Below are 47019 nucleotides of genomic sequence, written 5' to 3'. Positions count from 1 at the left end.
ACCGCGATCGGCTGGCACCGCATCAACGGCGACACCAACATCGCCCGCGCCAACCGACGAGCTGACCGCCGATCACACGACCTTATCGACGCCGTTACCAGCAGTTACACCAACACGCAATGACCCTGCCTCTCCGGGCAGGCGCCTACTCCCGATGGTTGATCATTCGCGGCGATGGCGGTGATCATGCGATCTGATCCGAGGTGAGGTCGGCCCGACGCACTCATCCGGCTACCCGCACTCATCCGCAGGCGAGAGGAATCCCTCTCATCTTCCTGCCGCCGAGGCAGCCAAGAAGGGGCGCAGATCAGCTTGCCCTGCTAACACGCGCCGCCGTTCGGTCCCGCGCCGATCGGGTAGGTGCGTAAGCAAAACCCGGCCCTTCACCCCGCCGCGCTGAGCGGCGCGCAGGCAAGCCGCCCGGCTTTCACCCCGCCGCGCTGAGCCGCGCGCAGGCAAGCCGCCCGGCCTTTCACCCCGCCGCGCTGAGCCGCGCGCAAGTAAACCCCAAGCCCTTACCCCGCCGTGCGGCGGCGCGCAAGGAGCCCCCACCCCCTCACCCCACCGCGCCGGAGCCGCCCGCACGCAAACCCCCTAGTCCCGCGCCACCACGCGGAGCCGCTCGCACGCAAACCACCAGCCCCACACCGCCGCACGGACCGGCACGCAAATTGAGGCGTGTCCGGGAGGTGGGGTGGCTGCGAGGCGGGGGCTGCTCAGCGTGGGGCTGTTGCTGGGGGCGTCATGGTTGTTGGGGCTGTGGCCAGGTGGCGCAGGGAGCGGACCACCGGGATCGTGGCCAGCAGGCCCAGCACCGGGATCAGGAACCCCAGGCGCAGGCCGATCGGGTCGGACAGGGCGCCCAGCAGGACCGCGCCGACCAGGGCGCCGCCGTAGTTGAACAGGTTTACCCGGGCGATTACCTCGTCGCTGTGGCCTGGGGCTGCCTCGCCGGCTGAGCTGAAGGCCAAGGGGACCAGCACGCCTACGCCTATGCCGGTCAGGCCGAAGCCGGCGATTGCGACCGGGATCGACGGCACCGCCACCACTATGCCGCAGCCGGCCGCGCAGATCAGCAGGCAGGCCGCGGCCGATGGGATGCGGCCGAGGCGGGGGACGATGTGGTCGCCGGCCAGCCTCGCTACCAGCACTGCGGCCTGGTAGGCGGCGTAGCCGAGCGGGACCACCGCGGCCGACGCGGTCAGGGAGTCGTCCAGGTAGACCGAGCTCCACGTGCTGACCGCGGAGTCGGCCAGGAAGGCGGTGAAGATGAACGCCCCGCACACCCACACGATGTGCCGGGTGCCGTCGTGCCGTTTTTCGCCGGCGAGCTCGGCCAGCTCGGGCATCACGGTGCGGCCGGGTTCGAGGGAGGTGAAGCTGCCGCCGGCCACCACCGCGGCTACCACGGCGGCCGCGCCTACGGCCAGTGCCGCGGCGTTGCCGGAGGCGCTGAAGCCGGACATCAGCAGCGCGGCGAGGATCGCGGCGGCGGTGTACGCGGCGAACAGCCGGCTCATCACGCTGCGGCCGATCCGCGCCTGCACAAGAACGCCCTGCATGCTGAGGCTGGCGTCGACGGCGCCGAGGCCCACGCCGTACGCGATCAGAATGGCCGTGAAGATTGGCGTCGGGGTGTGGAAGGCCGTCAGGCCGAGGCCGACCGCGACGGTGAGCAGGCCGCCGCTGAGCGCGAAGCGGCTCCCCCACCGGGCCGCCACTTTGTCCGCCAGCACCGAACCGCCGGCCGCCGCTACGCAGACCAGGAGCAGGATCACCGAGACGTACGCGTCGTCGATGCCCTGCCGGTCCTTGAAGGCGGGCAACGCCGTGACCACCGCCGCGTAACCGAAGCCCTGCGCGGCGTAACCGGCGCCGATCCAGGTGGCGCGGCGGCCGGCGCTCGGCTCGGCAGTTTCTTCGTGCGGCATCAGCGAATCATCCTGGCGCTGCCCGTTATTGAAAAGACCTCACGTTCAAGTTGCCGTGCAGGACAGGGCCGGCGGGGCGTTGGCGCCGTTCCAGGCGCCGATGAAGCCGAACGTGGTGCTCGCCGCCGCGGCCAACGCTCCGTTGTAGGACTCACTACGGGCCGTCACCGTCGAGCCGCTCGTGGAGACAGCAGCGTTCCATGCCTGACTGACCGCCTGGCCGTTGCCGAAGGTCATGGTGACGACCCAGGTCCGGATGGCGGCCGAGCCCGCGGTCACCCGCACCTCGCCCTGGAATCCGCCCGACAACTGACTCACCTGGCTGTAGGTCGCCGAGCAGCCGGCCGAGGCGGGAGGCGAGGTGGGCGGGGTTGTCGTTCCCGAACCCCACCGGGTGTCCAGCCAGGCCGCTCGCTGCGTCATCCAGGTGCGCATGACCTGCACCTGACCGGACCATGTCGCGGACGTGTCGGTGATGAACGGGCCGATCATCCGGGTGGCGAGGTTGGGCCAGCGCTGGAAATTGCGGGCGGCCCCGGCGGTGAGCGGCGCGGTGAGTGCGTCGACCCGCGAGTTGAGGGCGCTGGTGGACAGCAAGCCCGCACGCAGTTCCTTCCATCGCGCCTTGAGGCCGGCCTGGAAAGCGGGATCGGTGAGCAGGATCTGGAACCAGTCGCTGGCCTGCGGGTTGCGCGTCTGCTGGTACTGCCAGCCGCTGGTCTGCTCGTTGCCGAAATAGCCACCGGTGCCGAACGTCAGGTCGTAGTCCCAGAGCGGCCCGGCGGTGATAACTCCGTCGCGATCCTTGTAGAAGTAGGTGCTGCGGAGATATGAATCCATCTCCCGGCTGAGCTCGTTGAGAATGATCAGGTCGAGCCAGGATCGGGCGTCGATCCAGCTGCGATAGTGCGCGGTGAAGTCCGATTCGTGCAGCATGTCATGGGATTGCTGGATGTAGGACGTCAGCCAGGCCTTCTGCGCGGCGTTCAGCGGCGACGGATCCTCCGCCTCGAGGTAGTTCCAGCACGTCGCCGACGAGCCGGTGCAGGGCAGCGTCGGCTCCTCCGCGGCCAGCCACTCGTCGATCAGGACGACGGGCAGGTCGTGCTGGGCGTCGAAGTTGCGGGCCACGTAGAGACCGGTCGCTCCGGCCCCGGTGGCGGCCCCGTTCACGTACGCCTGGGCCCGGACCTGAGTGGTCGCGGTGACCGTGAGTGGCGCGCCGTAGAGGGTGGAGGCACCGGTCGGCGCCGTGCCGTTGAGGGTGTAGCGGATATCGGCGCCACTGAAGTAGAGCGACCGGTAGGTGAACCGGCGGATGCCGCCGATCTCCAGAGCCCGCGCGTCGAGGCCGTCGAGCACGCCGGCCACGTCCGCCGCCGGCATCAGATATTTGCGGTCGACCCGGCTGCACAACGCGGCCCGCTGCTCCAGCTCGGCCAGGCCGACCGCGGGCAACGCGTGCAGGTTCATCGGGCCGTCCCGTAACGCACGTCGACCACGGTCGAGTCGTTGATCAGGTCGATGCGCTGGAGCCGGGCCGAGTGCACCGTGCCGAGGGCCAGGGCCGAGAAGAAGTAGGCCACCTCGTGCTGGTCCAGCTCGGTGGAGCGCAACCGGATGATCGACAGCACGCCGAACAGGGCCAGGCCGACGCTGAGCCCGGCGCTGCCCGCGCTGCCGGCCTGCAGCGCGTCGGCAACGGCCAGCACGCCGATGTAGGCGGCGATGACGGGGCAGATAGAGCCCGATGACCAGAATCGTGACGGCCAGCACTTCGGCCCCGAGCAGGGCGATTTCCGGCATACGGCACCCCTGTGGTTAACCTCGAAACTTCCGGAAGCAGACCAGAACTTGAATCGCAGGTTAAGAGTAGGTTTCGACAGATGTCAATATATGGTTCACCCGGAGCTGCCGTTCAGCACGGGCTATGCCTGGCTGAGGCATCGACATGCCGTTCACTGCGTTGCCGAGAGTTCCGGAGAGGTGCGCAAGTTACCGACACGTATCTGTCGGGACTTAAGGCGAAGGCGCGACGCCAGTAGGCTCCGTACAACGATTCTTGCGAGGCAGGGGCTCTACCGGTGTTCAGACGTATCGCCATCGTCAATCGTGGTGAGGCCGCGATGCGGCTCATCCACGCCGTCCGTGAGCTGGCCGCGGAGACCGGGACACCGATCGAGACCGTGGCCTTCTTCACCGACGTCGACCGCACCGCCACCTTCGTGCGCGAGGCCGACATCGCGTACGACCTGGGCCCCGCCGCCGCGCGGCCCTACCTCGACCTCAAGGCCCTCGAGCGCGCCCTGATCGACTCGGGCGCCGACGCGGCCTGGGTCGGCTGGGGCTTCGTCGCCGAGGACCCGGCGTTCGCCGAGTTGTGCGACCGGGTCGGGGTCACGTTCGTCGGTCCGAGCGCGGACGCCATGCGCCAACTCGGCGACAAGATCGGCGCGAAACTGATCGCCGAGGAGGTCGGCGTCCCGGTCGCGCCGTGGAGCCGCGGCCCGGTCGAGACCCTCGAGGCGGCGCTCGAGGCCGCGTCGAACATCGGCTATCCGCTGATGCTCAAGGCCACCGCGGGCGGTGGCGGGCGCGGCATCCGCGTGGTGCGCGACCCCTCCGCGTTGCAGGACGCCTACGAGCGGACCAGCCAGGAGGCGGCGCGGGCGTTCGGCAGCGGCATCGTCTTCCTCGAGCGCCTGGTCACCGGCGCCCGGCACGTCGAGGTGCAGATCATCGCGGACGGGCAGGGCACCGCGTGGGCGCTGGGCGTGCGCGACTGCTCGGTCCAGCGGCGCAACCAGAAGGTCATCGAGGAGTCCGCGTCGCCGGTGCTGCCGCCCGCGCGCATCACCGAGCTGAAGGAGTCGGCCGAGCGGCTCGCCGTGCGGGTCGGTTACCGCGGCGCCGCCACCGTCGAGTTCCTCTACCACCCGGGCGACGACCTGCTCGCCTTCCTGGAGGTCAACACCCGGCTCCAGGTCGAGCACCCGATCACCGAGTCGACCACCGGTTTCGACCTGGTCAAGGCCCAGCTGCACGTCGCGGGCGGCGGCCGGCTCGAGGGCACCCCGCCGGTCGAGCGCGGCCACGCCATCGAGGCCCGGCTCAACGCCGAAGACCCGGACCGCGACTTCGCGCCCTCCCCCGGCCGCATCGCCCACCTCGGCCTGCCCGCCGGCCCCGGCATCCGGGTCGACACCGGCGTCAGCGAGGGCGACTCCATCCCCGGTGACTTCGACTCGATGATCGCCAAGGTCATCGCGTACGGGAAAGACCGCGACGAGGCGCTGGGCCGGCTCCGCCGGGCGATGGCCGACACCTCCGTGATCATCGAGGGCGGCGCGACCAACAAGAGCTTCGTGCTCGACCTGCTCGACCAGCCCGAGGTCATCTCGGGCAGCGCCGACACCGGCTGGATCGACCGGGTCCGCGAGGAGGGCCGGCTGGTCTCGCACAGCAACAGCGCGGTCGCCCTGGCCGCCGCGGCCATCGAGGCGTACGAGGACGAGGAGCGCGCCGAGCGCCAGCGACTGCTGTCCACCGCGTTCGGCGGCCGCCCCCAGGTGCACCACGAGAGCGGCCGGCCGCTCGACCTGAAACTGCGCGGCAACGGATACCGCGTGCGGGTCGCCCGGGTCGGCGCCCACCGCTTCCGGATCGGCATCGAGGCCGGTGACGAGGTTCGCGTCGCCGACGTCGAACTGGAGCGCTTCGACAAGCACACCGGCCGGATCACGGTCAACGGCGAGCGGCACCGGCTGCTCTCCGGCATCCACGGCGTGATCAGCCTGATCGAGGTCGACGGCGTCGCCCACCGGGTCACCCGCGACGAGGGCGGCGTGCTCCGCTCGCCGATGCCCGCGCTGGTCGTGGCCACCCCGCTGCAGGCCGGCGCCGAGGTCGAGGCGGGCGCGCCGGTGCTGGTCCTGGAAGCCATGAAGATGGAGGCGGTGCTCCGCGCGCCGTTCAAGGCCCGCCTCAAGGAGGTGCTGGTCACCGTCGGCAACAAGGTCGAGACCGGGGCCGCGCTGCTGCGCCTCGAGCCGATCGGCGACGCCGCAGCGGTTGCCGAGGCGGCAACCGGCACGATCGAGATCGACCTGCCCGCCGAGCATGCCGAGGTTTCCCTCCCCCGCCGCCTGGAAGACGTGCGCAGCCTGCTGCTCGGTTTCGACGCTGATCCGCACGACGAGCGCCGCGTCCTCACCGACTACCTCGACGCCCGCGGGGCGGCCGGCGCGGCCGGCCGCCGCCCGCTCGCCGGCGAGGTCGAGCTGGTCGAGGTGTTCGCCGACCTGGCCGAGCTGAGCCGCAACCGGCCGGCCGGCGAGGAGGTCAGCAAGGACACCCACGTGCACAGCGCGCGGGAGTACTTCCACACCTACCTGCAGAGCCTCGACGTGGAACGGGCCGGGCTGCCGGAGTCGTTCCAGGCCCGGCTGAAGAAGGCGCTCGGCTACTACGGCGTCACCGACCTGGAGCGCACGCACGCGCTCGAGTCCGCGGTGTTCCGGATCTTCCTGGCCCTGCAGCGCTCGGCCGCCGACGCCTCGGTGATCGCCACGCTGCTGCGCTCCTGGATGCGCGAGTCGCCGCCGGACGAGACGCTGCGTGAGCCCTCCGGCCTGGCCCTGGAACGCCTGGTCGCGGCCACCCAGGTCCGTTTCCCCGCGCTCGCCGACCTGGCCCGCGGCGTGGTGTTCGCCTGGTTCGGGCAACCGCTGCTGCGCCGCAACCGGGCGCTCGTCTACGCCGGAGTCCGCCAGCACCTTCGTTACCTCGACGCCTCGCCGGAGGCCGCCGACCGGTCCGGCCGCATCGGCGAGATGGTGCGGAGCACCGAGCCGCTGGTCCGGCTGCTCGCGCAGCGCCTGATGCGCGACAACCTCGACAACTCGGTCATGCTCGAGGTGCTGACCCGCCGGTACTACGGCAACAAGGGGCTCAGCGACGTGCGCACCGTCGCATCGGCCGGCTGTTCGTTCGTGGTGGCCGAGAAGGCCGGGGCGCTGCTGGTCTCCGCGGCCGAGAAGTTCGACAAGCTCGGCACCGCGCTCGACGGGCTCGCCGCGCTGGCCACCGGCGATCTGGCGGTCGACGCCGACATCTACCTGTCGTGGGAGGGCCAGCCCGCCGACCCCGACACGATGGCCGGCGAGCTGCACGAGATCATCTGCGCGCACCCGCTGCCCGACCGGATCCGCCGGGTGACCGTCGCGGTCGCCGGCCGGCGGGGTGCGGTCATGCACCACCACTTCACGTTCCGCCCGGCCACCACCGGGATGATGGAGGAACGGCTCATCCGCGGCCTGCACCCGTACATCGCGCAGCGGATGCAGATGGAGCGGCTGCGCAAGTTCGACCTCACCCGGGTGCCCTCGGCCGACGAGGAGATCTACCTGTTCCGGGCGGTGGCCCGGGAAAATCCGGCCGACGACCGGCTGGTCGCGTTCGCCCAGGTGCGTGACCTGACCGAGCTGCGTGAGCACGACGGCCGCCTGGTCGCCCTGCCCACCACCGAGGACACCATCGCCACCTGCCTCGACTCGATCCGGCGGGCCCAGTCGCAGCGGCCCAGCGACAAGCGGTTCAACACCAACCGGATCGTCATCTACGTGTGGCCGCCGGTCGCGCTGACCAGCGCGGAGATCGAGATGATCGCCCGCCGGGTGGCCCCGACGACGGCCGGCGCCGGGATCGAGGAGATCTCGTTCATCGCCCGGCTGGCCGGCGGCGATCAGCTCCGCAAGGGCACGGTGCGGGTCGTCTTCGACGCCACCGGCGGCACGTCGCTGACCATCGAGGAGCCGTCCAGCGCCCCGGTCGAGCCGCTCGACGGCTACCGGCAGAAGGTGCTGCGCGCGGCGAGCCGCAACACCGTCTACCCGTACGAGCTGACCGCCCGGCTCGGCGATTTCGTGGAGCACGACCTGGACGCGGCGGGCGTTCTCGTGCCGGTCGACCGGCCGAAGGGACGCAACACCGCGGCCCTGGTCGCCGGCGTGATCTCCACCGCGACCGAGCGCTACCCCGAGGGCGTCGCCCGGGTGATCCTGCTCGGTGACCCGACCAAGTCGCTGGGCGCGCTCTCCGAGCCCGAGTGCCGCCGGGTCATCGCCGCGCTCGACCTGGCGTCCGCGAAGGGCCTCCCGCTGGAGTGGTACGCGCTGTCCTCCGGCGCGCGCATCTCGATGGACTCCGGCACCGAGAACATGGACTGGGTGGCCGCGGCGCTGAAGCGGATCGTCGACTTCACCCAGGCCGGCGGCGAGATCAACATCGTGGTGGCGGGCATCAACGTCGGCGCCCAGCCGTACTGGAACGCCGAGGCCACGATGCTCATGCACACCAAGGGCATCCTGGTCATGACGCCGGACTCGGCGATGGTGCTCACCGGCAAGCAGAGCCTCGACTTCTCCGGTGGCGTGTCGGCCGAGGACAACTTCGGCATCGGTGGCTACGACCGGGTGATGGGCCCCAACGGCCAGGCGCAGTATTGGGCGCCGTCGCTGAACGCGGCCCGGGACGTGCTGATGTCGCACTACGACCACACGTACGTCGTGCCCGGCGAGGACGGCCCGCGCCGTGCCGCCACGACCGACCCGGTCGACCGCGACATCTCGAGCTTCCCGCACCAGGCCCCGGACAGCGATTTCACCACCGTCGGCGAGATCTTCTCGTCGACTTCGAACCCGGACCGCAAGAAGCCGTTCGACATCCGCGCCGTGATGCGCGCCCTGTCCGACCAGGATCACCCGGTCCTGGAGCGCTGGGCGGGCATGGCCGACGCCGAGACCGCCGTCGTGCAGGACGTGCATCTGGGCGGCGTGCCGGTCTGCCTGCTCGGCATCGAGTCGCGTTCGGTGCCCCGCCGGGGCTTCCCGCCCACCGACGGCCCGGACACCTACACCGCGGGCACGCTCTTCCCCCGCTCGTCGAAGAAGGCAGCTCGGGCGATCAACGCGGCCAGCGGCAACCGCCCGCTCGTCGTGCTCGCCAACCTGTCCGGTTTCGACGGTTCCCCCGAGTCGATGCGCAAGATCCAGTTGGAATATGGCGCGGAGATCGGCCGGGCCATCGTCAACTTCCAGGGCCCGATCGTCTTCTGCGTGATCTCCCGCTACCACGGCGGCGCGTTCGTGGTCTTCTCCAAGCGCCTCAACCCGAACATGACGGTGCTCGCCCTGGAGGGCTCGTTCGCCTCGGTGCTGGGCGGCGCGCCGGCCGCGGCGGTCGTCTTCGCCGGCGACGTCAACGCCCGCACCGCGGCCGACCCGCGGGTCCGGGCGGCCGAGGCCCGGGTGGCCGCGGCGTCCGGCGCCGAGCGGGGCGCGTTCGCGGCCGAGCTGGACGAGCTGCGAGCCTCGGTGCGCACCGAGAAGCTGGGCGAGGTGGCCACCGAGTTCGACCGCATCCACTCGATCCAGCGAGCGGTGCAGGTCGGCTCGGTCGACGCCGTCATCAAGGCGGCCGAGATGCGCCCGCGCATCATCGAGGCGATCGACACCCACCTGCGCAAGCAGTGACCGCCCGCGCCCGGATCATTCCCCGGTCCAGCCAGGGATGATCCGGGCCGCGGCGGTCAGTCGGCGGCGGGCAGGCAGCCGCCGTCGGCGGTCAGGCTTCCGTATTCGACGTGGTAGCCGTGGGTGGGGCTCAGGTAGCCGAGGATGCACGCCTGGCCGGTCCAGTTCGCGATCGTGAAGCCGTCGCCGAAGCCCACGTCGTGGGTGGCCGGCTTGCGGACCGTCGAGTCGGGCAGGCCTTTCGCCGTCAGGGCCTTGGTGATCGAGGCCTGGTCGAACTTCTTCGCCTTGTTCAGAGCCTTCAGGGCCTCCTCGGCGGACACCGCGCACTTCACCGCGCCGGGGATCGCCGCCTCCGGCAACGGCTTGCGGTCGAGGTACATCCGGTTGGCCCGCATCTGGCGCTGCATCATCTCGCCGCGGTAGGCCTCGTCGAGATTTTCGTCGGCCGGGTGCGTCAACGGGCTGGTGTGCGGCGGCTCCGCGGTCACGGCGGTGGTGACGGCATGCTTCGGCGTCGGCTTCACCTTGCTGACCGTGCACGGCAGCTCGTCCTTGGGCGGCGTCGTCGTGATCACCGGCACCGGTTTCTCGGTGGCCTCGCCCTGCGGGCTCGAACCGGGCTTGGCGCAGGCCGCCACCGCACCGCCGAGCATCAGAAGAAGGGCCGCCCCGCCGAGAACGGCAGATCGTCGGAAATGCATGTATCCCCCGTTTCTTTCGGGGGCGACCCTACCTTCCATGCGCACCTATCGATCTGGTGGCACCACCAGCGGATGGCGGAACTCGTCGCTCGCGGCCAGCCGCTCCATCGCTTGCAGATATTGGTCGTGGGTGATGTCACCCGCGGCCACTTGAGCGGTCAGCACGCCCTCCGTGCTGGCCGCCACCTCGTCGGGCGGCGGCGCGACCTCAGCACGCCAGGGCCGCGCGGCCGCGGGCTCGCGGACACCCCGCGACCACACCGCCACGCTGCTGACGGACAAGACGAGCACAGCAAAAGCAAGGAGAAAGACCATCCCCCGTCACCTCCTGGCCCCCATCCTGCCCGATTCGAACACATGATCGAAACCCCTTAGTCAGGTTTGGGTCATAGTCAAAGTGCTGCACTAATCAGAGGTTGAAACCGCCGGAGACCTCGATGTCCTGCGCGGTGATCCACCGCCCGTCGCCGCCGACCAGCGCCGCGACGGCAATGCCCACGTCCTCCGGCTCACCCAGCCGGCCCAGCGCCGTCTTGGCGGCCAGACCCGGGATGACCTCGGGAAACCGCTCGAACGCGTTATCCGCGATCCGGGTCCGGGTCGAGCCGGGCGAGATCGAGTTGACCCGGATGCCGCGCGGGCTGAGCTCCTTGGCCAGATAGCGGGTCAGCGTGACGAGGCCGCCCTTCATCGTGCCGTACGCGGAGTAACCGGGGGTCAGCCCGGAGAGTGACGCCGAGCCACTGGCGATGTTCACGATGGCGCCGCCGTCGGCGAGCAGTGGCAGCAGCGCCTGGGTCAGGAAGTACGGCCCCTTGAGCAGCACCCGCAGGAGCCGGTCGAAGTCGTCCTCGGTGGTCTCGGCGAACATCGCCATGTGCCCGAACCCGGCGTTGTTGACCAGATGGTCGAAGGTGTCCCGCTGCCAGGTGTCCCGCAGCGCGGCGGCGACCGCGTCACGGAACGCCGGGAATGTCGCGGACCGGCCGATGTCCAGCGGCAGGGCGACGGCCACCCCGCCGTCCTTCTCGATGGTGGTCACGGTGTCGCGCGCGCCGGCCTCGTTGCCCTGATAGGTGAGGATCACCCCGGCCCCGCGCTTGGCGATCTCGATGGCGGCACTCTGCCCGATTCCGGAGCTGGCTCCGGTGACGATTGCTACTGACATGACTCAAGGAAACCAGCCTGGCCTGCGGAAACGTTAGAACGATCCGGGCCCTCTCTTGCCCGATCCTCCCAACATACTTTGCCTATATGCTGAGTGGAATAAGGGAGGATCCATGCCGAGTCCCGAACTCCTCTGGTACATCCCGAACCAGGTGCTGCCCGGCCATCGCGGCGACGTCGTCACCGGCGATCACAACAGCCTGGACACCCTCACCGAGCAGGCGCGGGCGCTGGAGGCGTACGGCTGGGGCGGCGCCCTGCTCGGCACCGGCTGGGGCCGGCCGGACACCTTCACCGTCGCCACCGCCCTGGCCGCCCGGACCACCACGTTCCGCCCGCTGATCGCGATCAAGCCGGGCTTCTGGCGGCCGGCCAACTTCGCCTCGGCCGCCGCCACGCTCGACCACCTGAGCAACGGCCGGGTGCTGGTCAACATCGTCTCCGGAAAGGACAACCTGCGGGCGTACGGGGACAGCGAGGGCGACCAGGCCCAGCGCTACGGCCGCACCGCCGAGTTCATGCGCCTGGTGCGCCGCCTCTGGACCGAGGAGAACGTCACCTTCCACGGCGAGCACTTCCACGTCGACAACTCCACGGTGGTGGCCCGCCCGCTGATCCGCCGCCCTCCGCTCTATTTCGGAGGCGCCTCCGAGGCCGCCGAACGGGTCGCCGCCACCGAGGCCGACGTGCAGCTGTTCTGGGGCGAGCCGCTCGACGGCGTGGCCGAGCGCATCGACCGCCTCCGCAAGCTCAGCGCCGGCCTGGGCCGCGAGCACGCCCCGCTCGAGTTCGGCCTGCGCGTCACCACGCTCGTGCGCGACACCACCGAGCAGGCGTGGGCCGACGCCGAGGCGCGGGTGGCCCGGATGCGCAAGGACGACAACCCGCACCCGTCGGTGGGCCAGCAGCGCCTGCTCGACCTGACCGCCCGCGGCGAGGTCCTCGACGACAACCTCTACACCGCCCCCGGCCGGTACGGCGGTGGCGGCGCCGACACCACCTGGCTGGTCGGCTCGGCCGCGGACGTGGCCCGCTCGCTGCGCCGCTACCGCGCCCTCGGCATCACCCACTTCGTGCTCTCCGACACGCCCTACCTCCCGGAGATCAGGCGTCAGGGCGAGCAGCTCCTGCCATTGTTGACCGAGTCCTGAAAGGAAATTCCCGACCATGCCCCAGGTGTACGCATATACCGCGCTCGGCGGCCCCGAGGTGGAGACGTTCCTCGACCTCCCGATCCCCGAGCCCGGCCCCGGTCAGGTGCTGATCCGGGTGCGCGCGGCCGGCGTCAACCCGGTCGACTGGAAGAAGCGCACCGGCTACCGCCCGGCCGGCGCCCCGGTGCCCGAGGTGCCGGCCGTGTTCGGCGGCGAGGCCGCGGGCGTGGTCGAGCGGGTCGGCGAGGGCGTCACCGACCTCGCCCCCGGCGACGAGGTCTTCGGCCAGACCGTAACCGGTGGCTACGCCGAGTACGCGCTGCTCCCGGCCGCCCTGACCGCCCGCCGCCCGCCGGTCGTCTCGTTCGAGGACGCTGCCACCCTGCCGATCGCCGCCGCGACCGCCCACGACGCGCTCGTCCAGCTGGACCTGCCGCCCGGCTCCACGCTGCTGATCATCGGCGCGGGCGGTGGCGTGGGCGTGGCGGCGGCGCAGATCGCCCGGCGGCACGACCTCACCGTGATCGGCACCGCAAGCCCCGCCAAGAAGGACTTCGTCGAGTCGCTCGAGGTGGTGCCGGTCGAGTACGGCGAGGGCGTGGCCGACCGGGTCCGCGCCGCCGCGCCGCAGGGCATCGACGCGATCCTCGACCTGGTCGGCGGCGACGAGCTGGAGACGCTGGCCGCCCTGCTGGCCGACCGCACGAAGCTGGTCTCGGCGGCCGACCGCGCGACGGTAGCCCGGCTGGGCGGCGCCCCGGTCGAGCGGGCCCGCACCCGGGCGGTGCTCGAGCAGGTCGCCGCCTGGGTGGCCGACGGCCTGCTCAACCCGCGCGTGGTCGAGGTCTTCACCCTCGCCGAGGCCCGCCAGGCCCTGCGCCGGGTCGAGGACGGCCACGCCCGCGGCAAGGTCGTCATCACGGTGCCGGCCTAGAAGCTCAGCCGCGCCACTCCTTGGCCAGCAGCTCGAACGAGCGCACCCGGTCGGCGTGGTCGTAGGTCATGGTCGTGACCAGCAGTTCGTCGGCGCCGGTGACCCGGCGCAGCGTCTCCAGGCGCTCCACCACGGTGGCCGGCGAGCCGGCGAACTGCGTCGCCACCCGGTCGGCCACCAGCTTGCGGTCGTCCTCGGTCCACTCGAACCGCTGCGCCTCCTCGATGCTCGGGTAGGGGATGGCGCCGGCCCCGGTGCGCACGCTGCGCACCCAGAGCGGATAGGGAATCGCCAGGTGGCGGGCGGTCTCGTCGTCCTCGGCCACCAGCACGTCGGCGGACACCATCACGTGCGGCTCGCTGAGCGTCGCGGACGGCCGGAAGGCCTCGCGGTAGGCCTCGACCGCTTCCAGCACCCGGGCCGGCGCGACGTGGTAGTTGGCCGCGAACGGCAGCCCGCGCGCCCCGGCCACCCGGGCGCTCTCCCCGCCGCTCGATCCCAGGATCCAGATCTGCAGGTCGGCGCCCTCCCCCGGCACCGCCCGCGCCTCGTTGCCGAGACCGTCGGTGTAGGGCCCGGCGAGCAGGGTCTGGATGTCGCTCAGGGCGGCGGCCAGGTCGGCCGGTTCGGCGCCGGGCTGGGTCAGCAGCTTGGCGAACAGCGCCGAGCGAGCCGACCGCAGGATCGGCTGGAACGAGAACGACTCCGGGATGAGCAGGCCATCCACGACGCGAGAGGACGTGACCTCGACCTCGGCCGGTTCGGCCAGGACCGACTTGCGGCGCTGCGCCGACCGGCCCAGCCCGAGGTCGAACCGCCCCGGATACAACGCGTCCAGCATGCCGAACTGCTCGACCGCGCCGAGCGGCGTCAGGAAGCCGGTCTGCACCGCGCCGGAGCCGAGCCGGATGTGGTCGGTGACCGCGGCGATCTGCCCGAGCAGCAGCGCCGGCTGCGAACTGGCCACGCCCGGCGTCAGGTGGTGCTCGGCCACCCAGTAGCGGTGGTAGCCGAACTGCTCGGCCTGCCGGGCGAGGTCGAGCGTGCGACGCAACGCGTCCCCGGCGGTGCCGCCGGAGACGAGCCCCGCCAGGTCCAGGATCGACAGCGGTACGGTCATCGGTTTCTCCCTACAGGTGTTTCCAGGGTGGGCACCGCGTCGAGCAGGGCGCGGGTGTAGTCGTGCGAAGGCTGATGGAAGACCTCGTCGACGGGGCCGGACTCGACCACCGCGCCGTCCTTCATGACCAGGACCCGGTCGGCGAGGTGATGCACGACGCCGAGGTCGTGCGAGATGAACAGCAGCGCGGTGCCGTCGGTGGCCCGGATGTCGGCGAGCAGGTCGAGCACCTGCGCCTGCACCGACACGTCGAGCGCGGACACCGGCTCGTCGCAGATGATCAGAATCGGCCGGGGCGCGAGGGCGCGGGCGATCGCGACCCGCTGCCGTTGCCCGCCGGAGAGCTGGCGCGGGTGGCGATCGAGCACGTCGGGGCCGAGCCCGACCCGGTCCAGCAGCGGTTCCACCGGCACCCCGCGCGGGAGCGCCTCGGCGACGATCCGCCGCACGGTCCAGCGCGGATCGAACGAGGACAGCGGGTCCTGCGAGATCAGCTGGAGGCGGCGGCGCCGTGAACGACGCCGCCGCTCCGGCACCCCGGACCAGGGCGCCCCCTCGAACGTCACGGTCCCGGAGGTCGGCGCGACCAGCCCGAACAGCAGCTGGGCGACGCTGGTCTTGCCCGACCCGGACTCCCCCACCAGCCCGACGATCTCGCCGCGCCGCACGGTCAGATCGACGTCCGCGACGACGGTCTGCTTGCCGTACCGCTTGCGCAGCCCGCGCGCCTCGATCACCGGCTCGCCCACCGGCTCCGCCGGACGGATATGACCAACTTCGGCCAGGCGTCTCCCCCGCGTCGCTGCCGACGGCACCGCTGTGAGCAATTCTTTGGTGTACGGATGATCCGGCGCCGAAAGCAGCGTGGCCGTCCCGCCGTTCTCCAACACCACGCCATCCCGCATCACCAGAACGCGGTCCGCGAGTCGCGCCACCACGGCCAGGTCATGGCTGAGGAGCACCGCCGGAACGGCGAGAAAACGGTGCCGCATCTCCACCTCCAGAAACAGACTCCCTTTTTCCTATAGCTTAAATAGGATATAAGCAAGGGGTGCGGACGAGATCAATGACTCTGATTGTCTGCCTGGCTGCCGGGTTCACCACGCTGCTCGATCAGGCCGGCCTCAACACCGCCGTCCCGGCGCTGCGCAGCTCGCTCGGCGCCGGGCCGGACGCGGTCGGCTGGATCATCGCGGGCTATTCGCTGGCCTTCGGGCTGGCCCTGGTGCCGGGCGGCCGGCTGGGTGACGCGCACGGCCGGAAGTGGCTGTTCGTGGGCGGGATCACGGTGTTCAGCTCGGCCGCGATCGTGGCCGGCACCGCCCAGCACCCCTGGGTGATCGTGGTCGCTCGGCTGGTGCAGGGGCTCGGCGCCGGCACGGTGAAACCACAGTGATCGGCATCATCCAGGAACTGTTCGACGGGCGGGAGCGGACCCGGGCGCTGGGCGCCTACGCGATCGTCGGCGGTGATCGGGCCGTTCGTCGGGGGCGTGCTGATCGGCACGCTCGGTGACGCGTACGGCTGGCGCTGTGTCCTGCTGTTGAATGTGCCGTTCGGGCTGCTCACGGTGCCGCTGGCGATCAGGTGGTTCCCCGCAACGGCGTGGTGATCGCGATGTTCCAGTTCGGCGCGAACCTGTCGGCGACCCTGCAGGAAGCGCTTGCTGGTCGGCGCTGCGGGCCGCGCTGACCATGCTGCCGAGCGCGGTCACGTTCGCGGCCGCCTCGGCGCTGGGCCGGCGGGTGGTCGGCCGGTACGGCCGGGTCAGCGTGTTCTGGGCGCTGATCGGCTCGCTGCTCGCGGTGACCGCCGCCGGGCTGGTCGTGGCCCACGCCCCGGCCGCCCACCTCGAGCCCGCGCTGATGGCCACCCAGTTCGTGCTGGGCGCGGCGAGCGGCCTGATCGTCTCGCCCAACCAGGCGCTGACGCTCGCCCACACCCCACCCGGCGCAGCCGGCTTGGCCGCCGCGTTCCTGCAACTGGCGCAACGCACCTCGGCGTCGATCGGCCTGGCCGCGGTGGCCGGCGTGGTGCTGGCCACCGCAAACACGCCGGACGGCACACCGGTGGTGCACGGCCTGACCATCTGCGCAGCGATGCTCGCGGCCGGCGCACTGGTCGCCTGGCGCGACAGCCGTCCAGCGCGCGACGGCCGCTCAGCGCGTCGAGCGGGTCGCGACGACGTCGTGGCCGGTGTCCCAGAGCAGCGTGAGCAGGGCTCGCTCGGACGCCGAGTCCAGCCCGGCGACGACAACCGTCGTGCCGGGGTCCCCCGGTCGCATGCTCACCTCGCCGAACCGGCTACGGATCAGCTCGACCAGCGAGTCCGCGAGCCGGCCCGTGACACTGAGCTCGAAGCGTGACACCAGCGCCTCCCTTCGCCGCAAGGGTGCACCGCCGCCCGGGATGAACGCACCACCCGGCGACCGGAACCACCCGGGGTAGCTCAGATGAGGCCGAGGCGGCGGGCGGCTCGGACGGCGTCCTGGCGGCCGCCGACGCCGAGCTTGCGGTAGAGGCTTTTGTTGTACGCCTTGACCGTGTTGATCGACAGGAACAGGGCCGCACCGATCTCGCGCTGGGTGGCGGTGCCCGGCAGCATCCGCAGGATCGACAGCTCCCGGTCGGTGAGTTCCTCGGCGAGGGCCCCGGTTGCGCGGGCGGCGGACCGGCCGATCCGGTTCTCGGCCGCCTCCAGCCAGCCGAGCAGGAACGGCGCTACCGGGTCGTTGTCGGCCACCTCCCGGGCCCGCACCAGCGCGGCCCGGGCTCCGGCGCGACTGCCCGCGGCGAGCTCGGTGTCGGCCAGGAACAGATGACCGAGGACCTGGTAGTGCGGGTGTCCGGCGATCTCGGCGAAACGCAGTCCGCGGGCCAGCGCGACGGCGGCCGACGGTGCGTCGCCGCGTTGATAGCGGCGGCGGCCCTCGACCAGGCGGGTCGTCATGACCAGGTGGGCGGCCGCGGCCTCGCCCCACTCCTGCTCCGCCGCGTCGGCGGCCGGGACCGCGTCGGCGAGCAGCCCGTCGAGCTCGTCGTGCGCCTGGAGCGCCAGGAGGTGGAGGCTCAGCTGGCCGGCCACCTGCAGGTCCACGCCGCGCGACCACTGGCCCCGGCCGCGCATCCGCCAGGTCTCGGCGAGCAGCCGCGCGCCGTCGGCGAATCGCCCGGCCAGGCCGTAGGCCACGCCCAGTGACATCAGGGCGACCGGATGGTCTTCCGTGCCGGCCGCCGCCTCCAGGGCTACCGACCGCTCGGCGAGAGCGACCGCCTCGGTGGGATCGGCCGGGTCGGTGGCGAGTAGCCCGCGCAGGCTGAACTCGGCGGCCCGAGGGCTCCGCCAGCCCTCGACGACGGTGTCCGGGCCGATCTGCCGGGCACAGACGTCGAGCCAGTGGGCGACCCGGTCCCGGTTGCCGCTGACCTCGGCGGCGTAGGTCAGGTTCAGCGCGAGCTGCGGCGTCACCGCCGTCTCGGGCAGTCGTTCGCCGAGCGCCTGGTAGGTCGCCGCCCAGCCGCGGGCGAGGAACCACTGGTGCCGGTCGGCGAGCGGGCCGGCCGCGGCCTCGTCGTCGCCGGCGTCGAGGAAGCAGCGGATCGCGTCGTCGGGCCGGTCGTGCTGCTCGAACCAGCCGGCCGCGCGGCGCAGCACGACCCGGGTGACGTCGCCGGGCTCGAACTCCGGTGACCAGCCCAGGGCGTTGCGCAGCAGGCGGTGGCAGCGGTACCACTCGTGGCCGGCGTCGAGCGCGACCACGAACAGGTCGGCCCGTTCCAGCTCGGCGAGCACGGCCGCCGATCCGTGCACGCCGAGGGCGGCGTCGCAGAGCGAACCGGACAGCAGTTCCAGCGGGGCGGCCCGCACCAGCAGGTCACGCTGGGCCGGGGTGAGCGACGGCAGCACCTCGGCGGTGAAGTAGTCGAACAGGTGCCGGTCGTCGGCCCGGAGCGGCCGGCGCCCGCGCAACGCCAGGCCGGCCAGTTGGAGCCCGGCCGCCCACCCTTCGGTCTGGTCGGTCAGAGCCGCGGCCTCGGCGGCGGCCACCTCGGTGGCGGCCACCGCCGACAGCAGGGCGGCCGACTCGTCGCGGGAGAAACGCAGGTCCTCGGCGCGCAGCTCGGTCAGCTCGCCCCGCACCCGCATCCGGGCCAGTGGCAGCGGCGGGTCGGCGCGGCTGAGCAGGACGACGCGCAGGGCCGGCGGCAGGTAGGTGACCAGGAACTCCAGGCTGTCGTGGAGGGTCCGGTCGGTGATGACGTGGTAGTCGTCCAGGACGAGGACGTGCTCGGCCGGTGACGCGGCCAGCTCGTTCAGCAGCAGCGGCAGCGCCTGCGACATCAGCCCGTCGCCGGCGGCCAGCAACGCCTCGGCCGCGGCCGGGCCGAGGTCGCTCACCTGGCGCAGGGCGGTGAGCACGTAACTCCAGAACCGGACCGGCTCGTCGTCGTTCTCGTCCAGCGACACCCACGCGACCGGTGTGCCGGTGGCCGCAGCCCACCGGCTGACCAGGCTGGTCTTGCCCCACCCGGCGGGCGCGGCCACGACGGTGAGCTTGGTCGCGGTGTCGAGGCGGCTCTCCAGGCGGGTCCGGGGCACGACCGCGTCGCGTACCGGCGGAATGGTGTGTTTGACCGCCAGCAGTGGAGTGGACACGTCGGAAGTCTGGCACCCCGGGTGCTTCCGGCCAACGGGTGCTGCGTGGCCACCCGGGTGATCGCGAGTCTGGGCCCCATGCAGACCGTTCAGGAGCCCGCCGCCCCGACGACATCGGAACCACAGTGGACCCGCCGGAACCTCCTGCGAACCGGCGCCGCCGCCGTGGTCGTCGCGGGAACCGGCGCGCTCGGCTACCGGGTCTACGACACCGCCGTGCTCAGCCCCGGCCGGGGCGACGCCTACGACCCGTGGCAGCACTGGCGCGACGAGCCCGGTCTGCTCGGCGCGGTCGGCGCCGCCGTTCTGGCCGCCAGCCCGCACAACACCCAGCCGTGGATCTTCGGGGTGCGCGCGGACGCGGTCGACGTGCTCGTCGACGCCACGCGCGGAACCGGCACGGTCGACCCCTACCGGCGCGAGCAGCACATCGGCGTCGGCTGCGCGATCGAGAACCTGGTGCTGGCCTGCCGGGCCCGCGGCCTGGAACCCACCGTGACGCTGCTGCCGGACGACTCGCGCCTGGCCACGGTGGCAGTTCAGCCGGGCCGCCCGGCACCCGATCCCCGACACGACGCGATCGGCGAGCGACACACCAACCGCGGCCCCTTCGAGGCCCGGGCCGTCCCGCCCGAGACGCTGGCCGGCCTGGTCGATCCGACCGGGACGGCCGGCCTCGCGGTGCGGTGGATCGCCGAACCGGCGCCCCGCGCGGCGCTGAGCCGACTGCTGAACGACGCGGCGGCTGCCCTGGTCGCCGACGAGCAGCAGTCGCTGGACAACTTCGCCTGGTTCCGCTCGCACGACGACGACATCCAGCGGCACCGGGACGGTCTCACGCTCGGCGGCCAGGGGTTCGGCGCGGTCAAGCTGGCGCTCGCCAAGCTGCTGCCGGCCTCGTCGCGCGCCGCCGGCGACCAGTTCTGGCTGAAGCAGACGGCCGACGTGCACACCGCGACGGCCGCGGCCTACGGCGTCATCACCACCGGCACGCCCGACGACCGGGCCACCCAGCTGACCGCCGGGCGGCTGCTGGAGCGCATCCACCTCACCGCGACCTGCCAGGGCATCGCGCTGCACCACATGAACCAGATCACCGAGCGGATCGACCGGGAACGCAGCGCCGGCGCGACCCCGGCGTTCGCCCCGCGGTTCGCCGAGCTGCTGCCACCGGGCGAGCAGCCGCTGCTGACGTTCCGGGTCGGTTACCCCCGGCGCCCGGCCGCACCGAGCCCACGCCGGGCCACCGACCAGGTCATTCGATAAACACACGAACGGAGATCGTCATGATCGAGCAAACCACCGTCGCGATCGTCGGCGCCGGGCCGACCGGACTGCTTCTCGCCGGCGACCTGGCCCGAGCCGGCGTGGAGGTGACCGTGCTGGAACGGCGGGGCGCCGAGTCCAACCTGACCCGAGCGTTCGGCGTCCACGCCCGCACCCTCGAGCACCTCGACGCCCGCGGGCTGGCCGACGAGGTCATCGCCACCGGCGCGCCGGTCGACCGGCTCCGGCTCTTCGACCACCTGCGGATCGACCTGTCCACGCTGCCGACCCGATTTCCGTACCTGCTGATCACGCCGCAGTACAACGTCGAGCGGGCCCTGGAGAAGCACGCGGTGGCGGCCGGGGCGCGGATCATCCGGGATGCCGAGTTGACGGCGCTGCGCCAGGACGAGGACGGCGTCGACCTGACCGTCGGCGGCACGACGATCCGGGCGGATTACGCCGTCGGCGCCGATGGCGTGCACAGCGCCGTACGGGAAGCTCTGGGTCTGCCGTTTCCCGGCCGGGCCGTGCTCACCTCGATCATGCTCGCCGACGTGCGCCTCGCCGATGCGCCGGCGGATGTGCTCACGGTCAACGCGGTCGGTGACGCGTTCGCGTTCGTGGCGCCGTTCGGCGACGGCTGGTACCGGATCTTCGCCTGGGACCGCCTCAACCAGCTACCGGACACCGCCCCGCTGACCCTCGACGACATCCGCGACGTGACCCGGCGCGCGCTCGGCACCGACTTCGGCCTCGCCGAGGCGCGCTGGATGTCGCGCTTCCACAGCGACGAGCGGCAGGCGCCGCACTACCGGCAGGGCCGCGTCTTCCTGGCCGGGGACGCCGCGCACGTGCACTCACCGGCCGGCGGGCAGGGCATGAACACCGGCCTGCAGGACGCCGCGAACCTCGGCTGGAAACTCGCCGCGGCGGTGCGGGGCCGGGCGCCCGACGGGCTCCTCGACACCTACGAGAGCGAGCGCCACCCGGTCGGCCGGCTCGTGCTGCGCAGCAGCGGGGCGATCATCCGGATGGCGATGGTCCGGTCGCGGGCCGGGCGGCTGGCCCGCAACGTCATCGGCGGCACCGCGCTGCGCCTGCCGCCGGTGGCGCACAAGGCCGCGGGCACGATCTCCGGCATCGGCATCGACTACCCGCACGCCCCGCGGGCCGCGGACTGCGCGCTGCGGGACGGCCGGCGGCTGTACGAGGTGCTCCGGGACGGCAGGTTCGTACTCCTGGCGCCGCCCGGTTTTGAAAGCCGGGAGAAGCACATCGAGCTCGCCACGCCGACCGACGCCGCCACCGGATTGACCCTGGTGCGCCCGGACGCCCACGTCGCCTGGCGCGGCGACCCGGCCGGTCTGCCCGCCGCGCTCGACCGGGCGATCCGTCGTTGACAGGGCGATCCGTCGTTGACAGGGCGATCCGTCGTTGACAGGGCGATCCGTCGTTGACAGGGCGATCCGCCGTTGACAGGGCGATCCGTCGTTGACAGGGCGATCCGCCGTTGACAGGGCGATCCGCCGTTGACAGGGCGATCCGCCGTTGACAGGACGATCCGCCGTTGACAGGGCGATCCGCCGTTGACAGGGCGATCCGCCGTTGACAGGGCGATCCGCCGTTGACAGGACGGTTAAAACTATATAGCCGATAGGACTTGTAAGCATTGCGGAAGCGGTCATAGCGTGGCCGGTGTGGGCAATCGCCCGGCCCGCTGATCGATGGGACGTGACATGACTTCTGCGTTGCACCTCGCGGTTGCGCTGGATGGCACCGGCTGGCATCCGGCCTCCTGGCGCTCACCGGGCGCCCGGCCCGCCGACCTCCTGACCCCTGGCTACTGGGTCGATCTGGTGAAGGAGGCCGAGGCGGGCACGCTCGACTTCGTCACCATCGAGGACGCCCTCGGCCTGCAGTCCGACCGCCCCGACGGCCCCGACGAGCGCACCGATCACGTCCGCGGCCGCCTCGACGCGGTGCTGATCGCCTCCCGGGTCGCGCCGCTGACCTCGCGCATCGGCCTGGTGCCGACCGCGACCGTCACCCACACCGAGCCGTTCCACCTCTCCAAGGCGCTGGCCACGCTCGACTACGTCTCGCACGGGCGGGCCGGCTGGCGGGTGCAGGTCTCCGGGCGCGCCCACGAGGCCGGGCACTTCGGGCGGCGCACGCTGCCGGTGCTGCGGCCCGGGGCGTACGACTCGCCGGCCGCGGCCAAGGTGGTCGAGGAGCTGTTCGAGGAGGCCGGCGACTACGTCGAGGTGGTGCGGCGGCTCTGGGACAGCTGGGAGGACGACGCGGAGATCCGCGACGCCGCCACCGGCCGCTTCATCGACCGGGCGAAACTGCACTACATCTCGTTCGACGGCAGGTACTTCAGCGTCAAGGGCCCCTCCATCACACCCCGGCCCCCACAGGGACAACCGCTGGTCACGGCGCTGGCGCATGCCTCTATTCCGTACGCCTTCGCGGCGCACTCGGCCGATCTCGCCTACGTGACCCCGGGCGCCGCCGACCACGCCCGCAAGATCGTCGCCCAGGTGCCGCTCCCGCACGTCTTCGCCGACCTGGTCGTCTTCCTCGCCGACACCGAGCAGGCCGCACGCGATGCCAAGGAGCGGCTGGACACCCTCGACCGCGCCGTCTACACGTCCGACGCCGCGATCTTCACCGGCACCCCGGCTCAGCTCGCCGATCTGCTCCTGGACTGGCAGGCGGCCGGGCTCACCGGCTTCCGGCTGCGGCCGGGGCGGCTGCCCGACGACCTCGTGCAGATCACCCGCGGCCTGGTGCCGGAGCTGCGGCGACGCGGCGCCTTCCGGACGGCGTACGAGTCGTCCACCCTGCGCGGGCTGCTCGGCCTGGACCGGCCCGCCAACCGCTATGTCTCGCGTGTCGACGAAGGAGCCCGCGTTGCCTAAGCAGATCCACCTCGCCGCGCACTTCCCGGGCGTCAACAACACCACCGTGTGGAGCGATCCGCGCGCCGGCAGCCACATCGAGTTCGAGTCGTTCGTGAAGCTCGCGCGGACCGCCGAGCGCGCCAAGTTCGACTTCTTCTTCCTGGCCGAAGGGCTGCGGCTGCGCGAGCAGGGCGGCCAGATCTACGACCTGGACGTGGTCGGGCGGCCGGACACCTTCACCGTGCTGGCCGCGCTGGCCGCGGTCACCGAGCACCTCGGCCTGGCCGGCACGATCAACTCGACCTTCAACGAGCCGTACGAGGTGGCCCGGCAGTTCGCGTCGCTCGACCATCTCTCCGGTGGCCGGGCCGCATGGAACGTGGTCACCTCGTGGGACGCGTTCACCGGGGAGAACTTCCGGCGCGGCGGCTTCCTGGCCGAGTCGGACCGCTACAGCCGGGCCACCCAGTTCCTGGCCACCGCGGCCGAGCTCTTCGACTCCTGGCCGGCCGGCGCGATCGTCGCCGACCAGGAGTCCGGCGTCTTCCTGGCCGACGGCTCGGCCGGCAGCTTCCGGCACACCGACGAGCACTTCGACATCGCCGGGCGCTTCAACGTGCCGCGCAGCCCGCAGGGCCGGCCGGTCATCCTGCAGGCCGGCGACTCGGACGCCGGGCGGGAGTTCGCCGCCGCCACCGCCGACGCCATCTTCAGCCGGCACGGCACCCTGGTCGAGGGGCAGAAGTTCTACGCCGACGTGAAGCGCCGGCTGCCGGCCTACGGCCGCGATCGGGACTCGCTGAAGGTGCTGCCGGCGGCCACCTTCATCCTCGGCGACACCGACGCCGAGGCCCAGGAAAAAGCCGCGGTGGTACGCCGTCAGCAGGTCAGCGGCGCGACGGCGATCAAGCTCCTGGAGCAGTTGTGGAACCGGGATCTGAGCTCCTACGACCCCGACGGTCCGCTGCCGGCGATCGACCCGGACGTCTCGGACAGCCACATCGCGAAGGGGCGGGCCAGCGTGCGGATGCACCGCGATCCGGTCGCCACCGCCCGCGAGTGGCGTGCGAAGGCCGAGGCGGAGAAGCTGTCCATCCGCGACCTGATCGTCGAGGTGACCAACCGGCAGACGTTCATCGGCGCGCCGGCCACCATCGCCACCGAGATCAACGACCTGGTCCAGCAGGACGCGGCCGACGGCTTCATCCTGGTGCCGCACGTGACGCCGGACGGCCTCGACGAGTTCGCCGACACGGTCGTGCCGCTGTTGCAGGAGCGCGGCGTGTTCCGTACCGAATATGCCGGACCCACCCTGCGCGACCACCTCGGCCTGGCGCTCCCCCGCTGATTGTCGTCAGGCCGGGGTTGCCCCGTAGACCAGCCGCAGGATGGCGTCGGTGAGGGTGTCGACCAGCTCGTCCTCGTCGTTGGCGGCCGGATCGGCGAACGCGTCGGCGAACGTCGTCAGCCGTAGTTTGATCGCCATCGTGGCGAGCAACGCGGGCGGGCCTTGCACGGTGAGGCCGGCCCGCGCGTCGCGTTCGATGCGGTGCCCGAACGCCGAGCAGCCCTCCTCGACCAGCCGCTCACGCACGCCCATCACCTCCGGCCCCGGATCAGGGGCGAGGAACACCTCGCGCAGCCAGCGCCCTTCGACCTTCCAGCGCTTGAGGGACAACATCAGTCCCTCGCGCAGGGCCGCCCGGTCGAGGCCGTCGGAGTCGAGCCACTCCTTCATGTCGGCGTCGGTCTGGCCGATCGCCCGGTCGCTCAGCGCGGCCAGCAGCGCCTGCTTGGACTCGAAGTAGAAGTAGAACCCCGAGCGCGCGATGCCGGCCGCCCCGGCCAGCTCGTCGATCGTCACCTGGCCGATCGGTTTCTCGCGCAGCACCACCCGGGCGGCGTCGAGCAGGGCTTGCTCCCTCTGATCACCCTTCGTGGGGGCGCGGCGGCTTCCGATGGCAGGCACACCGCGATCGTACCTGCTGCATTCGACATCACATCTTTGGTTTTCGACACAGTGTTGAGAATGCTCGCCAGCGAGTCTACGTTCGGATCCATGCCTCTCCAGTCGTCACGCATGGCCCTTCCGGTCTCGTGCTACGTCGTGCTATTGGTGTCTGCACTGCAGACCCTGGTGGTGCCGGTCGTCTCGAACATCCAGGCCGACCTGGGCGTCTCGGCCACGTCCGCGAGCTGGGTCGTCACCGCCAACCTGCTCGCCGCCGCGGTGCTGACCCCGATGCTCGGCCGCCTCGGCGACCTGTACGGCCGCCGGCCCGTCATGCTCGGCGTCCTGGTGATCGTGCTGGCCGGCTCGGTGCTCGCCGCCACCACCTCCAACCTGCCCCTGCTGCTGGTCGGCCGGGTCATGCAGGCCGCCAGCTTCGGCCTGTTCCCGCTGTCGATCGGCGTGCTCCGCGAGGAGCTGCCGGCCAAGCGGCTGACCGGCGCGATGGCCACGGTCAGCGGCATGCTCGCGGTCGGCGCCGGCCTGGGGCTGACCGTGACCGGCCTGCTCATGCAGAACGGCGGGGATTACCACCAGCTGTTCTGGCTGGCCACCGGGCTGAGCCTGATCGGTGTGCTGGGCGTGCTGACCCTGCCCCGCCGCGCGGCCGTGGCCACCGGCACGCTCGACTGGATCGGCGCCGGGCTGCTCGGCCTCGGCCTGGTGCTGCTGCTCATGCCGCTCGAGGAGGGCAACAGCTGGGGCTGGGGCTCGATCAAGGTGATCGGCTCGCTGATCGCGGCCGTCGTCGTGCTGGTCGTCTTCCTGCTGGCCGAGCGCCGGATCAGTCAGCCGCTGGTCACCACCCGGATGCTGACCCACCGCCCGCTGGTGATCGCCAACGTGGCCGGCCTCTTCCTCGGCTTCTCGATGTTCGCGATCTTCCTGGCCGTCTCCTACCTGGTGCAGACGCCGCCCGCGATCACCGGCTACGGCTTCGGCTCCACGGTGCTGGCCGCCAGCGTCGTCTACCTGCTGCCGGGCACCGCCGCCGGGGTGTTCACCGCCCCGCTCGGCGGCCGGCTCGTCGGCCGCTTCGGACCGAAGAACACCCTGGTGACCTCGGCCCTGCTCGCCTTCGCCGGCTTCGGGATGCTGATCTTCCTGCACTCCGCGACCTGGGAGATCATCGTCGGCGCGTTCGCGGTCAACACCGCGGTCATGTTCGGCTACGCCGCACTGCCGGCCCTGCTCATCGCGAACGTCTCCCCCGCCGAGACCGGCATCGCCAACAGCGTGAACTCGATCTCCCGCTCGATCGGCATGTCGCTGGGCACCGCGTTCGTGGTCACCATGCTGACCCGCAACCTGATCCCCGGCGCGCCGGTCCCGCTGCCGCACGAGTCGCAGTACACCGCGGTCTTCGTGACCGGCGCCGTGCTCGGCCTGATCGCCGCGGCCCTGGTCGCCTGGGCCCTGCCCCGCAACCGCCCGGTCCCGCTGACCACCCTGGAGGTCGAGGAGGAGGAGATCTTCAGCGCCGCCGGCCTGGAGGTCCCGGCCGACCTGGTGGCGAAGCAGCGCGGGTAATCCCGTTGGCAGCAGCGCGGCCCGGCACAGACAAGTGCCGGGCCGCGACCTTATGGGGTCGATGTGCTGATCGGCAGACTGCGCGTCAGCGGACCACGGTCACCGGGCAGCTCGCGTACGCCGCCACGTGCTGGCTCACCGAGCCCATCACCAGGCCGGCGAAGCCACCGTGGCCGCGGTTGCCCACCACCAGCAGGTCGGCGCCGGCCGACTCCTCGATCAGGACCTTGGCCGGCCGCCCCTGCTTGACCGCCGGGGTCACCCGCACCGGCGGGTCGTCGCCGAGCTCCTCCTTGATGACCTGGACGAGGTCTTCCGCGGTGCGCTGGCTGGTGTCGGGCACGTAGTGCTCGGACACGCTGACGCTGCCCGCCGGTGGCAGCAGGGTGTGCTCCCAGACGTTGAGCACGACCAGGTCGGCGCCGTGATCGGCCGCCTCGGCCGCGGCCCAGGCCAGGGCTTTCCGGCTGCTCGGGGATCCGTCCACGCCGACCACGATGGACCGCCATGCGCTCATCGCCGCCCCCTTCCCGGGGTGATGGTGTCCTCACGCTAATGCACACATCGACACATCGACACCCCCAGTTGCGGCCCGGTCACAATCGGTTTAGCGTCCAAACAGATGTGATCTGGATCTCATGGCTGGAGGTTGCCGTGGCCACGACGACAGTCGAATCGGTCTCTCCCGAATCCGGCCAGGACGAACGCCGGCCACTGATGGACAGCCGGGCGCTGCTGATGATGAACCTCGGGTTCTTCGGGGTGCAGTTCAGCTTCGGCCTCACCCAGTCCGCGGTGAACCCGCTGTTCCTGCTGATCGGCGCGAACCCCGACCAGCTCCCGATCCTCAACCTGGCCGGCCCGGTCACCGGCTTGATCATCCAGCCGCTGATCGGCGCGATCAGCGACCGCACCTGGCATCCGCGCTGGGGCCGCCGCCGCCCGTTCATCACGGCCGGCGCGCTGCTCTGCGCGGTGATCCTGTTCCTGTTCCCGTTCGTCGGGGTGCTCTGGCTCGGCGTGATCTGCTTCTGGCTGCTCGACATCGGCAACAACACGTCGATGGAGCCGTACCGGGCGTTCATCTCCGACCGATTGCCGAAATCGCAACTGGCTCGTGGCTTCCTGACGCAGAGCATGTTCACCGGCGCCGGCGCGGTCCTCGCCAACGTGTCGCTGTTCCTCCTGCAGAAGGTGAACGCGCTCGACAAGACGGCCGGGAACGGCGTGCCGTACTGGATGTTCGTCTGCTTCATGATCGGGACGATCTGCATTCTGGTGTCCGTCCTGACCGCCATGGCGCGCACCAGGGAACTGACACCGTCGGACGAGGAACTCGAGGAGATCCGGACTGCGCCTCGGGGCGCGGCCGACGCCGTACGGGAAATTGCTTCTGCGGTAAGGGCGATGCCGGTCGCCATGCATAAGATCGGCGTGGTTTTCGCTTTTCAGTGGTACGCGATGTTCGTCTATTGGCAGTTCCTGGCGGTCAGCCTCGGCGAAACGGCGTTCAACGCGAACCCCGAGCAGGGCGGATCGGGCTGGGACGCGGCGATCGCGTGGAGCGGCCTGGAGAACGGCGCCTACAACTTCGTCACCATGATCTCGGCGCTGTTCCTGGTCATCGCCGCCCAGCGAATCGGCGCCAAGCGCGTGCACGCGATCTCACTTGCCCTCGCCGCCGGCTCGCTGATCTGGCTCGCGCACATCGGCAACCAATACGTCGCGCTCCTTCCGATGATCGGCATGGGCATTTTCTGGGCCAGCGCCGTCGGCGTGCCCTACCTGATGGTCGCCAGCATGGTTCCGGCCAAGCGCACCGGCGTCTACATGGGCATTCTCAACATGATGATCGTCGTGCCGATGCTGGTGCAGACGGTCACGTTCGGCTGGATCTTCAACCACTGGCTGGACGGCAAGGGCAGCAACGCGATCCTGCTGGCCGGCGTGCTGCTCGGCATCGGCGCCATCGCGATGCTCTGGGTCAACCCGCCGGCCGAGGCCGACGAGTCGCCGATCATGCCGCTGGGCGGAAAGCGTTCGATCACGGTGTACGACCGGGTCGTCGTCGGCTCGGACGGCACCCCCACCAGCCTGTACGCCGTGGACCGCGCGGCCGAGGTGGCCCAGGCCGCCCAGGCCCGCCTGGTCGTGGTGACCGCCTATTCGTCATCGGCGCCGTCCTCTTCCGTTGCCGGCGCACACCGGGACATCCACGGCGTCGACGCGGCCCGGGAGGCTCTCGGCAAATCGGTCACGGCGCTGACCCGGGAACGGGCCCGATTCATCGACCAGCGCCTCGTCGACGGCGATGCCGCGCAGGCGCTGCTCGACGCGGTCGGCAACGATCCCGCCAATCTCATCGTCGTCGGCAACCGCGGGCTGGGCGCGGACGAGGGACAGATGCTGGGGTCGGTGCCCGCGGCGGTTGTCCGCCGGGCCATCTGCGACGTGCTGGTGGTGCAGACGTCGGCGCTCGACGAGGATCGGGTGTTCACTGCAGGTGCTCGTCCAGCACGCCCAGAACCTGATACAGCAGAGCCGCCGCCCGGGCCGGATGCTGATCGATGATCCGGCGGGCGCGGTCCAGCCGGGCGGCGAGCTCCGTGCGGTCTCCCTCCGCCACCTGATCGAACGCGGCGTCGGCGTCGGCCAGCAACTGATGGACGAAACCGAGCGGCGGGCCGGACCGCCCGGTCTCGCCGCCGGTCACGTAGGTCGCGGTCACCAGGCCGCAGACCAGGCGATGGGCGTTACGCCAGTCGGTGGTCGACGCGCCGTCGGGCAGGTGGTCCCAGACCAGGCCGGCCAGGTCGGTGAATTCGCGGCGCAGTTGCTCGCTGTTCGTCGTCGCGGCGGCGTTGAGGAGGACATCGAACAGCACGGCGGTGAAGTCGGGGCCACGATGGCTGCCGGTCCGGCCCGGGTCAGCGAACGACAGCTCGATCCGATGATCGTCGGGCGCGGCCACCGGCGGTGAGCCGTCGGTGTGCGGCGGCCGGACGATCTCCTGCCGCGCGGCGAGCCGGCCGAGAATCCGTAGCAGATAGGCGAACCCGAGATCGGTGTTTCCGAAGCTCGCAGCCAGGTTGTGCACCAGGATTCCGGCAATGACCACGCTCGTGTAGTCGGCGTGGTCACTCGGCCAGGGCAGCCGCTCGAGCGGCCAGCGATGATCTCCGAAGGTGGCGAGCCGTGACCAGTAGAACCGCGCCAGTTCCATCCGCAGCTGCAGCGCCTGAGCGAGTCTTGCCTGTTCCGGGTCGAGCAACCCGAGGAGACGAGTTCGTGTCGACGTCAGCTCCCGGACCACGTCGAGCACCAGCCAGGTGAAGTACGGGTCCGCGACCGGCGCCGCCAACCCTTCGGCCTGCCTGATGCCCGACGCCGAGGTCTCGATCTGCGGCGCCCCGGCGATCGGCCCCCACGCCCAGCCGCACGAGACGTAGCTCCGGTCACCGGATCCGGGTGGGGCGACGCTGCCGACCGTCACGTCCTCGAGGAGCCTGGCCCGGAGCTCCGCGATCTCCGATCGGTACTCGCCGAGAACGGCCCGCAGGTCCCGGTGCTCCTGCTCGATCAGCCGGTGCAGAGCGGTGCCGGAGGGCGACTCGTCGTCGAAGAGGGTCACCGCGAAGCTACGCAACAGGCCGATCATGGCTACGGAGAGCCGGACGCTCGCGAGTTTCTCGAGCCGCTCGGCCTCGGCCGTCGCGCTGTCGTCGGAGACCTCCGAGCGAAACACCCGGCCGAACCCGATCGCGGCCAGGGACATCTGAATTCCGATCGCGAAGGACTCAACGACCTCGACCCCCTCCTCTCCGGCCTCGAACGTCGGCCTTCCCTCCACGTCGGCGTAGCGCGTCATGTAGGCGGTCTGCGCCCGGATCAGCCGCAGCGGCGCGGAGTGGCGGTCGCCGATGATCTGGAGCGGCTCCAGTGCTTCCTCGCTGGTCGCGTCGGGGACGTCGATCCGGTACCGCGGCTCCTGCGTCGCCGGCCAGAGGAGGCACAGCAACTGCCGGGCGTCACTGACCGAGTTGCTCTGCGCCGGCCCGCCGAAGATGTAGGCGCCGTCCCGGAAGGAAAAGCGGGCCACCGTGCGCCAGAATTCGAGGATCTCCCGATGTGGTTGGAGCGTCACGACGCCGTTCCTCCGTCCCCGGTCCAGCTCAGCTGGGCCGCCTGGCGCTCCTGAGGGCTCAGCGAATGCCGCGGCTGGCGCGCGGCGAGAGCCAGCAACTGTTCCAGATCGGTGCCGTGCGGCCAGATCCATCGCATTACCGGTACGTCGACGACGAGCCGGCCGTCGGCGGTGAAGGCGAGGCCGGTCACCGGCCCGGCTGACTGCGGAGTCGCGTGGAGAAAGGCGCAGTCCCGGCCCCAGAGCCAGACCGATCCGCTGCTCGTGCCGGTCGCGAAGCGGCCGTCGGGCGCGAACGCGGCCGCCGTGATGCCGGCGGCGCCGCTGGTTCGCAATACCTGCCGCGAACCGTCCGGCTCGATCACCTCGACCAGCACGCCGCTGCGCACCATCGTCCGCCCGCCCGGCACGGCGGCGAGAACGCGGCCGTCGGCGTCCCGTTCCCCGGCCGCCACGATTCCGTCCACGGTTCCGCCGGCCGGCACGACCTGGAGGCGGCGGCCGTCCGGGTCCCAGATGCGCACCGTGCGGTCGAACGATCCGGTGGCCAGCCGGCCGTCCTCGTCGAAGGCCACGGCCGAGACCGGACCGGTGTGGCCGGTCAGCACCTGCGGCGCCGCGGTGCGCACCACTCGCACCACGCCGTCGTCGAGACCGCAGGCAAGCCGGCCGTCCTTCGCGAAAGCCAAGGCGGTCACGGTGCCCGGATAGGCCGCCCGGAAGTCGACCTCCCCGGCGGCGTCCCAGACCACGACGCCACCGTCTCGACCCGCGGCGGCTATGCACCCGCCAGGGCCGGCCGACACCGCGAACACCGCATCATGGTGCCCGCGCCGCCTGCCGATCTCCCGTCCCCGCGCGTCCCAGACCTGGACGGCGCCGTCACCGAAGCCGGCCACCAGACCGCCGTCGGCCGTCACCGCCATGGCATAGACCGGGCTGCCTCCGCGGTGGAACACCGTCGCGTCGCCCAGCTCGCGGTCCGTCACCCGCACCGACCCGTCACCGGCGCTGATGAACCATCGGCCGTCCGGAGTGCCGGCGAGCCGCACGATGCCCCAGCCCGCGATCCGCAGCACACCGGTCTCCCGACCGCCGGCGTCCCAGCTCCGGACGGTGCCGTCCATCGACGCCGCCGCCAGCCCGCCGTCCGGATCGACGGCCACCGCCGTGACGGAGTCCGGAAGCCCGCCGAGGTCCGGCGCGTCCGACCGCTCCACCACTCCGTCCGCGCCGCCCACCACCAACCGGCCCGACCGGTCGAAGGCGAGCGCGGTGACGCCGGAAGAGCAGCGCAGCACGCGAACCAGGCCCTCGGCGAGGGCCAACTCCAGGGCGGACACGGCGAGCGTGGTCGGCGACAGTTCGGTGCACGCGGCCAGGGCGAGAGCGAGAGCTGTCTCCGGCGCGCTGGGCAGCATGGTCATCGCCTCGCGAGCGACCAGGTCGGCCCGGCGGTCCAGTTCGCCGGCCTGGTTGCGCTGCGACTCGTCGAGGAACTCGCGCAGCTCGGCCGGCAGACCGTGGCCGTCGCCGGCCCAGCTCAGCGCGTCGACCAGGCGTGCCCCGCTGATCAGGTACTCCGGGTTCCGGTCGGCGCGCAGCCAGGCCCGGGCCATCGGCGACAGCTCGGTGAGGCGGCGCAGGTTCTCCTCGTGGGCCACGATGTGGTCGCTGAGCGGCTGCCACTGGCGCAGCAGGGCCTCGTGCGCGATGTGATAGACGGCCTCGTCGTCGACGGCGTCACTGACCAGCAGCCGGGCGTCGACGAACGCCTGGACCACGCGCCGCTGCCGGTCGTCGAGCGACGAGGAGCGTACCGGCTGGCGGGTTGTTGCCCCGCCGGGGCTGATGGTCACGAACCGCAACAGGGTGTCCAGGCAGAAGTCCAGGGTCTCGCCACCGAGCTCACCCACCGCGGTCTGCGCCTGCCGGGTGATCGCGCCGGACACGCCGCCCCCGGCCTGGTACTCCCGCCAGGTGATGTGCCGGTCCCGCGCGGCGCTCCGATAAAGGTCGCTGAGCAGGTAGCTCAACAGCGGCAGCGCGTCGCCGCCGCCCGCGTCCCGGACGATCTCGTCGACCAGGCCGTCGTCGAACTCGGTGGCGGTCAGCCGGGCCGGCTCCTTGACGACCTCCCGGATCTCCCGGGCGCCCAGCACGTTGACCATCAGCGGCTGCCGGAAGAGGTCGCGGCCGGGCCCGTGCTGGAACGCGCCGACCGTGTCCGACCGGACCGTCGCGACGATCCGCAGCCGTGGATCCCACTCGAGCATCGCCTCGAGCATCGCGAGAAAGGAGTGCCGGTCCTCCTCCACGCAGAGCGTCACCGCCTCCTCCAACTGGTCGATCACCAGCAGGAGCCCGCGCGATCCGGCACGCAGCGTCGCCAGCGCGGCGAGCGCCGCCTCCGGCCGGGGCAGCGGATCGCCGGCCTGGGCCGCTGTCCGCACCGCGCCGGCCTCGACGGTCACGCCGAGCACTGCGGACAGCTCACCGACTGCGTTCCCACCCGGCGTGAACGGCTCGACGATCCGCACCTCGGATCCCCGCAGGGCCGGCAACAGTCCGGCGAGCACCAGCGACGACTTGCCCGAACCGGACGGCCCGACCACCGGGACGAAACGTGCCGACGGGGCGCGCGCCTGCCGCACCCGGTTCACCAGCTCCTGCACCTCGGTGCGCCGGCCGAAGAACACCCCGGCCCACCTCTCGGTGTACGCCAGCAGGCCCGGATAAGGATTGTCGCCGGTCCACTCCGGACGCGTGACGCCGCTGCGCAACATCACCCACGCGGCCCGCGCCCCCACCCCGGCCAGCAACAGGACGCCGATCAGCGGCGCGTGCTCGGCCACCGGCCGCAGGGCGCTCGGCCAGTGCTCCGGATCGCCGGTGACCAGATTGGTGATCAGACCCATGCCGGTGCCGAGAAGGAAGACACCAAAACCCGTCCGGTGGTCACCCAGCCTCGGCCGGCGCATCCAGAAACTCCGCCCTGTCGCGTCCTGTTCCTCAGGTTAGTGCCTGCATGCACCGATTTTGCTGGGGTGTGCAGCGACCGGCTTCGTGAGATCATCGCGGCATGAGGCGGCGATCGATGGCCGATGTCCTCGGCCGGCGTTACGACGATTTCTTCCGTGACCGTGCTCCTGTGCCGTTCGAGGTCGTGACCCCCGACGGCAAGACCCACTCGTTCGGCGTCTCCGAGGGTTCGCCCCCCAGGTTCACCCTGCTCCCGCGCGACGAAGCGGGCCAGGAAGCGTTGCTCTCGCTCGACCAGTTGCAGGTGGCTCTCGCGTACCTCCGGGGTCATCTGGAAGTCGAGGGCGACATCGTCGCCGTGCTGAACATGCGCCAGTTCTTCTCGGACTTCCATCCGATCGCCTTCGCCGGCCGGTGGCTGCCGTCGCTGTGGCAGGGCAAGAGCGAACACGACCGCCGGGCGATCTCGCAGCACTACGACGAGGAGTCGGAGTTCTTCCTGACCTTCCTCGACACCCGGCATCGTTGTTACACGCAGGGCGTCTTCGCGAGCGATGACGAGCCCCTCGAAGACGCGATGACCCGCAAGATGGACCTCGCCCTCGACGCCATCGGAGTCAAGCCCGGCAACCGGGTGCTCGAGGTCGGCGGCGGCTGGGGCGCATTCGCCGAGCACGCCGCGCTGCGCGGCATCGACGTCACGACCGTGACCCTGGCCGAGGAGTCGGAGCGCTTCCTCAACCAGCTCTTCGCCGAAAAACAGCTGCCGGTCACCGTGGTGCGCGAGCACATTCTGCGCTTCCGGAGCGCCGCGCCGTTCGACGCGATCGTCAACATGGGCGTGACGGAACATCTGCCGGACTATCGAGCTTCGCTGCAGACGTACGCCCGGCTGTTGCGACCCGGCGGCCGCGTCTACCTCGACGCCCTCGCCATGCGACGCAAGCACACGTCGTCGACGTTCTTCAAGAAGTACGTGTACCCGGGCCGCTCGGCGCCGTTGCTGCTGCACTCCTACCTGCGGCACGTGGCGCACTCACCGTTCGAGCTGCTCAACGTCGAGGACGACCGGCACAACTATTTCCTGACGTGCCGGGCCTGGGCGGAGCGCCTCGACGCCCGCAAGGAGGAAATCGTCGCGCGGTGGGGGGACGAGCTCTACCGGCGCTTCCGCATCTTCCTGTGGGGATCGGCGTCGGGCTTCGACACCCGCATGGTCCAGGCCTACCGGTGGACCCTGCAGCACGAGCCTGCCTGAAAGCTCCGGAAGCCGCCCCAAAGCCCGTCAGCGCGGGGCGGCTTCCCGTCGCGGCGGTCGCGCCTCTGCACGCAACATCTCGTCCCGGTAGCCGCAGCCACCGATCGACCGACTACCGCAAATGACGTAATGATTACTTCATTATATGCTGGGCGCATGCTCTTCCCGACTCCCGCACTGAACGCCGCCGACCAAGCAGTCCTGGCCGAGATCGAGGCGATGCGCGGGAAGCTGCGTCATCAAGTGCAGGCCAACCCGGCCAAGTGGAGCCTCGGGCTGCGTAAGTACTTGACGGCCGACGCGGTGGCGGCGTCGAACTCCATCGAAGGATTCCGGGTGTCGACTATCGATGTCCAGGACCTCATGGATGGCGAGCGGGATGTCGAAGTCACCGACGAGAACCGCGAAGAAACCCTCGCCTACCAGCGAATGATGACGTATGTGTGGACGCTGCACGATGCTGCCGACTTCTCATACGGCAAAGGTCTGCTGAACGCGATGCACTGGATGTTGCAGGGACATCGGCATACCCAGCGCAAGCCGGCCGGGCAGTGGCGCCGGGGTCCGGTCTACGTCACCGATCCGCGCGACCCGAGTATCGCCGCGTACACCGCGCCGGACGCCGTCGACGTTCCCCCGCTCATGGACGAGTTGGTGGCGTGGCTCAACACCGATGATGGGGCGGCTCATCCCCTCATCCGGGCCGCCATGGCCCACCTGCACCTGGTGTCCATTCATCCCTGGGCGGACGGCAACGGCCGCATGTCGCGCTCGCTGCAGACCTTGATGATCGCGCGAGAAGGCGTACTGGCCCCGGAATTCTCTTCGATCGAGGCGTGGCTCGGCCGGCCCGGCAACACGTGGGAGTACTACCGCGAACTCCAGAACCGGGGCGCCACCTACCTCCCCGACCAGGACGTCTCGTCCTGGATCCGGTTCAACCTCACCGCCTACCACCAGCAGGCGCAGACCGTGCAAGGCCGGCTGGACCGCACGGCCGCGGTCTGGGAGATGCTCACGTCGTTCGCGACCGCGAACGGCCTGGACGAGCGGGTCATCTCGGCGCTGCACGACGTCGCCGTGGTCGGCCGGATTCGCCGGGCACGGTATGAGCAAGCCGAAGGGCTGACCCTCCAACAGGCACAGCGCGACCTGCGGGATCTGGCCGCGGCGGGCCTGCTCGAGTCGGTGGGCCGCACGAGGGCCCGCTATTACACGAGCGGGCCGCGCTTCCCCGAGCAGGTGCTCGACGTGGCCCGCAAACCTCAGACCTTGGCAATGCCTTATTAGCCTGCGAAATGCAGCTAAATATCTTGACCACGAGTCAGGTGGGCCGAAAGTCGAATCGCTGATCGCCCGCTCAGCCGGACCCTGAAATCGCCAGTTTCGCGAGTGCGTTCGGCGTCGTTGGGTCGACGTCGCGAGAAATTCGGATGCGGTTTCTATTTCCGCGATTCGCATTGCATCGGCTCACGCCCTTCGGAAGGATTTCCATGCTCAAAGGTCTTGCTATCGGCGCGGCCATGGTGGCTTCGCTGGCCGCCACCGGCGCCCCGGCCTCCGCGGCCGGCGCCAAAGGCGTGAACGACGAGATGATTATCGGCGTCGTCGGCGCCAACGGCTCCGGGTGTCCGTGGGGCAGCGCCCAGGTGACGCCGTCGCCGGACGGCAAAGCCTTCACCGTCACCTACAGCCAGTTCATCGCGCAGGTCGGCGTCGGCGCCAAGGCGACCGACTTCCGCAAGAACTGCCAGCTCGCTCTGGACGTGCACGTTCCGCAGGGTTACACGTACGCGATCTCCGGCACCGATTATCGCGGCTTCGCCCACCTGGAACGCGGCGCGTCCGGCTCGGAGACCGCCAACTACTACTTCCAGGGCGAGCCGCAGAGCACCAAGATCCGCCACGACTTCTACGGCCCGGCCGACGGCGACTGGCAGCGCACCGACTCCGTCGGCATCAGCTCGCTGGCTTTCCTGCCCTGCGGCGAGCAGCGTTACCTCAACGTCAACACCGAGCTGCGCGTGAACGGCGGCTCGTCCAACCTCAAGAAGACCACCAGCATGCTGACCATGGACTCGACCGACGGCCGCATCGACACGGTCTATCACGTCGCCTGGAAGAAGTGCTGACACCATTAAATACCGCCGGCCCGGGTGAAAGTCCGGGCCGGCCGGCGGGATTCGCGCCGGTCCACCGGAAAAGCGAAATTGCCGCCGCCGGTACGCATCCGGAAGCCTGATCAGCGAGCTGCTTCACGTAGCGGCGGCACGGCACGTCGACGATGCCGCCGGCGTGCGCCGCCTGGTAGTTGAAGCCGCCGTCGTCGGTCCAGCCGTTGCGTTCGTAGAACCGGCGGGCGCGGGCGTTGCCGGGCACCACGGCGAGCCAGGCCACCGGGTGCCCGCTACCGGCGACGAGCCGCTCGGCCTCGGCGAGCAGCGCGCCGGAGACGCCGCTGCCCCGATGACCGGCGGCCACGTAGACCTGTTCCACCTCGTCACCGACCACCATCACGAAGCCGGCGACCTCTCCGCCGATCTCCGCCACGGTCGTGTCCGCAACGTGCTCGGCGGCCCGGACCCGGAAGGTGTCGGCGGTGCGGAGGGCGGCCAGCTCGTCGGGCACGTGGCCGAGGTGTCCGTCACGCCACCCGGACTCCCAGATCGTCGCGATCGCGGCAGCGTCGTTCCCGGTGGCGGGACGCAGTTCGACCGGCATCCGCCGACCCTATCGAGTTCGCCGAGCTGCGGCGCGGCCTGCGTCACTGACCGCTCTGCTCCCGCGCCCACCGCCGCCGCTGCCGGATGACGAGCTGGCACGAGTGCCCCAGCTGCCGGCCCTTGCCGCAACATGTCGGCGCCAGCGACGGGCCGGGGCCGCCTCGCTCGTCGACCACGCACCGCCGGAATCTGGCCCCGCACAGCGAGAACGCTTCCGCCGAGCACCGGCCCAGGCCCGGTTCCCCCGGGCCGGGGCCGAGCAGGTCCGCGAGCTCGAAAGCACGCCGCCGGCCGGCCACCCGGGAGAACGACCGGGCGATCGGCACCCGGGTGGTCTCGTCGGTCAGCATCTCCCGCAGGACGGTCAGCGCCGCCGAGCGCACCGCGTCGACCCGCTCGACCGCTCGCTCGACCAGGAACGGCACGAACTCGGGCCGGGGTGCCCGGCCCATTGCGGTGACGGCGGCGGCTCGCACGTGTCCGTCCGGGTGCAGGCTGGCCAGCGCCCAGCTCAACGGCTCGTCGCCGGGCTCCGGAAGCCCGGCGATCTCCCGGCGGCGGGCGTGGAAGAACAGGCCGTCCAGCGACTGGGCGCAGCCGCTCAGCTCGACGAGGACGCCGTTCGCTCGCCGCCCGCGCAGTGGCCGCACCTTCTCGACCAGTCGCTGGTAGCCGGCGATGTCGTGCCGGACGATTTGCCGGGCGAAGTCGCTGATCTCGGTCACCACCTCGTCGGCGGCACGCCGGCGCCACTCGAAGGCGAGAAGCGCGCAGCCGCCACCGAGGAGCAGGAAGCAGAGCGCGCCGGTCAACGGTTCCACGGTGATCACCGCCAACGACACCAGTGCCATCAGGCCGCAGCACCAGAGGCCGAAGTGTTCGGAGACGCTGAGCAGCCGGAAACGCGGGAACATGTCGCGGACCGTACCGGAAGAGGATCTTGCCGAACTACGGAATTCTCCGGCCCGACATGAGCGCCGGCAGCAACTCGTCCCGCATCTGTGCCAGCGCGAGCGACTCCTGCTCAGCGTTCAACGCGCGCTGCCACAGCTCCGCGGCCGCCGAATCGAGGCCCGATCCCGGCGCCGGGATCGTGACCTGCTCGTCCAGGTGGCGGCGCTGGATGTGGCCCATCGTGGTCGCCTTGGCCGCGGCGACCGCACGGTAGTGCGCCAGCTTCGACCGCACGGCCTCGAACGCCAGCCAGGGCGGCCAGCCGTTCCGCGGGATCACCTTGAAGATGTGCTGGTTGATGATGGCCTCGGGCCGGAACCAGCGCGCCACGGTCAGCGATCCGGACCACGAGAAGAGGACGTCCCCCGGGCGGGCGAGATACTTCGTGGCGACGTCGCGGTCGCTGTAAACGGTCGACGGACCCGGCCCTGAATTGATCTCCGCGATCCGGACGACCATGCGGCCGTTGCCGGACGCGCCCCTGGTGAATGCCCGGCCGTTGACGAAGTCGGCGATCTGGGACAACGGCAGCGTGACGGTTTCCGCCGACTCCCCCAGGGCCACCCGCAACGCGTCCGCCGTGGCAACAATCTGATCGTTGATCGCGATCTTGTCGTCCAGCGCGCCGAGCAGAGCCCCGATCGCCTTCTGCGCGCCGAGAGGCGGTACGGCGATGAGCGCCGCCGCCAGGGTCGAGGCGCTCGCGTTGGGCTGGGCCGACTTGTCCCCCAGCACCGAGGCGACATAAGCACGGAAACCCGGCGACTTGAGCGCGTACGCGATGAAGCGCGAATCGTGCGCAGCGCTGACCCGGAGGCGTACGAGATAGGAGGCGAAGACCGCATCCCCCGGCACCGAGCCCAGCCACCGGCTCTCCCCGGTGGTGGAGCCGGTCCGGGCGATGACGATGTCGCCGGCCTGAAGCCGATACCGATCGCGCTCGGCGGCGGATGCCGCGACGAAGGGCACCGAATCCCACGAGAAGCGGGACGAGACGATGTCGGTGATCCGCAGGAAGCGGGTGCCGGTGTCGGTGTCGACAGCACTGGCGGTGAGCCCGTAGTCCACCCGCTCACACACGTCCCGGAGCGGGACCATGCGCCACACACCCGACGATGCCATCCGTGCCACCGTAAAGGGTATGAGCGAGGACTGGACCGGCCCGGTGACGACACGACTGCGGTGCTGCATCTGCGGCGGTGACACCGAGGGTGACGAAGACTACGTCGTGATCGCTCTGCACGCGGCCCCCAGCGACGCCATCCAATACCTCGGAGCCCACGCCCCTCACCTGGACGGCGCCATGGCTCGCGGCTTCACGGTTGAGGTCACTCAGATGTAAAAGTCCTCAGGTCTGGCGGGCGCGGGCCGATCACTGCGGACATGGTGATGCGATGGGCGGACGGCGAGGACAGCCGCGTCAGCCACCTGTCGCGTCAGATCCGGCTCAACCTCTGGGTTTATGCCGCTCTGACGGTGATGGGACTGGTGCGGGTCGCGTTCGCGTGGCCGGATGGCCGGCAGTGGGCGCTGTTCCCGCTCGGCGCCGGGCTGGTGGTGCTGCTCGGGGCGCAACTGCTGCGGTGGGAGTCGTTCAGTGGGCGGCCCTGGATGCCGAGGGCGATCGTCGCGACGTACTCCGCGGCCATGCTTTCGCAGTTCCTCTTCTGCCTGCCGGACCCGGACGCCGAGCTGCTGTTCCCGACCGGCGCCGTGATGATCACGGTGGCGGCGGCGACCACGCTCGGGTCGCGGGTCGGTGTCGGGCTCGGCGTGGCGGCGTTGGCCGGGTTCGTTGCGATTCTGTTCACCCAGCCGAGCGTGGACGTGGCCCTCAGCACCTCGATCGCCGCCGTTCTCGCTGCGATCGCCGGACTGTGCGTGCTCACCGCCAACAACCGCCGGCACCACCTGCGCCAGCGCCGGGCGGCCGAGCGTCGCTCCGCCGCGCTGATGGAGAACGGCTCGGATGCGGTTCTGGCGTTCGACCAGGGCGAGATCCGCTACGTCAGCTCCTCGATCGGCCGGGTGCTGGGCCGGGACGCCGACACACTGACCATCGCCGACCTGGCTGACATGACCCACCCGGACGACTTGGAGCGGGTGACCGGGTTCCTCGCCGGGCTGCGAGCGGGCGGGATCGGCGCCACCGGCACGCTCGAGTCGCGCACCCAGCACCAGAACGGCACCTGGATGGACACCGAGGTGACCGGCACCAACCACCTCGACGACCCGGACATTCAGGCGATCATCCTGAGCGTGCGCGACGTCAGCACCCAGAAGGCGCTGCGTGCCGAGCTGATCCGGCAGGCGTTCGAGGACGCGGTGACCGGGCTGCCCAACCGGGCGCTGCTGCTCGACCGGGTCGTCACGGCGGTGCGCCGGCACGCCCGTACGGCCGGGCGGGTGTCTCTGCTCTTGATTGATCTTGATGATTTCAAGAAGATCAACGACACTCTCGGCCACATGGCCGGGGACGAATTCCTGCGCGTCGTGGCCCAGCGGATGGCCGCAGCCGTACGCCCCTCCGACACGCTCGCCCGGCTCGGCGGCGACGAGTTCGCCGTCTTCGTCGAGGAACTCGACGACCTGGGCCTGCACACGCTCGCCGAGCGGCTGCTCGCCGAGATCAAGCTTCCGGTACGGATCGGCACCAGCGACCTGATCGGCACGGCCAGCATCGGCATCGCGACCCTGAAGTCGACGCAGGATGCCGGCGTGGACGCGGCGAACGACCTGATGCGCGACGCCGACCTGGCCATGTACGCGGCGAAGGTCGCCGGCCGGGACCGGATCGCGGTGTTCGACCCGTCGATGTACATGGCCGCCGTGAAGGAGGCCGACGACCGCGTCGAGCTGGAGCGCGGCCTGGCCGAGAACGAGTTCGTGGTCAACTACCAGCCGATCGTCGACCTGCCGTCCGGCCTGGTGACCGGGGTCGAGGCGCTGGCCCGCTGGCAGCACCCGACGCGCGGCCTGGTCAGCCCGGACGCGTTCATCCCGCAGGCCGAGCGGACCGGTCTGATCGTGCCGCTCGGCGCGCACATCCTGCGGGTGGCGTGTCTCGAGGTGGCGAGCTGGCACCGGGACATCCCGGGCGCGGAGAGCGTACGGGTCAGCATCAACCTGTCGGCCCGCCAGTTCCAGGAGCCGGACCTGGTCGACACGGTCCGCGACGCGCTCGCCGACAGCGGCATCCGGCCGCACCTGGTGGTCCTGGAGATCACCGAGTCACTGCTGATGAAGGACGTGGACGCCACCGTCGTCACCCTGAACGAGCTGCGCGACCTGGGCGTGCAGATCGCGGTCGACGACTTCGGCACCGGCTACTCGTCGCTGTCCTACCTGCGGCGCTTCCCGATCGACATTCTGAAGATCGACAAAGCGTTCATCGACGGGATCATGCACGACTCCGAGGACGCGACGCTGGCCGAGGCGGTGGTCGGGCTGGGCAAGGCGCTGCGGATGAGCACGGTGGCCGAGGGCATCGAGCACGCCGGCCAGCAGGAGATGCTGACCGAACTGGGCGTCACCTACGGCCAGGGCTACCTGTTCGCCCGCCCGGGTTCGGCCGACGAGATCGCCCAGTTCGTGCGCGAGGCGTACAACAAGGAGACCGGCCCTTCAGATAATCCTATGTAACCCATAGGGTATCCGCATGAAGGTCCTGGCTATCGATACCCCGACGCTCGGCGACCGCAGCTACCTGGTCCACGACGGCGCTACCGCGTTCGTCGTGGACCCGCAGCGAGACATCGACCGCATCCTCCGTCTGGCCGCCACCGAAGGCGTCGCCATCAGGCATGTCTTCGAGACGCACATCCACAACGACTACGTCACCGGCGGCCTCGCGCTGGCCCGCGTGACCCGGGCCGCCTACCACGTGAACGCCGACGATCCGGTCACCTTCGAGCGTTCCGCAGTGCGGGACGGCGACGTCATCACGGTCGGCGACGACCTGTGGGTCCGGGTCATCGCCACCCCCGGGCACACGTTCACCCACCTGTCGTACGCGCTCGAGGCCGGCGGCGCGACGGTGGCCGTGTTCACCGGCGGCTCGCTGCTGTTCGGCTCGGTCGGGCGGCCCGACCTGCTCGGCCCGGCGCACACCGGCGACCTGGTGCACCGGCAGTTCCACTCGGCGCACCGGCTGGCCGGCGAGCTGCCGGACACCGCCGAGGTCTACCCGACGCACGGCTTCGGCAGCTTCTGCTCGGCCACCCAGTCCGACGCCACCGCCTCCACGATCGGCGCCGAGAAGCTCGTCAACCCGGCGCTGACCCGGGCCGAAGCCGACTTCGTCGACGAGCTGCTGGCCGGCCTCGACGTGTGGCCGGCCTACTACGCCCAGATGGGCGCGGCCAACAGCGCCGGGCCGGAGGCGCCCGACCTCAGCGCGCCGCAACTCGCCGGCGCCGAGCAGATCCGCAAGCGGCTGGCCGACGGCGAATGGGTCGTCGACCTGCGCAACCGGGTCGCGTTCGCGGCCGGCCACCTGGCCGGCACGCTCAACTTCGGCATCGACGGCAGCTTCGCCACCTACCTCGGCTGGCTGATCCCGTGGGGCACTCCGCTCACCCTGCTGGCCGAGACGCCCGAGCAGGTCAGGCTGGCGCAGCGCGAGCTCGTCCGGATCGGCATCGACCGGCCCGCCGCCCACGCCACCGCCGCGCCGTCCGACTGGGCCGGCGACCAGGATCTGGCGAGCTATCCGCGGGCCACGTTCGCCGACCTCGCGCAGGTCCGGCACCATCGGCCGGTCGTCGTCCTGGACGTCCGGCGCGACCTCGAGCACGCCGCCGCGCACCTCGACGGCGTCACCCACATCCCGCTGCACGAGCTGCTGTCCCGGCTCGGCGACCTGCCCGACGGCGAGCTGTGGGTGCACTGCGCGGTCGGCTACCGCGCCGCCATCGCCGCGTCCCTGCTCGCCGCGGCCGGCCGGCACGTGGTCGCCGTCGACGACGACTTCGCCGCGGCGGGCCCCGCCGGCCTGCCGGTCAGCACCGTTGAGCGCGGCAGGTAAGCAAAGCAGCGCGTATCGGTAAGCAAAGCAAAGTGCAGGCGGCCGGGCACCGGTCTTACGAACTGACCAGCGGCAAAGTGGTGGCGATCGGCCAGGCCACCAGCAGCGAGCCGGCCAGGGCGATCACCCAGCGCGGGGCCGCGAACCGGTGCAGCACCGCGCTCCACACCGCCTGCCAGACCATGAGCGCGGCCAGCAGCGGCGCGACCAGCAGCACGAACGTGGAGGTGAGGCCGAGCACCGCGGCGGCCACCAGCACGATGACGGTGACCGCCGAAACGGTCAGGACGGCGAGGCTGTTGCCCTCGGCGAGGCGCTCCGCGGCGTACGCAAGCAGGGTGAAGCCGGCCCAGACCGCCGGGAGCAACCACCATCGGGGTCCGACCGGCACGACCTGGGTCAGGCCGAGCTGCAACGGAACGGCGATCGAGATCGCCGCATAAACGATCAGGAGGGGTGCGGCCGGGCGGCGCGGTTGCGGTTCCGAGGGGGTGCGGTGGCGACGGATTGCGTACGCGAGGAGCAACGCGCCCGTGACACTCGTCAGGCCGAGGACGTAACCGCCCAGCGCGAGCGGCAGCCGCGTGGTCGGCAGGATGCGCGCGGCCAACGCCGCCAGTGTCGCGGCGACGGCGGTCACGGCCGCGGCCCGGCCGATCAGCGGCCACCGGAAACGTGGCCATCCGCCCGCCCCGGGACCGAGCGTGAGCCGGGCCATCGGCACCAGCCCGGCCGCGAGCGCGACCAGCAACAGCGCCGCCCCGCCGGCCCGGCGCACCGGCGAGGGAAGCGGGCCACCGGCCGTGCCGTCGAGCCAGTCGGCGGTCTCCCGGTGGGTGCGCAGCGAGAAGAGGATGGAGACGTGGTCGGCGCCCGGCACCACCACGGTGCGAGAGCCGGCCTTGGCCGCGGTCTGAAAGGCCGGAAACTCCAGCCCGCCGACGAGTGTCAGGAGGTGTGCGGGTGGCGCTTCGGGAGCCTGCGGCAGGGAGATCGCGACCGTCGCGGCGATGTCCGGGTGCGCCGCCGCGTAGCGGGTGACCGCACCGGCGCCCATCGAGTGCCCGACCAGCGAGATCCGGACCGGGTCGACGTCCGGCAACGAGCGCAGGTGACCGACCGCCGCCTCGAGGTCCCGTTGCAGGACCGCGTCGTCGTCCGGCGGCATGGGCCGGGTGTTGGCGCCGTGGCCGGTGAAGTCGAGCAGCACCACCACGTAGCCCCGGGCGGCCAGCGTGTCGCCGAACTGGGCCATCAGCTTGGCCGATCCGGCAAAGCCGTGCGCGACCACGACCCCGGGCTTCTTGCCGTCGCCGGCGGGGTGCACCTCGTCCATCGGCACCCGGTCGGCGACCACGTGCGTCCGCCGGGCGGAGCCGCCCGCGCCGGCCAGCAGCCAGACGCCGGCCGCGGCCACCAGAAGGGCGGCGAGCGCCACCAGCAGAGGTCGACGCAGATCGATGGGCATGCGTGACCCTAACCCCTCAGCTGAGCGTGGCCGCCTGCATGTCGACATTGCCGCAGGAGGTGTTGTAGACCTGGGTGGCCGTCCAGGACACGGTCAGCCGGCTGCCCGCCGCGGCCCGGAACTTGATGTCCCAGCGGCGGGTGCTGATCCCGGCCGGGCTGTCCATCGTGCGGGTGGCCGACGTGCCGCCGAGAGTGACGACCAGCTGCCCCTTGGCCATCCACGCGCCCGCATACAGGTGCAGAGTCCGGGTCGTCGGCACCGCCGCCGCCTGGATGGTGAAGCCGGCACCCTGGCCGCACGCGTAGATCCCGGTCGGCGTGCCGGTGACCGCCCAGTTCGGGTCACCGTCCGACCAGTTGAACACCTGCGGATTGTTGTCGTACCGGCCGCGCGGCCCCGGACTGCCGAGATCCTGGATCGCGGCGGTGACACCCCACTTGCGGTCGACCGACTTCGCATCGGAGACGCCCCAGTGGATCCAGTCCCGGACGCCTTCCTTGCTGAGGTCGACCACGCCCGGCACCTCCCCGGCCGCGATCGCGAGCAATGGCACCACGGGGGTCGGCGAGGTTGCGCGAGGCCGGGCCGGCACGTTCTGACCGACCTCGACCGTGTCCGGCCGGGTCGGCGAGAGCGAAGGCGAGGGCGACACCGGCAGGGGCGCCGCGCTGGTCGGCAACGCCGCCGGCGGCACCCAGGCGGGAGCAGTGACCAACGGCGTCGACTTCACCGGCTCCCGGCCGACGATCACCCCGAAGACACCGAGCGCCGCGAGCACCAGACCCACCACCGCGAGAGCGATCCGCCCATGGTGCTGCTGTGCACGTTCCCACATCTCCGCGGTCCCCCCAGCCGGCCCCGACGACGCCCTGCGCCGCACAACTTACGGCCTATTGACGCATTGTCAATTGCCCCGGCCCACCTTGATCGACAACCACAGATGGTCTATCCGGCGGGTGCGTGCTTGGTGACATGAATGCGGAACGGGTCCAGTCCGACCTCGGCACGACGCGCATCCATGCCTTCCGGGTCCTCGCACGGCCACGGCACCGGCTGACCGTCGACGACGCCGGCGATCTGGGTGCCGTAGATCTGCGGCCGGCCCTCGTTGACCAGGACCCGATCCCGGAGCATCGCGAGATGCCCGGAATCCGCTTCACCGGCCTGGACGGCCTGGGCCATCAACGTCAGCGCCGTTCGCTGCGGGTCGAGCCGGCGATCGGCGTGCTGGGCCACCAACCAGGCACGACGGGCAGCCTCGTCGCCGACCGAACTCACCGTCGGCCAGCCGCGGCTGTGCAGGATCTCGGCCAGCCGGTCACCGTTGCGCACGGTGACCCGCCGATGCGCCAGTTGCGCCGCGAAGTCGACGGCGCGGGCCGGGTCAGGGCGGTGAGCCGCCGGTGTTTCGGATCATGCGGTGCAGCACCTTGAGGGTCGTGACGTAGTCGGCGTCGGGGATGCCCTCGTGGATCTGGGCGCGGATCGTGGGCGCATGCTGCTTCAGGCTCAGGCGGGCCTGCTCGCCGGCTTCGGTGATCGTCAG

38 protein-coding genes (1 of these 38 cut by a window edge) are annotated in these 47019 nt (G+C 71.1%); 18 read left to right on the top strand and 20 right to left on the bottom strand.

What is annotated here, in order from left to right:
• Positions 1 to 716 precede the first annotated feature (716 nt).
• The 3 genes from AB0E90_RS35860 to AB0E90_RS35850 are packed head-to-tail and all read right to left on the bottom strand — an operon-like array spanning position 717 to position 3643.
• Complete coding sequence (locus tag AB0E90_RS35860; RefSeq protein WP_360415871.1) at positions 717 to 1931, bottom strand: MFS transporter; 1215 nt, start codon at positions 1929 to 1931, stop codon at positions 717 to 719.
• A gap of 45 nt (positions 1932 to 1976) precedes the next feature.
• Positions 1977 to 3404: a CotH kinase family protein gene (locus AB0E90_RS35855; protein WP_360415869.1), complete on the bottom strand. Its 1428-nt coding sequence runs from the start codon at positions 3402 to 3404 to the stop codon at positions 1977 to 1979.
• On the bottom strand, positions 3401 to 3643 hold the full coding sequence (locus tag AB0E90_RS35850) for a DUF4956 domain-containing protein (RefSeq protein WP_360415867.1): 243 nt from the start codon (positions 3641 to 3643) through the stop codon (positions 3401 to 3403). The genes AB0E90_RS35855 and AB0E90_RS35850 overlap by 4 nt, the downstream gene beginning before the upstream one ends.
• A gap of 372 nt (positions 3644 to 4015) precedes the next feature.
• On the opposite strand from AB0E90_RS35850, the gene AB0E90_RS35845 reads away from it, so the two are divergent.
• Complete coding sequence (locus AB0E90_RS35845) at positions 4016 to 9463, top strand: carboxyl transferase domain-containing protein (protein WP_360415865.1); 5448 nt, start codon at positions 4016 to 4018, stop codon at positions 9461 to 9463.
• 56 nt (positions 9464 to 9519) lie between these two features.
• Here AB0E90_RS35845 and AB0E90_RS35840 read toward each other — a convergent pair whose 3' ends face one another.
• From AB0E90_RS35840 to AB0E90_RS35830, 3 genes are all read right to left on the bottom strand, one after another.
• Positions 9520 to 10167, bottom strand: coding sequence for a hypothetical protein (locus AB0E90_RS35840; protein ID WP_360415863.1), 648 nt, complete (start codon positions 10165 to 10167; stop codon positions 9520 to 9522).
• 45 nt (positions 10168 to 10212) lie between these two features.
• A complete protein-coding gene (locus tag AB0E90_RS35835; RefSeq protein WP_360415861.1) occupies positions 10213 to 10482 on the bottom strand; it encodes a hypothetical protein in 270 nt (89 codons plus the stop codon).
• A gap of 94 nt (positions 10483 to 10576) precedes the next feature.
• Positions 10577 to 11335 carry an SDR family oxidoreductase gene (locus tag AB0E90_RS35830; RefSeq protein ID WP_360415859.1) on the bottom strand — a complete coding sequence of 253 codons (759 nt, stop codon included), beginning with the start codon at positions 11333 to 11335 and terminating at the stop codon, positions 10577 to 10579.
• A 112-nt stretch (positions 11336 to 11447) separates the two neighbouring features.
• Here AB0E90_RS35830 and AB0E90_RS35825 point away from each other — a divergent pair, with 112 nt between their 5' ends.
• Positions 11448 to 12485 (top strand): LLM class flavin-dependent oxidoreductase, encoded by a 1038-nt coding sequence (locus AB0E90_RS35825; protein ID WP_360415857.1) that lies wholly within the window; start codon positions 11448 to 11450, stop codon positions 12483 to 12485.
• A 25-nt stretch (positions 12486 to 12510) separates the two neighbouring features.
• A complete protein-coding gene (locus AB0E90_RS35820) occupies positions 12511 to 13422 on the top strand; it encodes an NADP-dependent oxidoreductase (RefSeq protein ID WP_360415855.1) in 912 nt (303 codons plus the stop codon).
• A 4-nt stretch (positions 13423 to 13426) separates the two neighbouring features.
• On the opposite strand, the gene AB0E90_RS35815 is transcribed toward AB0E90_RS35820, so the two are convergent.
• Complete coding sequence (locus AB0E90_RS35815) at positions 13427 to 14542, bottom strand: LLM class flavin-dependent oxidoreductase (protein ID WP_360415853.1); 1116 nt, start codon at positions 14540 to 14542, stop codon at positions 13427 to 13429.
• The gene (locus tag AB0E90_RS35810) at positions 14539 to 15534 is read right to left on the bottom strand and encodes an ATP-binding cassette domain-containing protein (protein ID WP_360415851.1); all 996 of its coding nucleotides are present in this window, start codon (positions 15532 to 15534) and stop codon (positions 14539 to 14541) included. Before AB0E90_RS35810 ends, AB0E90_RS35815 begins: the two co-directional genes overlap by 4 nt.
• 74 nt (positions 15535 to 15608) lie before the next feature.
• Between AB0E90_RS35810 and AB0E90_RS35805 the strand changes: the two genes are divergently transcribed.
• From AB0E90_RS35805 to AB0E90_RS35795, 3 genes are all read left to right on the top strand, one after another.
• The gene (locus tag AB0E90_RS35805; RefSeq protein ID WP_360415849.1) at positions 15609 to 15938 is read left to right on the top strand and encodes an MFS transporter; all 330 of its coding nucleotides are present in this window, start codon (positions 15609 to 15611) and stop codon (positions 15936 to 15938) included.
• 72 nt (positions 15939 to 16010) lie between these two features.
• Positions 16011 to 16154, top strand: coding sequence for a hypothetical protein (locus AB0E90_RS35800; protein WP_360415847.1), 144 nt, complete (start codon positions 16011 to 16013; stop codon positions 16152 to 16154).
• Positions 16155 to 16236: 82 nt separating this feature from the next.
• Entirely contained in the window at positions 16237 to 16908 is a 672-nt protein-coding gene (locus AB0E90_RS35795; protein ID WP_360415845.1) for an MFS transporter, read from the top strand.
• An 83-nt stretch (positions 16909 to 16991) separates the two neighbouring features.
• On the opposite strand, the gene AB0E90_RS35790 is transcribed toward AB0E90_RS35795, so the two are convergent.
• On the bottom strand, positions 16992 to 19199 hold the full coding sequence (locus tag AB0E90_RS35790; RefSeq protein WP_360415843.1) for a LuxR C-terminal-related transcriptional regulator: 2208 nt from the start codon (positions 19197 to 19199) through the stop codon (positions 16992 to 16994).
• A gap of 78 nt (positions 19200 to 19277) precedes the next feature.
• On the opposite strand from AB0E90_RS35790, the gene AB0E90_RS35785 reads away from it, so the two are divergent.
• From AB0E90_RS35785 to AB0E90_RS35770, 4 genes are all read left to right on the top strand, one after another.
• Positions 19278 to 20465 (top strand): hypothetical protein, encoded by a 1188-nt coding sequence (locus AB0E90_RS35785; RefSeq protein WP_360415841.1) that lies wholly within the window; start codon positions 19278 to 19280, stop codon positions 20463 to 20465.
• Positions 20466 to 20485: 20 nt separating this feature from the next.
• Complete coding sequence (locus AB0E90_RS35780) at positions 20486 to 21868, top strand: FAD-dependent monooxygenase (protein WP_360415839.1); 1383 nt, start codon at positions 20486 to 20488, stop codon at positions 21866 to 21868.
• A 336-nt stretch (positions 21869 to 22204) separates the two neighbouring features.
• On the top strand, positions 22205 to 23392 hold the full coding sequence (locus tag AB0E90_RS35775; RefSeq protein WP_360415837.1) for an LLM class flavin-dependent oxidoreductase: 1188 nt from the start codon (positions 22205 to 22207) through the stop codon (positions 23390 to 23392).
• Positions 23385 to 24722, top strand: coding sequence for an NtaA/DmoA family FMN-dependent monooxygenase (locus tag AB0E90_RS35770; protein ID WP_360415835.1), 1338 nt, complete (start codon positions 23385 to 23387; stop codon positions 24720 to 24722). Before AB0E90_RS35775 ends, AB0E90_RS35770 begins: the two co-directional genes overlap by 8 nt.
• 6 nt (positions 24723 to 24728) lie before the next feature.
• Here AB0E90_RS35770 and AB0E90_RS35765 read toward each other — a convergent pair whose 3' ends face one another.
• The gene (locus tag AB0E90_RS35765; protein WP_360415833.1) at positions 24729 to 25343 is read right to left on the bottom strand and encodes a TetR/AcrR family transcriptional regulator; all 615 of its coding nucleotides are present in this window, start codon (positions 25341 to 25343) and stop codon (positions 24729 to 24731) included.
• Between the two features lie 147 nt (positions 25344 to 25490).
• Here AB0E90_RS35765 and AB0E90_RS35760 point away from each other — a divergent pair, with 147 nt between their 5' ends.
• Positions 25491 to 26915, top strand: a complete 1425-nt coding sequence (locus AB0E90_RS35760) for an MFS transporter (RefSeq protein ID WP_360415831.1) — start codon at positions 25491 to 25493, stop codon at positions 26913 to 26915.
• An 85-nt stretch (positions 26916 to 27000) separates the two neighbouring features.
• On the opposite strand, the gene AB0E90_RS35755 is transcribed toward AB0E90_RS35760, so the two are convergent.
• Complete coding sequence (locus AB0E90_RS35755; RefSeq protein WP_360415829.1) at positions 27001 to 27432, bottom strand: universal stress protein; 432 nt, start codon at positions 27430 to 27432, stop codon at positions 27001 to 27003.
• Between the two features lie 137 nt (positions 27433 to 27569).
• On the opposite strand from AB0E90_RS35755, the gene AB0E90_RS35750 reads away from it, so the two are divergent.
• Positions 27570 to 29486, top strand: coding sequence for an MFS transporter (locus AB0E90_RS35750; protein ID WP_360415827.1), 1917 nt, complete (start codon positions 27570 to 27572; stop codon positions 29484 to 29486).
• On the opposite strand, the gene AB0E90_RS35745 is transcribed toward AB0E90_RS35750, so the two are convergent.
• Entirely contained in the window at positions 29410 to 31059 is a 1650-nt protein-coding gene (locus AB0E90_RS35745; protein ID WP_360415825.1) for an SCO2524 family protein, read from the bottom strand. The genes AB0E90_RS35750 and AB0E90_RS35745 overlap by 77 nt on opposite strands.
• Positions 31056 to 34040 (bottom strand): AAA family ATPase, encoded by a 2985-nt coding sequence (locus tag AB0E90_RS35740; RefSeq protein ID WP_360415823.1) that lies wholly within the window; start codon positions 34038 to 34040, stop codon positions 31056 to 31058. The genes AB0E90_RS35745 and AB0E90_RS35740 overlap by 4 nt, the downstream gene beginning before the upstream one ends.
• A 101-nt stretch (positions 34041 to 34141) precedes the next feature.
• Between AB0E90_RS35740 and AB0E90_RS35735 the strand changes: the two genes are divergently transcribed.
• From AB0E90_RS35735 to AB0E90_RS35725, 3 genes are all read left to right on the top strand, one after another.
• The gene (locus tag AB0E90_RS35735; RefSeq protein ID WP_360415821.1) at positions 34142 to 35299 is read left to right on the top strand and encodes a class I SAM-dependent methyltransferase; all 1158 of its coding nucleotides are present in this window, start codon (positions 34142 to 34144) and stop codon (positions 35297 to 35299) included.
• 156 nt (positions 35300 to 35455) lie between these two features.
• Positions 35456 to 36589: a Fic family protein gene (locus tag AB0E90_RS35730; protein WP_360415819.1), complete on the top strand. Its 1134-nt coding sequence runs from the start codon at positions 35456 to 35458 to the stop codon at positions 36587 to 36589.
• A 203-nt stretch (positions 36590 to 36792) separates the two neighbouring features.
• On the top strand, positions 36793 to 37431 hold the full coding sequence (locus AB0E90_RS35725; RefSeq protein ID WP_360415817.1) for a DUF4360 domain-containing protein: 639 nt from the start codon (positions 36793 to 36795) through the stop codon (positions 37429 to 37431).
• On the opposite strand, the gene AB0E90_RS35720 is transcribed toward AB0E90_RS35725, so the two are convergent.
• Genes AB0E90_RS35720 through AB0E90_RS35710 form a run of 3 tightly spaced genes read right to left on the bottom strand, consistent with a single transcriptional unit; the run spans position 37346 to position 40098 of the window.
• Positions 37346 to 38020 (bottom strand): GNAT family N-acetyltransferase, encoded by a 675-nt coding sequence (locus tag AB0E90_RS35720; protein WP_360415815.1) that lies wholly within the window; start codon positions 38018 to 38020, stop codon positions 37346 to 37348. The genes AB0E90_RS35725 and AB0E90_RS35720 overlap by 86 nt on opposite strands.
• Before the next feature lie 43 nt (positions 38021 to 38063).
• Complete coding sequence (locus tag AB0E90_RS35715; protein ID WP_360415813.1) at positions 38064 to 38936, bottom strand: HEAT repeat domain-containing protein; 873 nt, start codon at positions 38934 to 38936, stop codon at positions 38064 to 38066.
• A gap of 34 nt (positions 38937 to 38970) precedes the next feature.
• Complete coding sequence (locus AB0E90_RS35710) at positions 38971 to 40098, bottom strand: restriction endonuclease subunit S (RefSeq protein WP_360415811.1); 1128 nt, start codon at positions 40096 to 40098, stop codon at positions 38971 to 38973.
• A gap of 19 nt (positions 40099 to 40117) precedes the next feature.
• Here AB0E90_RS35710 and AB0E90_RS35705 point away from each other — a divergent pair, with 19 nt between their 5' ends.
• Genes AB0E90_RS35705 through AB0E90_RS35695 form a run of 3 tightly spaced genes read left to right on the top strand, consistent with a single transcriptional unit; the run spans position 40118 to position 44002 of the window.
• Complete coding sequence (locus tag AB0E90_RS35705) at positions 40118 to 40318, top strand: hypothetical protein (RefSeq protein WP_360415809.1); 201 nt, start codon at positions 40118 to 40120, stop codon at positions 40316 to 40318.
• A gap of 41 nt (positions 40319 to 40359) precedes the next feature.
• Positions 40360 to 42618 carry an EAL domain-containing protein gene (locus AB0E90_RS35700; protein ID WP_360415807.1) on the top strand — a complete coding sequence of 753 codons (2259 nt, stop codon included), beginning with the start codon at positions 40360 to 40362 and terminating at the stop codon, positions 42616 to 42618.
• Between the two features lie 16 nt (positions 42619 to 42634).
• Entirely contained in the window at positions 42635 to 44002 is a 1368-nt protein-coding gene (locus AB0E90_RS35695; protein WP_360415805.1) for an MBL fold metallo-hydrolase, read from the top strand.
• A gap of 55 nt (positions 44003 to 44057) precedes the next feature.
• Here the strand turns inward: AB0E90_RS35695 and AB0E90_RS35690 are convergent, their stop codons facing one another.
• From AB0E90_RS35690 to AB0E90_RS35675, 4 genes are all read right to left on the bottom strand, one after another.
• Complete coding sequence (locus AB0E90_RS35690; protein WP_360415803.1) at positions 44058 to 45470, bottom strand: alpha/beta fold hydrolase; 1413 nt, start codon at positions 45468 to 45470, stop codon at positions 44058 to 44060.
• Positions 45471 to 45486: 16 nt separating this feature from the next.
• Positions 45487 to 46308 (bottom strand): hypothetical protein, encoded by an 822-nt coding sequence (locus AB0E90_RS35685; protein WP_360415801.1) that lies wholly within the window; start codon positions 46306 to 46308, stop codon positions 45487 to 45489.
• 110 nt (positions 46309 to 46418) lie between these two features.
• On the bottom strand, positions 46419 to 46805 hold the full coding sequence (locus tag AB0E90_RS35680) for a DUF6624 domain-containing protein (RefSeq protein WP_360415799.1): 387 nt from the start codon (positions 46803 to 46805) through the stop codon (positions 46419 to 46421).
• A 52-nt stretch (positions 46806 to 46857) separates the two neighbouring features.
• Positions 46858 to 47019, bottom strand: the end of a protein-coding gene (locus AB0E90_RS35675) for a MarR family transcriptional regulator (protein WP_360415797.1). It continues 291 nt past the right edge of the window; 162 of the gene's 453 nt are visible here — the last part of the coding sequence; its start codon lies off the right edge, out of view; it ends in the stop codon at positions 46858 to 46860.

This window comes from Actinoplanes sp. NPDC026619 (assembly GCF_040638295.1).
Taxonomy (GTDB): Bacteria; Actinomycetota; Actinomycetes; order Mycobacteriales; family Micromonosporaceae; genus Actinoplanes.
This window is presented reverse-complemented; position numbering and strand designations above follow the sequence as displayed.

Excerpts from the sequence above, each read along its gene's own strand:
- AB0E90_RS35830 (WP_360415859.1), bottom strand. The coding sequence starts at position 11,335 with ATGTCAGTAGCAATCGTCACCGGAGCCAGCTCCGGAATCGGGCAGAGT.
- AB0E90_RS35740 (WP_360415823.1), bottom strand. The coding sequence starts at position 34,040 with ATGCGCCGGCCGAGGCTGGGTGACCACCGGACGGGTTTTGGTGTCTTC.
- AB0E90_RS35705 (WP_360415809.1), top strand. The coding sequence starts at position 40,118 with ATGAGCGAGGACTGGACCGGCCCGGTGACGACACGACTGCGGTGCTGC.
- AB0E90_RS35810 (WP_360415851.1), bottom strand. The coding sequence starts at position 15,534 with ATGCGGCACCGTTTTCTCGCCGTTCCGGCGGTGCTCCTCAGCCATGAC.
- AB0E90_RS35860 (WP_360415871.1), bottom strand. The coding sequence starts at position 1,931 with ATGCCGCACGAAGAAACTGCCGAGCCGAGCGCCGGCCGCCGCGCCACC.
- AB0E90_RS35730 (WP_360415819.1), top strand. The coding sequence starts at position 35,456 with ATGCTCTTCCCGACTCCCGCACTGAACGCCGCCGACCAAGCAGTCCTG.
- AB0E90_RS35795 (WP_360415845.1), top strand. The coding sequence starts at position 16,237 with ATGCTGCCGAGCGCGGTCACGTTCGCGGCCGCCTCGGCGCTGGGCCGG.
- AB0E90_RS35840 (WP_360415863.1), bottom strand. The coding sequence starts at position 10,167 with ATGCATTTCCGACGATCTGCCGTTCTCGGCGGGGCGGCCCTTCTTCTG.
- AB0E90_RS35855 (WP_360415869.1), bottom strand. The coding sequence starts at position 3,404 with ATGAACCTGCACGCGTTGCCCGCGGTCGGCCTGGCCGAGCTGGAGCAG.
- AB0E90_RS35825 (WP_360415857.1), top strand. The coding sequence starts at position 11,448 with ATGCCGAGTCCCGAACTCCTCTGGTACATCCCGAACCAGGTGCTGCCC.
- AB0E90_RS35785 (WP_360415841.1), top strand. The coding sequence starts at position 19,278 with ATGCAGACCGTTCAGGAGCCCGCCGCCCCGACGACATCGGAACCACAG.
- AB0E90_RS35780 (WP_360415839.1), top strand. The coding sequence starts at position 20,486 with ATGATCGAGCAAACCACCGTCGCGATCGTCGGCGCCGGGCCGACCGGA.
- AB0E90_RS35690 (WP_360415803.1), bottom strand. The coding sequence starts at position 45,470 with ATGCCCATCGATCTGCGTCGACCTCTGCTGGTGGCGCTCGCCGCCCTT.
- AB0E90_RS35735 (WP_360415821.1), top strand. The coding sequence starts at position 34,142 with ATGAGGCGGCGATCGATGGCCGATGTCCTCGGCCGGCGTTACGACGAT.
- AB0E90_RS35700 (WP_360415807.1), top strand. The coding sequence starts at position 40,360 with ATGGTGATGCGATGGGCGGACGGCGAGGACAGCCGCGTCAGCCACCTG.
- AB0E90_RS35695 (WP_360415805.1), top strand. The coding sequence starts at position 42,635 with ATGAAGGTCCTGGCTATCGATACCCCGACGCTCGGCGACCGCAGCTAC.
- AB0E90_RS35685 (WP_360415801.1), bottom strand. The coding sequence starts at position 46,308 with ATGTGGGAACGTGCACAGCAGCACCATGGGCGGATCGCTCTCGCGGTG.
- AB0E90_RS35725 (WP_360415817.1), top strand. The coding sequence starts at position 36,793 with ATGCTCAAAGGTCTTGCTATCGGCGCGGCCATGGTGGCTTCGCTGGCC.
- AB0E90_RS35715 (WP_360415813.1), bottom strand. The coding sequence starts at position 38,936 with ATGTTCCCGCGTTTCCGGCTGCTCAGCGTCTCCGAACACTTCGGCCTC.
- AB0E90_RS35775 (WP_360415837.1), top strand. The coding sequence starts at position 22,205 with ATGACTTCTGCGTTGCACCTCGCGGTTGCGCTGGATGGCACCGGCTGG.
- AB0E90_RS35815 (WP_360415853.1), bottom strand. The coding sequence starts at position 14,542 with ATGACCGTACCGCTGTCGATCCTGGACCTGGCGGGGCTCGTCTCCGGC.
- AB0E90_RS35805 (WP_360415849.1), top strand. The coding sequence starts at position 15,609 with ATGACTCTGATTGTCTGCCTGGCTGCCGGGTTCACCACGCTGCTCGAT.
- AB0E90_RS35835 (WP_360415861.1), bottom strand. The coding sequence starts at position 10,482 with ATGGTCTTTCTCCTTGCTTTTGCTGTGCTCGTCTTGTCCGTCAGCAGC.
- AB0E90_RS35720 (WP_360415815.1), bottom strand. The coding sequence starts at position 38,020 with ATGCCGGTCGAACTGCGTCCCGCCACCGGGAACGACGCTGCCGCGATC.
- AB0E90_RS35710 (WP_360415811.1), bottom strand. The coding sequence starts at position 40,098 with ATGGCATCGTCGGGTGTGTGGCGCATGGTCCCGCTCCGGGACGTGTGT.
- AB0E90_RS35755 (WP_360415829.1), bottom strand. The coding sequence starts at position 27,432 with ATGAGCGCATGGCGGTCCATCGTGGTCGGCGTGGACGGATCCCCGAGC.